The sequence below is a fragment of the Ruegeria discodermiae genome (genome assembly GCF_030758345.1).
Lineage (GTDB): Bacteria > Pseudomonadota > Alphaproteobacteria > Rhodobacterales > Rhodobacteraceae > Ruegeria_C.
Genome location: NZ_JAVAMO010000012.1, coordinates 56,603 through 111,343, shown reverse-complemented (window position 1 = coordinate 111,343; position 54,741 = coordinate 56,603). Strand labels below are relative to the sequence as shown.

The 54,741-nt window shown below is 61.9% G+C and carries 60 protein-coding genes, 1 other RNA gene and 1 riboswitch (1 of these 62 running past the window's edge); of the genes, 22 read left to right on the top strand and 39 right to left on the bottom strand.

The window, feature by feature from the left end:
• Positions 1-192 precede the first annotated feature (192 nt).
• Entirely contained in the window at positions 193-2,121 is a 1,929-nt protein-coding gene (locus Q5Y75_RS20560) for an elongation factor G (protein ID WP_306201079.1), read from the top strand.
• Positions 2,122-2,161: 40 nt separating this feature from the next.
• Here the strand turns inward: Q5Y75_RS20560 and Q5Y75_RS20555 are convergent, their stop codons facing one another.
• The 5 genes from Q5Y75_RS20555 to Q5Y75_RS20535 all read right to left on the bottom strand — a co-directional run bounded on the left by Q5Y75_RS20555 (position 2,162) and on the right by Q5Y75_RS20535 (position 8,526).
• Positions 2,162-3,739, bottom strand: a complete 1,578-nt coding sequence (locus Q5Y75_RS20555) for an ABC transporter ATP-binding protein (RefSeq protein ID WP_306201077.1) — start codon at positions 3,737-3,739, stop codon at positions 2,162-2,164.
• Positions 3,736-4,842 (bottom strand): ABC transporter permease, encoded by a 1,107-nt coding sequence (locus Q5Y75_RS20550; protein WP_306201075.1) that lies wholly within the window; start codon positions 4,840-4,842, stop codon positions 3,736-3,738. Before Q5Y75_RS20550 ends, Q5Y75_RS20555 begins: the two co-directional genes overlap by 4 nt.
• Positions 4,843-5,925 carry a microcin C ABC transporter permease YejB gene (locus Q5Y75_RS20545; RefSeq protein WP_306201073.1) on the bottom strand — a complete coding sequence of 361 codons (1,083 nt, stop codon included), beginning with the start codon at positions 5,923-5,925 and terminating at the stop codon, positions 4,843-4,845.
• Between the two features lies 1 nt (position 5,926).
• Positions 5,927-7,843 (bottom strand): extracellular solute-binding protein, encoded by a 1,917-nt coding sequence (locus Q5Y75_RS20540; RefSeq protein ID WP_306201071.1) that lies wholly within the window; start codon positions 7,841-7,843, stop codon positions 5,927-5,929.
• 176 nt (positions 7,844-8,019) lie between these two features.
• Positions 8,020-8,526: a c-type cytochrome gene (locus Q5Y75_RS20535; protein ID WP_306201160.1), complete on the bottom strand. Its 507-nt coding sequence runs from the start codon at positions 8,524-8,526 to the stop codon at positions 8,020-8,022.
• 121 nt (positions 8,527-8,647) lie between these two features.
• On the opposite strand from Q5Y75_RS20535, the gene Q5Y75_RS20530 reads away from it, so the two are divergent.
• Positions 8,648-9,481, top strand: coding sequence for a prephenate dehydratase (locus Q5Y75_RS20530; protein WP_306201070.1), 834 nt, complete (start codon positions 8,648-8,650; stop codon positions 9,479-9,481).
• 8 nt (positions 9,482-9,489) lie between these two features.
• On the opposite strand, the gene Q5Y75_RS20525 is transcribed toward Q5Y75_RS20530, so the two are convergent.
• A complete protein-coding gene (locus Q5Y75_RS20525) occupies positions 9,490-9,957 on the bottom strand; it encodes an SRPBCC family protein (RefSeq protein ID WP_306201068.1) in 468 nt (155 codons plus the stop codon).
• A gap of 39 nt (positions 9,958-9,996) precedes the next feature.
• Positions 9,997-10,968, bottom strand: a complete 972-nt coding sequence (gene nudC / locus Q5Y75_RS20520; protein ID WP_306201066.1) for an NAD(+) diphosphatase — start codon at positions 10,966-10,968, stop codon at positions 9,997-9,999.
• A 148-nt stretch (positions 10,969-11,116) separates the two neighbouring features.
• Between nudC and ffs the strand changes: the two genes are divergently transcribed.
• The 4 genes from ffs (at position 11,117) to Q5Y75_RS20500 (ending at position 13,684) form a co-directional block, all read left to right on the top strand.
• An RNA gene (ffs, locus tag Q5Y75_RS20515) (signal recognition particle sRNA small type) lies at positions 11,117-11,215 on the top strand.
• A 131-nt stretch (positions 11,216-11,346) separates the two neighbouring features.
• Complete coding sequence (locus Q5Y75_RS20510) at positions 11,347-11,997, top strand: histidine phosphatase family protein (RefSeq protein ID WP_306201064.1); 651 nt, start codon at positions 11,347-11,349, stop codon at positions 11,995-11,997.
• 13 nt (positions 11,998-12,010) lie between these two features.
• A complete protein-coding gene (locus tag Q5Y75_RS20505; RefSeq protein ID WP_306201062.1) occupies positions 12,011-12,625 on the top strand; it encodes a glutathione S-transferase family protein in 615 nt (204 codons plus the stop codon).
• A 3-nt stretch (positions 12,626-12,628) separates the two neighbouring features.
• A complete protein-coding gene (locus Q5Y75_RS20500) occupies positions 12,629-13,684 on the top strand; it encodes a saccharopine dehydrogenase (RefSeq protein WP_306201061.1) in 1,056 nt (351 codons plus the stop codon).
• A gap of 28 nt (positions 13,685-13,712) precedes the next feature.
• On the opposite strand, the gene Q5Y75_RS20495 is transcribed toward Q5Y75_RS20500, so the two are convergent.
• The 6 genes from Q5Y75_RS20495 to Q5Y75_RS20470 all read right to left on the bottom strand — a co-directional run bounded on the left by Q5Y75_RS20495 (position 13,713) and on the right by Q5Y75_RS20470 (position 18,714).
• Entirely contained in the window at positions 13,713-14,030 is a 318-nt protein-coding gene (locus Q5Y75_RS20495) for a DUF3775 domain-containing protein (protein ID WP_306201059.1), read from the bottom strand.
• A gap of 68 nt (positions 14,031-14,098) precedes the next feature.
• A complete protein-coding gene (locus tag Q5Y75_RS20490) occupies positions 14,099-14,830 on the bottom strand; it encodes an SDR family NAD(P)-dependent oxidoreductase (RefSeq protein WP_306201058.1) in 732 nt (243 codons plus the stop codon).
• Positions 14,827-15,411 carry a DUF3833 domain-containing protein gene (locus Q5Y75_RS20485; RefSeq protein WP_306201159.1) on the bottom strand — a complete coding sequence of 195 codons (585 nt, stop codon included), beginning with the start codon at positions 15,409-15,411 and terminating at the stop codon, positions 14,827-14,829. Before Q5Y75_RS20485 ends, Q5Y75_RS20490 begins: the two co-directional genes overlap by 4 nt.
• Positions 15,412-15,413: 2 nt before the next feature.
• Positions 15,414-16,655, bottom strand: a complete 1,242-nt coding sequence (locus Q5Y75_RS20480) for an MFS transporter (protein WP_371933295.1) — start codon at positions 16,653-16,655, stop codon at positions 15,414-15,416.
• 2 nt (positions 16,656-16,657) lie between these two features.
• On the bottom strand, positions 16,658-17,419 hold the full coding sequence (locus Q5Y75_RS20475; protein WP_306201054.1) for a DUF1365 domain-containing protein: 762 nt from the start codon (positions 17,417-17,419) through the stop codon (positions 16,658-16,660).
• The gene (locus Q5Y75_RS20470) at positions 17,416-18,714 is read right to left on the bottom strand and encodes an NAD(P)/FAD-dependent oxidoreductase (protein WP_306201052.1); all 1,299 of its coding nucleotides are present in this window, start codon (positions 18,712-18,714) and stop codon (positions 17,416-17,418) included. Before Q5Y75_RS20470 ends, Q5Y75_RS20475 begins: the two co-directional genes overlap by 4 nt.
• Positions 18,715-18,842: 128 nt before the next feature.
• Here Q5Y75_RS20470 and Q5Y75_RS20465 point away from each other — a divergent pair, with 128 nt between their 5' ends.
• The 4 genes from Q5Y75_RS20465 to Q5Y75_RS20450 all read left to right on the top strand — a co-directional run bounded on the left by Q5Y75_RS20465 (position 18,843) and on the right by Q5Y75_RS20450 (position 22,068).
• Positions 18,843-19,502: a sigma-70 family RNA polymerase sigma factor gene (locus Q5Y75_RS20465; protein WP_371933294.1), complete on the top strand. Its 660-nt coding sequence runs from the start codon at positions 18,843-18,845 to the stop codon at positions 19,500-19,502.
• A gap of 6 nt (positions 19,503-19,508) precedes the next feature.
• Complete coding sequence (locus Q5Y75_RS20460; RefSeq protein WP_306201048.1) at positions 19,509-20,159, top strand: ChrR family anti-sigma-E factor; 651 nt, start codon at positions 19,509-19,511, stop codon at positions 20,157-20,159.
• 74 nt (positions 20,160-20,233) lie between these two features.
• Positions 20,234-21,304 (top strand): bifunctional transcriptional activator/DNA repair enzyme AdaA, encoded by a 1,071-nt coding sequence (locus Q5Y75_RS20455; protein ID WP_306201157.1) that lies wholly within the window; start codon positions 20,234-20,236, stop codon positions 21,302-21,304.
• Positions 21,301-22,068 carry an isocitrate lyase/PEP mutase family protein gene (locus tag Q5Y75_RS20450; RefSeq protein ID WP_306201046.1) on the top strand — a complete coding sequence of 256 codons (768 nt, stop codon included), beginning with the start codon at positions 21,301-21,303 and terminating at the stop codon, positions 22,066-22,068. The genes Q5Y75_RS20455 and Q5Y75_RS20450 overlap by 4 nt, the downstream gene beginning before the upstream one ends.
• Here the strand turns inward: Q5Y75_RS20450 and Q5Y75_RS20445 are convergent.
• The 10 genes from Q5Y75_RS20445 to Q5Y75_RS20400 all read right to left on the bottom strand — a co-directional run bounded on the left by Q5Y75_RS20445 (position 22,065) and on the right by Q5Y75_RS20400 (position 34,496).
• Complete coding sequence (locus tag Q5Y75_RS20445; RefSeq protein ID WP_306201045.1) at positions 22,065-22,421, bottom strand: VOC family protein; 357 nt, start codon at positions 22,419-22,421, stop codon at positions 22,065-22,067. The two genes, Q5Y75_RS20450 and Q5Y75_RS20445, sit on opposite strands and share 4 nt — an antisense overlap.
• Before the next feature lie 15 nt (positions 22,422-22,436).
• Positions 22,437-23,675 carry a DNA recombination protein RmuC gene (locus Q5Y75_RS20440; RefSeq protein WP_306201043.1) on the bottom strand — a complete coding sequence of 413 codons (1,239 nt, stop codon included), beginning with the start codon at positions 23,673-23,675 and terminating at the stop codon, positions 22,437-22,439.
• The gene (mutL, locus tag Q5Y75_RS20435; protein ID WP_306201155.1) at positions 23,672-25,531 is read right to left on the bottom strand and encodes a DNA mismatch repair endonuclease MutL; all 1,860 of its coding nucleotides are present in this window, start codon (positions 25,529-25,531) and stop codon (positions 23,672-23,674) included. The genes Q5Y75_RS20440 and mutL overlap by 4 nt, the downstream gene beginning before the upstream one ends.
• Positions 25,532-25,978: 447 nt before the next feature.
• On the bottom strand, positions 25,979-27,283 hold the full coding sequence (locus Q5Y75_RS20430; RefSeq protein ID WP_306201042.1) for a M16 family metallopeptidase: 1,305 nt from the start codon (positions 27,281-27,283) through the stop codon (positions 25,979-25,981).
• Positions 27,280-28,620, bottom strand: a complete 1,341-nt coding sequence (locus tag Q5Y75_RS20425; RefSeq protein WP_306201040.1) for a M16 family metallopeptidase — start codon at positions 28,618-28,620, stop codon at positions 27,280-27,282. Before Q5Y75_RS20425 ends, Q5Y75_RS20430 begins: the two co-directional genes overlap by 4 nt.
• 129 nt (positions 28,621-28,749) lie before the next feature.
• Positions 28,750-29,265 carry a DUF3035 domain-containing protein gene (locus tag Q5Y75_RS20420; protein WP_306201038.1) on the bottom strand — a complete coding sequence of 172 codons (516 nt, stop codon included), beginning with the start codon at positions 29,263-29,265 and terminating at the stop codon, positions 28,750-28,752.
• Positions 29,266-29,316: 51 nt separating this feature from the next.
• Positions 29,317-29,805 carry a signal peptidase II gene (gene lspA / locus Q5Y75_RS20415; RefSeq protein WP_306201036.1) on the bottom strand — a complete coding sequence of 163 codons (489 nt, stop codon included), beginning with the start codon at positions 29,803-29,805 and terminating at the stop codon, positions 29,317-29,319.
• On the bottom strand, positions 29,805-31,394 hold the full coding sequence (gene purH / locus Q5Y75_RS20410; RefSeq protein WP_306201034.1) for a bifunctional phosphoribosylaminoimidazolecarboxamide formyltransferase/IMP cyclohydrolase: 1,590 nt from the start codon (positions 31,392-31,394) through the stop codon (positions 29,805-29,807). Before purH ends, lspA begins: the two co-directional genes overlap by 1 nt.
• A 22-nt stretch (positions 31,395-31,416) precedes the next feature.
• On the bottom strand, positions 31,417-33,156 hold the full coding sequence (locus Q5Y75_RS20405) for a heparinase II/III family protein (protein ID WP_306201033.1): 1,740 nt from the start codon (positions 33,154-33,156) through the stop codon (positions 31,417-31,419).
• Between the two features lie 80 nt (positions 33,157-33,236).
• Positions 33,237-34,496 (bottom strand): RsmB/NOP family class I SAM-dependent RNA methyltransferase, encoded by a 1,260-nt coding sequence (locus tag Q5Y75_RS20400; RefSeq protein WP_306201032.1) that lies wholly within the window; start codon positions 34,494-34,496, stop codon positions 33,237-33,239.
• Positions 34,497-34,587: 91 nt separating this feature from the next.
• On the opposite strand from Q5Y75_RS20400, the gene Q5Y75_RS20395 reads away from it, so the two are divergent.
• Positions 34,588-34,770 (top strand): DUF1674 domain-containing protein, encoded by a 183-nt coding sequence (locus Q5Y75_RS20395; protein WP_306201030.1) that lies wholly within the window; start codon positions 34,588-34,590, stop codon positions 34,768-34,770.
• Positions 34,771-34,993: 223 nt separating this feature from the next.
• Positions 34,994-36,166, top strand: a complete 1,173-nt coding sequence (locus tag Q5Y75_RS20390; protein ID WP_306201029.1) for a benzoate/H(+) symporter BenE family transporter — start codon at positions 34,994-34,996, stop codon at positions 36,164-36,166.
• Here Q5Y75_RS20390 and Q5Y75_RS20385 read toward each other — a convergent pair.
• Together Q5Y75_RS20385 and Q5Y75_RS20380 are read right to left on the bottom strand one after the other, a co-directional pair.
• Complete coding sequence (locus tag Q5Y75_RS20385) at positions 36,163-36,522, bottom strand: dihydrodipicolinate reductase (RefSeq protein WP_306201027.1); 360 nt, start codon at positions 36,520-36,522, stop codon at positions 36,163-36,165. The two genes, Q5Y75_RS20390 and Q5Y75_RS20385, sit on opposite strands and share 4 nt — an antisense overlap.
• A gap of 58 nt (positions 36,523-36,580) precedes the next feature.
• On the bottom strand, positions 36,581-37,441 hold the full coding sequence (locus tag Q5Y75_RS20380) for a LysR family transcriptional regulator (RefSeq protein WP_306201026.1): 861 nt from the start codon (positions 37,439-37,441) through the stop codon (positions 36,581-36,583).
• A 102-nt stretch (positions 37,442-37,543) separates the two neighbouring features.
• On the opposite strand from Q5Y75_RS20380, the gene tmpA reads away from it, so the two are divergent.
• From tmpA to Q5Y75_RS20355, 5 genes are all read left to right on the top strand, one after another.
• Entirely contained in the window at positions 37,544-38,680 is a 1,137-nt protein-coding gene (gene tmpA, locus Q5Y75_RS20375; protein ID WP_306201025.1) for a 2-trimethylaminoethylphosphonate dioxygenase, read from the top strand.
• On the top strand, positions 38,677-39,264 hold the full coding sequence (gene tmpB, locus Q5Y75_RS20370; protein ID WP_306201023.1) for a (R)-1-hydroxy-2-trimethylaminoethylphosphonate oxygenase: 588 nt from the start codon (positions 38,677-38,679) through the stop codon (positions 39,262-39,264). Before tmpA ends, tmpB begins: the two co-directional genes overlap by 4 nt.
• Positions 39,261-39,929 carry an ureidoglycolate lyase gene (locus tag Q5Y75_RS20365; protein ID WP_306201020.1) on the top strand — a complete coding sequence of 223 codons (669 nt, stop codon included), beginning with the start codon at positions 39,261-39,263 and terminating at the stop codon, positions 39,927-39,929. The genes tmpB and Q5Y75_RS20365 overlap by 4 nt, the downstream gene beginning before the upstream one ends.
• Positions 39,930-40,059: 130 nt before the next feature.
• Entirely contained in the window at positions 40,060-40,926 is an 867-nt protein-coding gene (locus Q5Y75_RS20360) for a hypothetical protein (RefSeq protein WP_306201018.1), read from the top strand.
• A gap of 9 nt (positions 40,927-40,935) precedes the next feature.
• Positions 40,936-42,009 carry an agmatine deiminase family protein gene (locus Q5Y75_RS20355; RefSeq protein WP_371933293.1) on the top strand — a complete coding sequence of 358 codons (1,074 nt, stop codon included), beginning with the start codon at positions 40,936-40,938 and terminating at the stop codon, positions 42,007-42,009.
• 13 nt (positions 42,010-42,022) lie between these two features.
• On the opposite strand, the gene Q5Y75_RS20350 is transcribed toward Q5Y75_RS20355, so the two are convergent.
• Positions 42,023-42,307 (bottom strand): hypothetical protein, encoded by a 285-nt coding sequence (locus Q5Y75_RS20350; RefSeq protein ID WP_306201017.1) that lies wholly within the window; start codon positions 42,305-42,307, stop codon positions 42,023-42,025.
• Between the two features lie 50 nt (positions 42,308-42,357).
• Positions 42,358-43,167, bottom strand: coding sequence for a 4-hydroxy-tetrahydrodipicolinate reductase (dapB, locus tag Q5Y75_RS20345; RefSeq protein ID WP_306201015.1), 810 nt, complete (start codon positions 43,165-43,167; stop codon positions 42,358-42,360).
• A 91-nt stretch (positions 43,168-43,258) separates the two neighbouring features.
• Between dapB and rbfA the strand changes: the two genes are divergently transcribed.
• The 5 genes from rbfA to Q5Y75_RS20320 all read left to right on the top strand — a co-directional run bounded on the left by rbfA (position 43,259) and on the right by Q5Y75_RS20320 (position 47,864).
• The gene (gene rbfA, locus Q5Y75_RS20340; RefSeq protein ID WP_306201014.1) at positions 43,259-43,654 is read left to right on the top strand and encodes a 30S ribosome-binding factor RbfA; all 396 of its coding nucleotides are present in this window, start codon (positions 43,259-43,261) and stop codon (positions 43,652-43,654) included.
• Between the two features lie 23 nt (positions 43,655-43,677).
• Complete coding sequence (locus Q5Y75_RS20335) at positions 43,678-44,385, top strand: phosphodiester glycosidase family protein (protein ID WP_306201151.1); 708 nt, start codon at positions 43,678-43,680, stop codon at positions 44,383-44,385.
• A 64-nt stretch (positions 44,386-44,449) separates the two neighbouring features.
• On the top strand, positions 44,450-45,367 hold the full coding sequence (gene truB / locus Q5Y75_RS20330; RefSeq protein ID WP_306201012.1) for a tRNA pseudouridine(55) synthase TruB: 918 nt from the start codon (positions 44,450-44,452) through the stop codon (positions 45,365-45,367).
• Between the two features lie 261 nt (positions 45,368-45,628).
• Positions 45,629-46,654, top strand: coding sequence for a LacI family DNA-binding transcriptional regulator (locus tag Q5Y75_RS20325; protein WP_306201010.1), 1,026 nt, complete (start codon positions 45,629-45,631; stop codon positions 46,652-46,654).
• Positions 46,655-46,658: 4 nt separating this feature from the next.
• Positions 46,659-47,864: a winged helix-turn-helix domain-containing protein gene (locus tag Q5Y75_RS20320; protein WP_306201149.1), complete on the top strand. Its 1,206-nt coding sequence runs from the start codon at positions 46,659-46,661 to the stop codon at positions 47,862-47,864.
• A gap of 43 nt (positions 47,865-47,907) precedes the next feature.
• On the opposite strand, the gene Q5Y75_RS20315 is transcribed toward Q5Y75_RS20320, so the two are convergent.
• From Q5Y75_RS20315 to rplX, 12 genes are all read right to left on the bottom strand, one after another.
• Entirely contained in the window at positions 47,908-48,912 is a 1,005-nt protein-coding gene (locus Q5Y75_RS20315) for a FecCD family ABC transporter permease (protein ID WP_306201008.1), read from the bottom strand.
• 10 nt (positions 48,913-48,922) lie between these two features.
• Positions 48,923-49,870, bottom strand: coding sequence for an ABC transporter substrate-binding protein (locus tag Q5Y75_RS20310; protein WP_306201007.1), 948 nt, complete (start codon positions 49,868-49,870; stop codon positions 48,923-48,925).
• Between the two features lie 12 nt (positions 49,871-49,882).
• Positions 49,883-50,674: an ABC transporter ATP-binding protein gene (locus Q5Y75_RS20305; RefSeq protein ID WP_306201006.1), complete on the bottom strand. Its 792-nt coding sequence runs from the start codon at positions 50,672-50,674 to the stop codon at positions 49,883-49,885.
• Positions 50,671-51,027, bottom strand: a complete 357-nt coding sequence (locus Q5Y75_RS20300; RefSeq protein ID WP_306201005.1) for a DUF1636 family protein — start codon at positions 51,025-51,027, stop codon at positions 50,671-50,673. Before Q5Y75_RS20300 ends, Q5Y75_RS20305 begins: the two co-directional genes overlap by 4 nt.
• 102 nt (positions 51,028-51,129) lie before the next feature.
• Positions 51,130-51,336, bottom strand: a riboswitch (cobalamin riboswitch).
• Between the two features lie 257 nt (positions 51,337-51,593).
• Positions 51,594-51,782: a 50S ribosomal protein L30 gene (gene rpmD, locus Q5Y75_RS20295; protein ID WP_008559881.1), complete on the bottom strand. Its 189-nt coding sequence runs from the start codon at positions 51,780-51,782 to the stop codon at positions 51,594-51,596.
• A gap of 12 nt (positions 51,783-51,794) precedes the next feature.
• Positions 51,795-52,370, bottom strand: a complete 576-nt coding sequence (gene rpsE / locus Q5Y75_RS20290) for a 30S ribosomal protein S5 (protein ID WP_306201003.1) — start codon at positions 52,368-52,370, stop codon at positions 51,795-51,797.
• Between the two features lie 115 nt (positions 52,371-52,485).
• Positions 52,486-52,845: a 50S ribosomal protein L18 gene (gene rplR, locus Q5Y75_RS20285; RefSeq protein WP_306201002.1), complete on the bottom strand. Its 360-nt coding sequence runs from the start codon at positions 52,843-52,845 to the stop codon at positions 52,486-52,488.
• An 11-nt stretch (positions 52,846-52,856) separates the two neighbouring features.
• The gene (gene rplF / locus Q5Y75_RS20280; RefSeq protein ID WP_306201000.1) at positions 52,857-53,390 is read right to left on the bottom strand and encodes a 50S ribosomal protein L6; all 534 of its coding nucleotides are present in this window, start codon (positions 53,388-53,390) and stop codon (positions 52,857-52,859) included.
• An 11-nt stretch (positions 53,391-53,401) separates the two neighbouring features.
• Positions 53,402-53,794 (bottom strand): 30S ribosomal protein S8, encoded by a 393-nt coding sequence (gene rpsH / locus Q5Y75_RS20275; protein WP_306200999.1) that lies wholly within the window; start codon positions 53,792-53,794, stop codon positions 53,402-53,404.
• 13 nt (positions 53,795-53,807) lie between these two features.
• Positions 53,808-54,113 (bottom strand): 30S ribosomal protein S14, encoded by a 306-nt coding sequence (rpsN, locus tag Q5Y75_RS20270; protein WP_306200998.1) that lies wholly within the window; start codon positions 54,111-54,113, stop codon positions 53,808-53,810.
• 20 nt (positions 54,114-54,133) lie between these two features.
• Positions 54,134-54,697, bottom strand: a complete 564-nt coding sequence (gene rplE, locus Q5Y75_RS20265; RefSeq protein ID WP_306200997.1) for a 50S ribosomal protein L5 — start codon at positions 54,695-54,697, stop codon at positions 54,134-54,136.
• Positions 54,690-54,741: the 3' end of a 50S ribosomal protein L24 gene (gene rplX, locus Q5Y75_RS20260; protein ID WP_306200996.1), read on the bottom strand. It continues 260 nt past the right edge of the window; the window shows 52 of its 312 coding nt (coding positions 261-312); its start codon lies off the right edge, out of view; its stop codon occupies positions 54,690-54,692. The genes rplE and rplX overlap by 8 nt, the downstream gene beginning before the upstream one ends.

Here is a 54,741-nt window from a genome sequence, read left to right as displayed (position 1 = left end):
AGCCGTCCCGTGCGCAAGGGGCTTGACGTCCGACCCCCTGATTTCTCACACTCAGGGAAGAGTGCGCCGGGTTTGATCCTCGCGCACCGAGGCAGGTGCCAGACATACAGCGCAAGCGAACGAACCCGCCTTCGTTCGGCCCTAGTCGTGCAGCGAGCACAAATACTGCAGCACACCAAGAGGGAACTCACCATGCGCGTCTTTACGGTCCTAGGCCCTACCCAATCCGGCAAATCTACGCTCGTCGAGGCGATCAGCCGCCTCGACGACCGACCCACCAAATTCGATGTATCCGGAACCGTGCACCTGCACGGTTTTTCTTACTTGGGCGAGCCGTGGTGCGCCGTTGACGTGGATGGCGGCGGCGATGCGCTGGCTTATGTGGGACCGGCGATGGCGCTATCCGATGCAGCCGTGGTGGTGGTCCCGCCCGACCCCGACGCCGCCGTGCTGTGCGCGCCTTATCTGCGGCTGGTGGAAGAGGCGGGTATCCCCTGTTTCCTGTTCATCAACCGGATGGACAATCCCAATGGCCGCATCCGCGATATCGTTGCGGGCCTGCAGACCTATTGCACCCACCACATCACCTTGCGGCAGGTTCCCATCCGCGAGGGCGACCAGATCGTGGGCGCGGTCGACCTGATCTCGGAACGCGCTTGGAAATATCAGGAGGGTCAGCCCTCGGCCCTGATCGAATTGCCGCAATCCACCGAAGATCGCGAGCAGGAGGCGCGCGCCGAACTGCTCGAAACCCTCTCGGATTTCGACGATACGCTGCTGGAACAGCTGATCGAGGACAAGCAACCCGCCAATGACGAGGTGTTCGAGATCGCCGCCAAGGTCCTGCAGAACCACCAGCTGATCCCGGCCTATCTGGGGGCCGCTGAGCATGGCAACGGGCTGACACGCATGATGAAGGCGCTGCGCCATGAAGCGCCCGAGTTCAACATCGCCGCCGATCGTGACGAGGCAGGCGAGAAGGCGCGCGCCATTGCGGGCTTTGCCGATGTAAAGAAACATATCGGCAAGATCACCGTGCTGCGCGGGCTGGGCGATGGCGTCAAGGCGCATGAGGCGCTGGGTGGTGAAACCGTGGGTAGCCTGACCGCGCTGGACGCCAAAACACAGATCGGCGCGCTGGAGGCGGGCCAGATCGGTCTGGCGGTGAAATCCGATCACCTCAACCCCGTCCTGCTTTATGACAGCGCCAGCAGCAGCCCCCTGCCGGAATGGGCGCAATGCCATGCGCCGGGCCATCGTCAACTGGTGACCCCCACTCACGAACGCGACGATGTGCGCCTGTCAAACGCACTGTCGCGGCTGGCCGAGATCGATCCGGGTCTGACATTGGAACAGGATGCCACATCGGGCCATCCGGTGCTGGGCACACAAGGCCCACAGCATATGCGCCGGGTCACCGATAAACTGGCCGAGGATTTCGGGATCGAGATCACCGCCGATCAGGTCGAAACCGCCTATCGCGAAACGATCCAGAAAACGGTCGAACACCGCTATCGTCATCGCAAGCAGTCAGGTGGCGCAGGTCAGTTCGCGGATGTTGTGATCTCCCTCGCTCCGCTACCGCGCGGGTCGGGGTTCGTGTTCGACGAGGTCGTCAAAGGCGGCACCGTGCCGCGCAACCACATCCCCTCTGTCGAACACGGGGCGGAGGATGCGCTGGCCGAAGGGCCTCAAGGCCATCCGGTTGTTGATCTGAAGGTGACACTGAAAGACGGCAAGCATCATTCCGTGGACAGTTCCGACTTCGCCTTCCGCACCGCTGGCAAAGCCGCCGTGCGTGAAGCTCTTGCGATGGCCAAACCGGTCGTCCTGCAACCTATCCTGCGCGCCGAGATCCACCTGCCGTCGCAATTCGTCGGCGATCTGGTGCCCACGATCAGCTCTCTACACGGTCAGGTGCTGGGATTTGAGGGTAATCCCAACGCCTCGGGTTGGGAGATTTTCAACGCCCTGCTGCCCGCAGTGGCACAGGATGAGCTGCACCGCTCCATCGCCAGCGCCACACGCGGCACCGGCTGGGCGCAGCTGGATTTCGACCATTACGAGGAATTGCGCGGGCCTGCGCCAAAATCGGCAAAAGACAAGATGGCCAGCGCCTGATCCTTGCTGGTAGGGAACAGGGCGCTAAACGCCTTGTTCCCTAGCCTGCCGCTGCGATCAGCTCACGCGTATACTCGGTCTGCGCGTTCTCAAACAGTGCTTCGGCCGCGCCGGTCTCGATCACGTCGCCCTGTTTCATCACCACGACCTGATGCGACATCGCCCGCACCACCTTGAGGTCATGTGAGATGAACAGATAGGCCAGCCCGTATTTCTGCTGCAGGTTCCGCAGCAGTTCCACGATCTGGACCTGCACCGTCATATCCAGCGCCGAGGTCGGCTCGTCCAGAACCAGCAGTTTGGGCCGCAGGATCATGGCCCGCGCAATCGCGATCCGCTGCCGTTGCCCCCCGGAAAACTCATGCGGATAGCGGTCCATCGCTTCCGGGTCGAGCCCGACCTCCTCCATCACCTCGGCCACCAGATCCCGCGGGGCACGATGCGGGTCGACCTGATGAATGGCCAAGCCTTCGGAAATAATCTGCATGCAGGTCATGCGCGGGCTGAGCGAGCCGAAGGGATCCTGAAACACGATCTGCATATCCTTGCGCAGCCGCCGGAGCTCGCGCGTGGACCACTTGCGCACATCCTGCCCGCGAAAGGTTATCGCCCCTTCAGAACCGATCAGCCGCATGATCGCCAGCGCCAGCGTTGTCTTGCCCGAGCCGCTTTCTCCCACGATCCCCAGCGTTTCGCCCGCGCGCACGGTGATCGTGGCATCGTTGACAGCCTTCACATGGCCCACGGTGCGTTTGAGAAAGCCGCGCTGGATCGGGAACCAGACCTTGAGGTTATCGGTGCGCGCGATCTCTTCGGCGCTTGCATCAACTGGCTGAGGCGAGCCCGAGGGTTCTGCGGCCAGAAGTTTCTGCGTATAGGGATGGCGCGGATTGTCGAAAATCTCGGTTGTCACGCCGGTCTCAACGATCTCACCGTCTTTCATCACGCAAACCCGGTCGGCAATCCGCCGCACGATACCGAGATCATGAGTGATGAACAGCATCCCCATATTTTCGGACTTTTGCAGCTCTGCCAGCAGTTCCAGAATCTGCGCCTGAATGGTCACATCCAGAGCCGTGGTCGGCTCATCCGCGATCAGGATGTCGGGCTTGTTGGCCAGCGCCATGGCGATCATCACGCGCTGCCGCTGCCCTCCCGAAAGCTGGTGCGGATAGGCATCCAGGCGTTCCTCGGGGTCGCGAATGCCCACCTTGTTCAGCAATTCCACGATCCGCGCCCGCGCCGCGTCACCGGTCACGCCCTGATGCAAGGCGAGGCTTTCGGCCATCTGCTTCTGGATCGTGTGGAGCGGGTTGAGCGAGGTCATCGGCTCCTGAAAGATGAAGCTGATATCGTTGCCGCGCACATCCATCAGCCGCTGCTTCGAGGCCCCGATCATCTCCTGCCCGTCATAGGTGACCGAGCCTTCGACAATGGCGCTATCGCCCAACAGCGAGACCGTGCTTAGTGCAGTGACCGATTTGCCCGACCCGGATTCGCCCACCAGCGCCACGGTCTCACCGCGATCCACGGTGAAGGACACTCCCTTGACCGCCGCCGAGATCTGCCCGTCCTGTTGGAACGAGACCTTGAGGTTCTTCACATCCAGCAGGCTCATGAAAAGGTCTTTCTCGGGTCAAACGCGTCACGCACGCCTTCGAAGATGAAGACCAGAAGCGAGAGCATGATGGCAAAGGTGAAAAACGCGGTGAAGCCCAGCCACGGCGCCTGCAGATTCTGTTTCGCCTGCAGCGTCAACTCGCCCAGCGAGGGGGCCGAGGATGGCAGGCCGAAGCCCAGGAAATCCAGCGAGGCCAGCCCGCCGATCGTGCCGGTCACAATGAAGGGCAGGAAGGTCAGCGTCGCCACCATCGCATTGGGCAGCATGTGGCGGAACATGATGGTCATGTTACCTAGGCCCAGCGCCTTGGCCGCGCGCACATATTCCAGGTTCCGCGCCCGCAGGAATTCCGCCCGGACAACGCCCACCAGACCGGTCCACGAGAACAGGATCATCAGCGCCACCAGCAGCCAGAAACTTCGCCCCAGAATGGCAAACATGATGATGATGACGTAAAGCGAGGGCGTCGCTGACCAGATCTCGATGATGCGCTGGAAGATCAGGTCGAGCCAACCACCAAAGAACCCCTGAATGGCCCCCGCGAATATCCCGATCAGGCTGGCCACCCCGGTGACGAGCAAAGTGAAGAGGATCGACAGGCGAAAGCCATAGATCACCCGCGCCAGCACATCGCGTTTGGTGTCATCGGTGCCCAGCAGGTTCTGACCATTGGGTGGCAGCGGGGCTGCGCCGGGGCGATCCACGGAGGTGTTGAAGGAATAAGGGATTGGCGGCCAGATGGCCCATCCTTTTTCAAAGCCCTCGGCCTCAAACGTGCCCGCCTTGATCTCGTCGATGATGCCTTCGGGATCGTCGAAACACTCCTCCATCCCGCCACTATCGATCAGGCATTTGACCTCCGGATCGCTATAGATCGCCTCGGTCCTGAAGTCGCCACCAAAGGCAGTCTCGGGATAGAACTTGAAGATCGGCGTATAATACTCGCCGCGATATTGCACCAGGATCGGTTTGTCATTGGCGATGAACTCGGCAAAAAGCGACAGGCCAAAGATCACCGAAAAGATGATCAGCGACCAATAGGCGCGACCATTGCGGCGGAAATTGCGCCAGCGGCGCTGGTTGAGCGGAGAGAGCGCCATTTACCCCTCCCTCTTTTCGAAATCGATGCGCGGATCGACCAGTACATACATCAGGTCGCTGATGATGCCGACAACCAGCCCCATCAGGCCGAAGATGAAGAGCGTGCCGAAAATCACCGGATAATCGCGCGCCACGGCGGCCTCAAAACCCAGACGGCCGAGGCCGTCGAGCGAAAAGATGGTTTCGATGATGATGGAGCCACCAAAGAACACGCCGATGAAGACCGCAGGGAATCCAGCGATCACGATCAGCATCGCGTTGCGGAAAACATGGCCATAAAGCACCTTGTGCTCGCTCAGTCCCTTGGCGCGGGCGGTCATAACATAGTGTTTCTTGATCTCATCCAGAAACGAGTTCTTGGTCAGCAGCGTCAGCGTCGCGAAGGCAGCGATTGTCGAGGCCAGCACCGGCAGCGTGATGTGCCAGAAATAGTCCAGCACCTTGCCGGTCAGGCTGAGACTGTCCCAATTTTCCGAGGTCAGGCCGCGTAGCGGGAATATCTGCCAGTAAGACCCACCGGCAAAGAGCACCAGCAACAGGATCGCAAAGAGAAATCCGGGAATAGCGTAGGCGACAATGATTGCGCCGCTGGTCCAGGTATCGAAACTACTGCCATCGCGCACCGCCTTGCGGATGCCCAGCGGGATCGAGATCAGATAGGCGATCAGTGTGGACCAGAGCCCCAAAGAGATCGACACGGGCATCTTTTCCAGCACCAGATCGATGACGCTGATCGAGCGGAAATAGCTCTGTCCGAAATCCAGGGTCAGGTAATTGCCCATCATGCTCAGAAACCGCTCCAGCGGCGGTTTGTCGAAGCCGAATTCCTTTTCCAGCTCCGCGATGAACTCGGGCGGCAGGCCACGCGCGCCGATATATTGCTCATCCCCACCTTGTGGTTCGGGGCTGGACCCCTCGCCACCTGCAAAGCCGGCAAAGACGTCGCCCTGCCCTTCGATCTGCGCGATGATCTGTTCGATCGGCCCCCCCGGCACAAATTGCACCAGGGTGAAGTTCATGATCATGATGCCCAGCAGGGTCGGAATGACCAGCAACAGGCGTCTTAGGATATAGGCGCCCATCTTACCGCAGCGCGCCTTCTGCCCTTAGCTTGGCGGCTTTTTCTTCATCGACCCACCACAGATCGAGATGGCCCAGCGAGAAGGGCGGCAGCGTTTCGGGGTATTCATACATGTCGTAGTAGGCCACCCAGTAATTCGCGACATACCCGTCGGGGATCACAAAGAACTCGTGGCGCAGCGCCCGGTCCAGCGCCATCAGGGCTGCATCCTGCTGAGTCTGGTCGATGGTGTCGAAGGAGGCCTCAATGATCGCGTCCACCAGCGGGCTTGCCAGCCCGGCAGGATTGAACAGGCTGAACTCCGCTTCTTTTGAGCCATACATCTGGCTCAGCCCCCCGCCCGTGGACAGGAACGCGCCGTAGCGGTTGGAATAGATCATGTCATAGTCGCGCTCGCGGCTGCGCAGCGTGTATTGCGCGGGATCGATTTTGTCCGCCTTTGCGTCCACACCCAGCGCCTGCAGGTTCTGCACATAGGTTTCGATCATTGTGGTGATCGATGTAGGCAGGCTGGAGGGGTACGGGATTTCGACCTTGAGCGTCTGACCTTCGGCGTTGCGGCGCAGATTGCCCGCGCCCACTTCCCAACCGGCCTCGTCCAGCATCCGCGAGGCTTTGCGCAGATTGCCGCGGTCATTCAGCCGAGCCGCGCGGGACTCGTGCTGCAACAGGGCGGGTTCGGTGAACAGGCCCTCCGGGACCACATCGCCCAGCGATTTCAGAAACGCCAACTCGTCCCCTTCGGGTGTGCCGGTCGCCTCAAGATGGGTGCCCTGCACGAACGAGTTCCGCTGCGTGTTCAGACCGAACATCAGCGATTCGTTGGCCCATTCGAAATTGAACGCCAGCGCGAGCGCCTCGCGCACTTTCTTGTCGGCAAATTGCGGCTTGCCGAGGTTGAACACAAAGCCCGATGGCGTTGGCGGGCTGCGATCGGGGATCTCGTCCTTGACCACCTGACCGTTCTGGACCTTGGGGAAATCATAGTTGGTCGCCCAGATCTTGGGGTCGCTTTCGATCCGGTAAGTATAGACGCCAGCCTTGAATGCCTCGAACGCGGCCGTCTGATCTGCGAAATACTCCACACGGATGGTGTCGAAATTGTTCCGCCCCACATTGAACGGCAGGTCCTTGCCCCAGTAATCGTCCCGGCGCTTATAGACGATGCGGCGGTTGATATCGTAGCTGTCCAGCTTGTAGGGGCCGGAGCCAACGGCCACTTCCAATCGCGGCTCATCCAGACGGCGCGTCTCGTCAGCTTCGAACCAGGCTTTCGAGAACACGGTGGTGTTGCCCACGGTTTCAATCAGACTGCGGCGGCTGACCTCGGGGTTGAAGGTGAATTTCACCGTATGATCATCCAGCGCCTCAGCCCCGGTGACCAGACGGCTTACGGCCTGCGCGTAAGAGGGCAGCCCTTGCGTAATGAAAAGCTTGTGACTGTAAACCACGTCATGAGCTGTTACCGGCGTGCCATCCCAGAATGTCGCCTCGGGCCGCATATGAAAGATCACGTAGTTGCGGTCCTTGTCATATTCCAGGCTCTTGGCCAGCACGCCGTAATATTGCCCGACCGAGTCGCTGCTGCTTTCGATCAGGCTGTCATACTGGATCGAGGTCAACGCCCCCGGGCGGCCCTTGCGCGAATACGGGTTGAGCGAATCAAACGTGCCCGACGCCGCAAGCGACATCTCGCCGCCCTTCGGGGCCTCGGGGTTCACGTAGTTCAGGTGCGGATAATCCTCGGGGTAGTCCAGATTGCCGAAATAGGAATAGCCATGGCTGCGCACCACCTCGTCATTGGCCCGCAGCAACGTTGCCCCGCCCAGGAATAGAGCCACCGACAATCCCAGAACACCAGCGAACCTTAGCCTTGACTCAAGGACACCCACACGTGCTGCGGTTTTGGGAGTTTTCATCGGCTCATCCTCTCCGGTCTGGTTGGCGTTAAAGGCCAATCTCGCTTGTGCTAGAAAATGGTCCAGCGATTCAAGTTGCAAGTTTAGAACATGTGAACGCTTCGTGAAGAAGCGTTAATGAAAGAAAAAGGGCCGCTGCAACGGCAGCGGCCCCAAAAAAATCCATGTATCCGGGCTCAGTTGTCGAGGCTGTCCAGATAAGCGATCAGATTGATACGATCGCTTTGCTTCTTCAGGCCCGTAAAGGCCATCGATGTGCCCGACAGGGCGCTTCTGGGATTGGCCAGGAACGCATCCAGCTCTTCCACGGTCCAGTCTCCGCCCTTGTCCTGCATCGCCGCGGAATACCCGAACCCGGCAGCCGCTGCGACCGGACGGCCCACAACGCCGTAAAGGTAGGGACCAGTGCCATTGGCGCCATCTTCCAGTTTGTGGCAGGCTTGGCATTTCTTGAACACGTTCGCGCCCTTGTCGACTTCTGCCGCCATCATCAGCTCGTCGAAATTGACCTCTTCGGCCTCGCTGATTGTGTCGTTGCTTTCCAGCGGCTCAACAATATAGGCGGCCTCGCCATGGCCACCCACATGATAGATTTCTTCCGCGGCCCATTTCCCCAGAAGAAACACCAGGAAGGCGCCAAAGAAGCCTGCAGCGGCCTTTGTAACTGTCATCGTGTCGAACATTGATCGCGAGTCCATTTCAGCTGTCTGCGCAGGTGTCTAAGGCTTCCCCTCGCAAGAGGCAAGGTATAGACAGCGCGACCAAATGCCCAATTCGCGGGCTTGTTGCATGGAAGCCTATCAAATGACCAATCGCATCGCCTTCCAGGGAGAACCCGGCGCCTATAGCCACGAAGCCTGCCGAGACGCGCGCCCTGACATGGAACCGCTGCCCTGCCGCACCTTCGAGGACGTGATCGAAGCGGTGCGCGGTGGCAAGGCCGACCTGGCAATGCTGCCGGTCGAAAACACCACCTATGGTCGCGTGGCCGATATCCACCGGCTGCTGCCCCATAGCGGTCTGCACATCATCGACGAGGCCTTTGTGCGGGTGCATATCAACCTGCTTGCGGTGCCCGGCACGACCCTGGATCAGGTGCGCGAGGCGCATTCCCATCTGGTGTTATTGCCGCAATGCGCAGGCTTTCTGCGCGAACACGGGATCACTGGCCGGGTCAGCCCCGACAATGCCCGCGCCGCCCGCGAGATTGCCGAACGCGCCGATCCGGCGGTGGCCGCTCTGGCCAGCGAGTTGGCCGGCGAGATTTACGGGCTGGACGTTCTGGCCCGCCATATCGAGGATCAGGGCAATAACACCACGCGTTTCCTGATCATGTCGCGCGAGGCCGACATGACACGCCGGGGCGATCACGGCATGATCACCTCCTTCGTGTTTCAGGTCCGCAACATCCCTGCCGCGCTTTATAAAGCGATGGGAGGGTTCGCGACCAATGGCATCAACATGACCAAGCTGGAAAGCTACATGGTCGACGGGTCCTTCACCGCGACTCAGTTCTATGCCGATATCGAAGGACATCCCGAGGATCCAAACGTGCAACTGGCGCTGGAAGAACTGTCTTATTTCACCGCCGAGCTCGAGATTCTGGGCGTCTACCCCACCACCCGTCAGCGCAGCTGATCCGGACTCTACCGGAACCGGGCCTGTCGGCTTTCCATGTCGCGGGCAAATTCACCCAACCGCTTTTTGAACCGCCGGTTCAGGTTGCGGCGGGCCAGTTTCAGCGACTGCACAAACAGGCGCGCGGGCAGCGTATTTGGCCGCAGCTTCAGCTTCAGATGCAGGCGGGTCCGCTGCGGGGACAGGGGCATCAACTCAACCAGCATGGTGCTTTCGATACCCTTGGTCGAGGAATCGACCTGCATCAGAGTCGGCCTGTCATACCGGCACAGCACCAGATGCAGGTTGCGGGGCTTGCCGCGCAACTGGAAGGCTGCCTGCCATTCCAGCCCCCGCATCACCCGCGAATGATCGTTCAGCCGCCGCACATCGATCCCGCGCCGGATCGCACTGCGCTCGAACGCGTCGAACTCTGACAGCATGTCGAACACATCGCTGATGGGCGCTGCGATATCCTCGGTGCCTGTAATCTGCATACGGGGTCCTGCTGAGTTCCGGTTTCGCTGAGTCTTGCCTCAATCCAGTGTATCCGCAAGCCAGTTACGGATCAGGAAATGCGCGATCGAGCCTGAGCGGGCTGGTTTGATCTCCGGGTTCTCTCCGGCAAAGACCTGCAGCATCCCCGATTTCGACACCCAGATCGCATCCTCGATCTCGCTCGGGTCGATGGTGATCTCGCGCGACAATGCCTCGCCCGCGCAGCCAATCATCAGCGAGGCCGGGAACGGCCAGGGCTGGCTGGCCAGATAAGACACCTGCCCCACCGGTACGCCTGCCTCTTCCGCGACCTCGCGGCGCACGGCGGCTTCAAGCGTCTCGCCCGGTTCCACAAAGCCCGCAAGCAGCGAATACATGCCATTCGGCCAACCTGGCGACCGCCCCAGCAGCACCGAATCCCCATGAGTGATCAGCATGATCACCACCGGGTCGGTACGCGGGAAGTGATGGCCGCCACATTCCGGGCAGGTGCGCTGCCAGCCACCTTGCACCATCTCGCTTTCCGCGCCGCAGCGGGCACAGAACTGATGCGTTTCATGCCAGCTGAACAGCGCCCGCGCAGTCGCCGCCAGCTCTGCCTCGCGCGGATTCAGGGCAGTCATCATCCGGCGCAATTCGCAAAACACCTGCCCCTCGGGCAGATCGGGATGCTGCTGCTGACTGGGGTCGTGGAAGGCGCCAACCGTCTCCATGTCTGCGACGTCCGGCGCCCAGTCCGAGATATCACAGGCGAAATGCGGCGTGTCATCTTCGGCCGTACCCAGAAAGATCGGTGGGGTCGTAGCTTTTGATATCAGGGGATGATCCGGCTCCACATGCGGCAGGACCGGCACTGCCTCGGGCTGCATCAACACTTTGCCGCGCCAGAGCAGATGGTAGCGTGCGCTCACATGCCGCGCCAGATCCGCCAGCGCCGTGGGGTCCGTGCGCTGATGGGCGGAGCGGTTGAGGCCCGACCCGCCAAAGGTCACCTGTTCGGCATGTTTCATGATGTGTCTTCCCAATCGAGATCGGCGACAGGGCTGCCACTTCTGCCCGCTAAGAGCAACGGGTTTGTCACAACGACCCCGAAAAACCGGCCCTGCGCGGCCGCGACACGGGCTTGCCAACCCTGCGGATCGCGCCTATATCGACGCCTGAGAGGTTGGCGCGGGCGAGCGCCTCGCCAACCTGGTCAGGTCCGGAAGGAAGCAGCCACAACGAGCCCCGCTTGGGTCGATGTCCAACCTCTCACTTCTCCGCACAGCAGGAATGGGTTGAACTGGCTTGCCCCTTTTATGTTCGATGCAATGAACATCGGGCACAGATCACATATGGTGCAAATCGCCCGGCTGGCCTAAGACGGACCAAACCGGAGAGCAGTGCCAATGTCACATATCACCCTCGTTCGTCACGGTCAGGCCAATACAGCCGCCCGCGATGAAGTCAGCTATGACAAGCTCAGCCCCTTGGGCCATCAGCAAGCCAGTTGGCTGGGCGCGCATCTGCGCGATACGGGCAGCCACCACACCAGGGTCTATTGCGGCACGCTGATCCGCCATATCGAAACCGCCGCCAGCATGGGTTTTGCCGACCCTGTTCGGGATGCACGCTTGAACGAGATCGAGTACTTCACCCTTGCAAATCTGCTGGAAGATCAGAAAGGCGTGGAGGTCCCGAAAGATCGCGAAGGTTTCGTCGATCACCTGCCACTGACTTTCTCCGCCTGGGAAAACGACGAAATCGACAATCCGCCCGAAACCTTTACCGAATTCGACACGCGGGTGCGCAGCGTGCTGACCGAGATCAACCAGGGCAGCGGCCCCGCCATTGTGGTGACCTCCGGAGGTCTGATTTCGATGGCGATGCGGCAGGTGCTGGGGCTGGATACGCGATCGATGGCGCGGGTGGCTCTTGCCATCATGAACACCTCGCTGCATCGTCTGCACACGATCGGGTCGGATTTGAGCCCGGTTCTGTTCAACGCCATTCCGCATCTGGAAGCACCGGATCGGCAATTCGCGCAGACCCATCTCTGAGGAGGTCGCTGACATGCAACTCTACTACGCGCCGCGCACCATCTCGGTGGCTGTGGCCATCGCACTGGAAGAAGCCGGGCTGCCCTATGAGGCGATCAAGCTGGATTTCGCGGCGGGCGAGCAAACCGGGACCGCCTATCAGCAGATCAACCCCAAAGGCCGGGTACCGGCGCTGGCGGTCGAGGGTGGCATCCTGACCGAAACCGGCGCGCTGCTGGATTATGTCGCTGCGCTGGCGCCACAGGCGGGGCTAGTGCCCGGCGACCTGGTGCTGGCGGCCCGGATGCGCGAGGTGATGTATTACCTGGCTTCGACCATGCATGTGAATCACGCCCACCGGCTGCGCGGTCATCGCTGGGCTGATCAGGAAAGCAGTTGGGAGGACATGAAGGCTAAGGTCCCCGAGACCATGAACGACTGCTGCGCCTATATCGAGGCCAACGGGATGCGCGGGCCTTTCGTGCTGGGCGAACAGGTCAGTCTTGCCGATTGTTACCTCTACGTGGTGTGTAGCTGGCTAGAGGGGGACGGCGTTGATCCGTCCGCTTATCCCAAGATCACTGCCTTCCGCGATGCCATGGCTGCGCGCCCCTCGGTGCAGGCTGTAATCGCTGCCGGAATGCTCTGACCAATGACACATCTTTGGGTCCGCGCCGAACAGCGCGCAAATGAGGAACGTGTGGGGCTGACCCCCGATGGAGCGGCGGCACTGATCGCAACCGGGGTCGAGGTCACCATCGAGGTCAGCGACACGCGCGCGATCCCCATTGACGGCTACCGGCAGGCGGGCTGCGCCATCGCCGCGGCTCATAGCTGGCCACAGGCACCACGGGACGCGATCATCTTCGGGCTCAAGGAATTGCCCGAAGATGGCACATCTCTGCCCCATCGCCACATCATGTTTGGTCACGCCTTCAAGGGGCAAGGTTCGGGCCGCGCTCTGCTGCAACGCTTCAAGGCAGGTGGTGGCACGCTCTATGATCTGGAATATCTGGTGGATGAGGATGGCCGGCGTGTTGCCGCCTTTGGCTACTGGGCCGGATATGCCGGGGCGGCGGTCACGCTCAAGGCATGGGCCGCACAAAAGAACGGCGCGATTTGCGGTCCGGTCGGCACCTATCATAGCAAGGATGCGCTGAGCACAGCGTTATCCTCCGAGCTGGAGGCGAGCGGAAAGCCGCGCCCCTCGGCCATTGTGATCGGCGCGCTTGGCCGGGTCGGCAGCGGGGCTGCCGATCTGTGCGAGGCGATGGGGGTGCAGGTCACACGATGGGATATGGCAGAGACCGCCAGCGGCGGCCCGTTTCCCGAAATCCTCGAACATGATCTGTTCCTGAACTGCATCTTCGCCCGACCCGGCACGCCCGTCTTTGTCCCAAAAGCGGCGCTAGACACCCCGCGTCGCCTGACTGCAATCGGCGATATCGCCTGCGACCCCGACAGCGACTATAACCCGGTGCCGGTCTATGACCGCGCAACCAGTTGGGAGCAGCCAGTGCTGCGGGTCGCCGATGATCCGGCGCTGGACGTCATGGCGATCGACAACCTGCCCTCGATGCTGCCGGTTGAAAGTTCGCAGGATTACGCAGCACAACTGCTTCCCTCGCTGCTGACGCTTGGCGATATCAACAAGGGTGTTTGGGGGCGGGCGGAACAGACGTTCCGGCACCATCTGGACGCGCTCTAGCGCCCCCCGCCCTCACATCAGCCCGTCCTCACATCAGATCGTTTTCAACGTCTTCGGCAGAGATGCCCAGCGCATCCAACCCATTCTCCAAATGATCCGACAGGTGCGGTGTTCCGATCAGGTAGTCGGCGCAAGGAGTCGAGGCCTCGGCCTTGGCGGTCCGGATCGCTTCGCCCAGTTCCTCGACGTCGAAGCTGTCGCGCCCGATCCACATGATCGCGACCAGTTCGGCCTGCTCATCTTCGCCCATCCGGTCAATGAAGGCTCGCATTTCACCCTCTGCACGCCCCAACTCGCGCGCCATCATTGCTACCTGCGCCACCTTGCGCGCTGAAATCTCCAACATCTGCATCGCTCTCCTGTCCGCGTGATCTGATCGATTCCAATCAGGGACGCGCCGCGCGGTCTTTGATCTTACGCAAATAGGCGGAAATAGAGCCAGTCGGGCAGCAATTGTCCCAGCCGGAACAACCAGGCGAAGGGAACCGGAAAGGCGCGCTGGAAATGATCGGTGTTCATGTGATCGAACATGATCTGTGCGGCGCGCTCAGGCTCCATGATCGCAGGCATCGCAAAGTTGTTCTTTTCGGTCAGACGGGTGCGGATAAAGCCAGGATTGGCAAGTTGCACATCAATGCCGGTCTTGCGCAGGTCGGCATAGAGCCCCTCGGTCAGCACCATTGTCCCGGCCTTTGATGCAGCATAGCCCACTGCGCCCGGCAAGCCACGATAGCCCGATAGCGAGCCGGTCACCACGATATGGCCCGCATCCCGCGCCACCATCGGCGGCAGGGTCAAACCGAGCACGCGCATCAACCCGGTGAAGTTGATATCTGCCATAGCATTGGCCTGAAGATAGTCCCACTCCTGCGCCGCCATCGGCCAGTAGACACCGGCCAGAAACACCATGCCATCGATCTCGCCGACCTGTGCAGCGGCTTTGCGCAGGCTGTCATCGTCCGAGACATCCACTGGCACCACTTCGGTTGGACCGGGCAGGTCCGTGGCCAACGCCTCAAGCCGGTCGGTTGAGCGCGCCGACAGGATCAGATGCGCGCCGCTGCGGCTCATGATCTCGGCCAGCGCCGCGCCCAGCCCTTCGCTGGCACCCACCACCCAGTAGCGTTTTCCGGCCCACTCCCTCACGCGGCGTCGCGCTCCTCTATCTGGGCCTCAAGAGGGCGCATCGTGGCGACCAGTTCGGCCACCTGAATGCCAAATTTGCGGAATTGCGAGCGGTTCACGATGGTGCCGTTCGGGGCCAGATACATCCAGTCCACAACATCCAGCACATGCGACCCGGCGCTTTCCGGCAATTGGATGCGATAGCGCAATTGCACAGCCGAGCCGCTCTGCCGCCCCTCGCCCACACCGATCACGTCTGGTGCGGTAGCGCGAATCCGGCCTTCAGCGTCCAGTTCCAGAGACCATTCCCGGTCCTGCGTGTTGCCGCTGTCATAGCGAAAGTGTTCCCGCATAACGCCGCGATTGCCCTGCCAGCTGGCATCAAAATCACCAACAAAGCGCGAGGTCACCCGGCCCGTTGGCCCATAGATCACGCCTTCGCACTGAATGGGACCGTTGAGATGCGTGCGCAGATCGAAATCGGGGCCTCGTGCGACATAGTCACCGGGGTTTTGCGACAGGAAGGACATGAATCGTCGTTTCGCAAAGCCGAGCGCCAGCACAATCGCGCCGCCCAGCGCCATATAGAGGATCGCCTCCATCATCAGTTTCCTTTCAGATCGGTGGCCGCCAGCAAAGCCAGCGCAGCCAGTTTGAGGACGCAGGGCAGCCCGGCGTAGAAAATCGACAGCAGGCGCAACGCCTCGTCTGTGTTTTCCACGCCCGAGCGGTACCCGACGTATTCGAGCGCAGGCAGCAGCGCGACGGCTGCAATGGCCAGCGAGAATTTCGACACAAATGCCCACAGGCCAAACCCTTCGGCGGCGGTGGGCGAGATCTTTGCCATCCGGGTGGCAAAAAGCGCGGGCAACAGCGTCAGGTCCGCGCCAAGGGCCGCACCCGAGAAGACACAGATCATCGCAAAAGCGGTCACATCCCCGGCCCCTAAAGTGATGGCAAAGCAGAATGACAGGATCGACAGGCACATCCCCGCAATCAACGCGCGTTTCGCGCTCCAGACCTCTGCTGCCTTGCCCCAGATCGGAGCGGCGCAGGCGGCACAGAGGAAGAACAGCAACAGCAAAGGGCCTTCGGCACCCGGCGCGGCCAGACGGCTTTCGACGAAGAACAGAAACAGTGTCGAGGAGACCGCCACCGGGGCCGCGTTCAGGAAAGCGATCACCAGCAATCGCCGCGCGACGCGGTCGCGCAGCACCGGGGCAAAACCGGTGGATTTGCGCAGCGGGCCCGCAACCCATTCAGCGCGCATCGCCCACCCTGCAAGGCAGGCCAGCAGCGCGAAGCCCAGCGCAAACCCGGCAAAAGGCTGATCAGTCAAAGCCGCAAGCCCAACTGGCGCGATGGCGGCCACACAGACACCCAGCAGCGCCCCGGTCTCGCGCCAGCGCGCCAGGCGGATATGGCCCATCCCGTCCATATGGTCTGCCTTACTGACGCCCTGGGCGTAGAAACATATCGTCAGAAAGCTGAAGGCAGAAAACACGATCGTCAGCATCAGCGCGAACCACAAGAGTGGCGCCACTGGCGGTGTGATCGCAAAAAGACCGACCATTGCGCCCGCCAGCGAAGTGACCGCCACAGAAACCGCCGCCTGACGGTGATGGCGCAACCGTTCGGCCAGCCAGCCCAGCGCGGGGTCCTGCACCACGTCCAGCAGGCGTAGCCCGAACAGGACCGCGCCCAGCGCGGTCAGGCTCACGCCATAGCTGTCGACAAAGAACTTCGGTGCATGGATATAGAGCGGCAACCCCGCCGCCGACAGCAGCGCGGCGAAGAGCGCGTAGGCCCCGAGCCGCTCTGACACCTGGATATCCGTGCGCGCCATGCTCATCCCCGGCTCACATTCGGCTGAATTGGCTCTGGCTCGCGCCGGAAGGTCGCGCGTTTGACCCACAGCTTGATCGCCTGCCAATGAATCAGAGCCATCACCCGCCGCGCGCCGAACGGGCGGCGCAGGGCCGACCAAAGGATCGCGCGGTTGGTCAGAGGTTGGCACTTGCCGGTCAGCGTCGCGATCAGCCCGCCATTTTCTCGCCCATAGTCGATCCAGACGCCAATCCGCGCATCGCTGATGTCGAAGCGGAACGTGTAGCCGCCCTCGCGCGGCTGAAAGGGTGAGACATGCAGCAGCTTGGTCGCGGTCAGACGGTCGCTCGGTTCGATCGGCGTGAGGTCTGGCTTGTGGCAGATGTAGCTATGGCGGGTGCCGAAGGTATTGGTCACCTCGGCCACGACCACGGTCAGGTCATCCGCCTCATCATAGCACAGCCAGAAACTGACCGGGTTGAACACATAACCCATGATCCTCGGCTGGGTCAGCAGCGCGATACGTTGAGGTTGCGGCAATTGATATTGCTCGAACACCCGGCGCAGCCATCTGGCACCCTCGCCCTGCTTGGGCGTGCCACCATGATCACGCGTACGAAAACCCATCAGGCTGGGGCGCTTGCGCGAGAACAGCAACGGCTCGGGCTGGTCGTTCTCGGGGTCGAGCAGGACATAGTCCAGAGAATAGCGGAACCCGTTTTGCACCGCGCCCTTTCGCCCATGAAAGGTATGGGCCGGGATATGTTGCACCGCCCTGATCATTCCGCCGCCATTGGTGTCATCGCAACACGGTTGATGCCTTCCACAACGCTGGCCGCACTGGCCAACCCGTCCTCGTGGAACCCATTGCGCATCCAGGCGCCGCAGAACCAGGTGGCCGCCGTCCCGTTGAAACCGGCAATCTTTTCCTGCGCTGCCAGAGCGCCAGCATCAAAGACCGGGTGGCGGAAGGTCGCCGCCTCGTAGATCAGCTCTTCGCGGATGCGGCGGCGCGAATTCAACGTCACAAAGAGAGGGTCCTCCTTGGGGATCGGCTGCAGCGAGTTCATCCAATAGGTCAGGTCGATCCGGTCTGATTGCGGCTGCGCATCCTCGGTATGGTTCCAACTGGCCCAGCATTTCTGCCGACGCGGCATCAGCGCAGTATCGGCATGCAGCACCGCATGGTTGGGCTGATAGCGGATCGCAGACAGGGCCGCCTGCTCACTTGGCGTCGCATCCGTAAGCAGCGCCAGCGTATCATCGGAATGGGTGGCAAACACCACCTCGTCATAAAGCTCCCACTCGGCCCCGCTCGTCTTGACCAGCGGCCCAAGCGAGGTGCGGCGTACCCCGTCAATGGGCGCGCCCAGACGCAACGACACGCCCTTGCGCTGCATGGCAAGTTGCAGGCGACGAACATATTCGACCGAGCCACCGCGCACCGTGTACCACTGATGCTGCCCGTCATAGTTCAACAACGCGTGGTTTTCGAAGAACCGGATCATCGCCCAGGCCGGGAAATCCAGAATCTTGTCTTTTGGCGTTGACCAGATCGCGCCCGAAAAAGGCTCCAGATAGTATTTGCGGAACCAAGACCCGGTGCCCAGGCGTTGCAACAGTTCCCCAACGGTAATGTCGCGGTCATGCGCATAGCGCGCGGCATTGGCGTTGAAATGGAACAGATCACGCACCATCCGCAGAAAGCTGGGCCGCGCCATGTTACGCCGCTGGGCAAACATCGCATCCGCCCCATGCAGCGCATATTCCACCGCGCCACCCCGCGCCGAGACGCCAAAGCTCATATTGCTCTCGGCAACCGGCACATCCAGCTTGTCAAAAAGACCAATCAGCCGTGGATAGGTCGCGCGATTGAATACGATAAAGCCGGTATCGACCGGCTGATCTCCGTTTTTTCCCGCAATGACAGTGCGGGCATGACCGCCTAATCGTCCCTCGGCCTCATACAGCGTGACGTTATGGGTATCGGCCAAGAGGTTGGCCGCGCCCATCCCCGAGATACCGCCGCCGATGACGGCAATCTTTCGGGGCGCGCCCGCAGAGTGTTCAAATGGCATATTTCGTGTTTCTCCGACACTATTCCGTTCCTTAACTGCATTACGATTGATCAACGGCTTCGGATGAAAAGAAAATCTTTTTTATCCCCGCATGTGATCCGGCTTGGGGTCACGCGCGTAACCTGTTTATGTTCGCCGAAGTGGAACCCGTTGAAACCTGTGGCGCGGCTGAGGCCGCCCAGCAGGTCATGCGGAAAAGGAAAACGACTGTCCGCAAGGGAAATGCAGCGGTGAACAGGGAAGACGATGGTTGCAAACCACAAGGGGAGTGGGTGGCCCATGTGCTGCGCATACGAAGCGCGCAGGACAAGACCGCCTTTGCCGAGCTGTTTCGGCACTTCGCCCCTCGGGTAAAAGCGTTCCTCATCAAGTCCGGCTCGACCCCGAGCCAGGCCGAGGAATGCACCCAGGAGGTGATGGCCACCCTGTGGCACAAGGCGCATCTGTTCGATCCGTCCCGCGCGTCGGTGGCCACTTGGGTCTACACGATTGCGCGGAACCGCCGGATCGATCTGCTGCGCAAGGAACGCAGGCCCGAGCCTGAGGAACTTACCTGGGGCCCCGAGGCCGAGCCGGACCAGGCCGATATCGTCTCCCTGCAACAGGAAACCGCGCATCTGCGCGAGGCTCTGAAAGCCTTGCCGGAGGCGCAGCGGGAGTTGATCGAAAAGGCCTATTTCGGCGATCTTAGCCATCGCGAAATAGCCGCCCAGACCGGGTTGCCGCTAGGCACGATCAAGTCTCGGATTAGATTGGCGCTGGACCGACTGCGCCATGCGATGAAGTGAACGAAGATGAGCAACGAGATCAAACATCATCTGACCGACGAACTGCTGATGGCTTATTCCGCGGGCACATTGCCCGAAGCTTTCAACCTCATGGTCGCCACTCACCTGTCGCTCTGCGACACCTGCCGCGCGCAAGCCGAAAGCTATGACGCGCTAGGGGGTTGCATGCTGCAGGACGCGCCAGACATGGTTGATCTGGCCGATGACGCGCTTGACGCGACATTGGCCCTAATTGCTGGTGGCGCAGCGCCTGACCTGCCTGCGTCGCCATCCTGTGACGTGCTTCCTGCCCCGCTGCGCGATTATGTCGGCGGCGGCGTTTCGGACATCAAATGGAAACCCGTGGGGATGGGTGTGAAACAGGCGATCCTGCCGACCTCCGCCGGAGCCTCTGCCCGTTTGCTGTTCATCCCCGCCGGAGCGGCCATGCCCGATCACGGGCATAAGGGCATGGAACTGACCATGGTCTTGCAGGGTGCGTTTTCGGACGAGATCGACCGGTTTGCCCGTGGCGATATTGAGATCGCGGATGAGGACCTTGAGCATATGCCTGTCGCCGATATCTCAGCCGACTGCATCTGCCTCGCGGTAACTGACGCGCCATTGAAATTCAACAGCCTGATTCCAAAGCTGGTGCAGCCGTTCCTGCGGATATGAAGCGATCATGAAAAGTTGAATACATGCCCGAAAACCGGCGGCAAAGCTCGTCGGTTTTTGTTTACTCTATGCGCATGCAGTATGAGCTTCCCGATGACGACACACTTTACGCCGCCCTCCTGACCCGCGACCCGAGCTGGGATGGCCGGGCCTATGTTGGCGTCAGTTCGACCGGTATCTTCTGCCGCCTGACCTGCCCCGCGCGTAAACCGAAACGGGCCCATTGTCATTTCTTTACCTCGGTTGCAGACTGTCTCTCCGACGGATACCGCCCCTGCAAACGCTGCCACCCGATGAACCCCTCGGCAGAGACGGAGCCGCTGATTAAGCCGCTTCTCGCCGCATTGGAGGCCAATCCGGCGCGACGCTGGCGCGAGGAGGACCTGGTGGCGATGGGACATGATCCCTCCACCGTCCGCCGAGCTTTCAAGCGTCAGTTCGGTCAGACCTTCCTTGATCTGGCCAGACAAATGCGGCTGCAGGCCGGGCTGACAACGCTTGCCGAAGGCGGTCGCGTGATTGACGCACAAATCGACGCGGGGTTCTCCTCGCCCGCCGCCTTTCGCACCGCGGTTGCAAACCATCTCGGCCTGCCGCCCGGCGCGTTTCGCCGCGATGCGTTGCTGCGCGCCGACTGGATCGATACGCCTTTGGGCGCGATGATCGCTGTCAGCGACAAAAGCCACCTGCATCTGCTCGAATTTACCGACCGCAAGGCGCTGCCAACCGAGTTGAAGCGTCTGTACAAAAGCTGCAAAGGATCGCTGGGGCTGGGTAGGTTTGGCCCGATAGACCAGGCGCAGGCACAACTGAGCAACTATTTCGAAGGCCGCACCGCGCGATTCGATCTGCCACTGGCGCTACATGGTTCACCTTTCACCCAAAAGGTCTGGAAGGTTTTGCAGGAACTTCCCGCAGGAACCACCCATTCCTATTCCGAGATTGCCCGCCGCCTGGGGCGGCCCTATGCGGTTCGCGCCGTCGCGCGCGCGAACGGGGCCAACCAGATCGCTATCGTAATCCCCTGTCACCGGGTGCTTGGCGCGGATGGTTCGCTGACCGGCTATGGCGGCGGGCTGTGGCGGAAACAGAAGCTTATCGAGATCGAACGGCATTATGCGCCACAGCAAAAGGAACACGTATGACACAAGCAGACAAAGCTCGCGCCTTCGCCGCGCTGCACCAGCCCGGAACACCGCTGATCCTCTACAACGCCTGGGATGCGGGCAGCGCCAAGGCCGTGGCCAAAGCAGGTGCTGATGCAATCGCGACGGGCAGTTGGTCGCTGGCGGAGGCGCAAGGCTATAGAGATGGCGAGGACATTCCGCTCGCCTTCGCCCTTCAGATTGCCGGTCGGATCGCTACGTCGGTCGACCTGCCCGTCAGTTTCGATTTTGAAGCCGGATATGCCGACGATCCTGAGATCCTGTCCCAGAATGCCGGACAGGTGATCGAGAGCGGCGTAGTTGGCGTGAATTTCGAAGACCGGATCATTGGTGGCGACGCGCTGAGATCGGTCGAGGCGCAGGTAGCGCGGATTGCCACCCTCCGGCGCGTGGCAGATCATGCGGATCTCCCATTCTTCATCAACGCGCGCAGCGACGTGTTCTTCCAAGATAGCACTTCTGGCGATCATTCCGCGCTGATGGAAGAGGCCCTGACACGGGCGCGGGCCTATGCAGCGGCCGGTGCAAGCGGGCTGTTCCTGCCCGGTCTTGTCACGCCCGAGCTGATCGGGGAAATCTGCACCGCATCCCCACTGCCCGTCAACATCATGCAAACAGGCCAAGCCCCGGACCACGCCACGCTGGCAAAGCTCGGCGTCGCCCGGATCAGCCATGGCCCGGCGCCCTATCTCAAGGCGATGGCACATGTCACTGAAGCGGCGAAGAAGGCTCTCGACCTTTAGCCGCGCTTCACCGCCTCTATATTGTGGCCGTCCGGATCGATGACATAGCCTGCATAATAGTCGGGCCCGTAGAGCTTACGTGGGCCCGGCGCACCGTTGCATGTCCCGCCATTGGCGAGGGCTGCGCGGTGGAAATCGTGGACCTGATCCTTTGACCGGGCAGAAAATGCCAGATGCAATGGAACGAACTCTGCTTCGGTTTCGGCGAGGCCAAAGACCCAATTCGTATCACCAAATCCGATGACCGGCCCTTCCTGTAGCAGGAAACGATACCCAAATGCGTCCAACACTGGCTCATAGAAGGCGCGGGCACGCGCCAGGTGTCGGACCGGAATATTCACATGGTCGATCATCCCCGGCAAAGCCCTCTAAGCGTCAGGCTGGCTCAAAGGGACGACATTAGACGTCTCCTCAGCGGCGATTTCTTCGAAATCGAAATTGTCCAGCCGCTGCGCCCTACGACCCGCTTTTTCGGCGCTGATCTTGATTTCCGAGATATCCTTGGCCGCCTGCCCGAAATGCCGGTCCAGATTGCCAACCCGGTCGCCCAGCCGCTCCACATCCTTGTGCAGCAGACCCAGTTCCTTGCGGATCGCACCTGCCTGTTCGCGCATCCGGGCGTCCTTGAGGATCGCGCGCATCGTGTTCAGCGTCGCCATGCAGGTGGTGGGTGAGACGATCCAGACCCGTTTGTCGAATCCTTCGCGCACCACATCCGGGAAATTGGCGTGCAACTCGGCATAAACCGCCTCCGATGGTAGGAACATCAGCGCCCCATCGGCGGTTTCCCCGTCGATGATGTATTTCTCGGAAATCGCCTTGATATGGGCCCGCAGCGCCGTCTTCATCATCCGTGCCGCTTCCTGCAATTGCGCCTGGGTTTCCGCCGCGCGCAGCGCCTCATAGGCTTCCAACGGGAATTTGCTGTCGATCACGATCGGTCCCGGGGGGTTCGGCAGGCGGATCAGGCAATCGGCGCGCTTGCCGTTCGATAGCGTGTGTTGCAGCGCATAGCTGTCCGCAGGCAGCGCCTTGCACACGATATCATTGAGCTGGATTTCCCCGAACGCCCCGCGCGTCTGCTTGTTCGACAAGATGTCCTGCAGGCTCAGCACATCGCCCGAAAGCTTGGTGATATTATCCTGCGCCTTGTCGATTGTGGCCAGCCGCTCCTGCAATTGCGTGAGCGAGGTCGCGGTCTGTTTCGACGAGCCGTGCAGGGTTTCCTTCATCCGCTCCTGCATCTCGGTCAGGGCCCGCTGCGCGCGCATGGCGTTATCGGCCAGCCGGTCATTCATGTGTTGCTGCACATCCGACAGCCGCGCCTCGACCGTCTGGATGACCTGCACCTGCGCATTGGCCTGCGCATCCGAGACATGGCTGAGCCCACCACGTAGCTGCTCCTGACCCTGACCCAATTGCTGCACGTGCTGACTCAGCACTGCCATCTGCTGCGACAAGGGAACCGCCATCCGGGCCGAGCGGTTGGCGGCGCGCAGCGCCAAAAACAGCAGCACGATCATGAGCAGGGCCAGCGCTGCCCCTCCTCCCGCGGCCAGCACAGCCGGGTCGTCCAGAGAATATTGAATGCCGTTGATCTCGATCATGTGCGTCCGAACAGCCGTTCGATATCGGCCAGTTTGAGTTCGACATAGGTCGGGCGGCCATGATTGCACTGGCCGGAATGGGGGGTCGCCTCCATCTCGCGCAGGAGCGCGTTCATTTCTTCGCCGCGCATCCGGCGACCTGAGCGGATCGAACCATGGCAGGCCACCCGGCTCAGGATCGCCTCGATCCTGGCCTGCACCATCTGGCTTTCGCCCTGATCGGCCAACTCGTCGAGAATGTCGCGCAGCATCGCCCCGGCATTGACTTCGCCCAGTATGGCAGGGGCTTCGCGCACCGCCACCGCCGAGCCACCAAAGGGCTCGATCGTTAGTCCCATCGCCGCCAGATCTTCGCGAACCTCCAGCAAGCGGGCGCAGTCTGCCGCGCTGAGTTCGACGATTTCAGGGATCAGCAGGGCCTGCGCGGCCACGCCGGTCTCGGCCATCTGGTGTTTGAGTTTCTCATAAACCAGCCGCTCATGCGCGGCGTGCTGGTCGACGATGACGATGCCGTCCTGGGTCTGGGCGATGATGTAGTTCTCATGCACCTGCCCGCGCGCCGCGCCCAGGGGCAGATACTCTTCCACCGGTTCAGCTTGTTCCGGCATTGGAGAGGCGACAGCGGTAGGCTCGGTAATCTGCCCGCTAAAGGCTGACGACAGATCGGCAAAGCCCGGAGCCTGCGCGTCATACGCCGCACTGCGCGCGGCAGAAGAGGGACGGTCCATCTGATAGATCCGCGCCTGCCCCGCTGCCTCTGGTCGCATTGCCCCTAATGTGGCCCCAGCCACGGTAGTAGAGGCGCGATGACCAGCCTCCGCCAATGCTGTCCGCAAGGCCGAGACGATCAACCCGCGCGCAATGCCCGGATCACGAAAGCGCACCTCGGATTTGGCGGGATGCACGTTCACGTCCACCAGCGTCGGATCACAATCAATGAACAACGCCGCCGCCGGATGCCGGTCGCGGCTGAGGAAATCGAAATAGGCCGCGCGCAGCGCCCCGGTCAGCATCTTGTCCCGCACCGGGCGGCCATTGACGAAAAGATACTGCGCCACCGCTGCGCCACGCGAATAGGTCGGCAGGGCGGCATAGCCGAACAGCCGTATCCCGTCGCGACTGGCATCAATCTTGAGCGCATTCTCGGCAAATTCGCGGCCCAGAATGCGGGCCAGCCGCGCATGCAGCGCATCAAACAGATCGCCATTCTCGCGATCCGCCCGGAAGGTAACCCGCCCCTCGCCCCCGCCCGAGACATCGCGCAGGGTGAAACCCAGGCCGGGTTCGGCCATGGCCAGTCGTTTGACCGTGTCGCTAATCGCCTGCGTCTCGGCCCGGTCGGAACGCATGAATTTCAGCCGCGCGGGCGTGGCAAAAAACAGATCGCGCAATTCGGCCACGGTACCGTTGCGCAACGCGGCAGGTTTGATCGCCTCAGTCCGGCCGCCCGAAACAGCGATCACCGCTGCCTCATGCCCGGCTGCGCGGCTGGTCAGCGACAGGCGACCCACGGCGCCGAGCGATGGCAGGGCCTCGCCCCGGAACCCGAATGTATGGATCTTCAGCAGATCGCTGCCATCGATCTTGGAGGTGGCGTGCCGCGACAGCGCCAGCGGCAGATCCTCGGGCGTGATGCCACACCCATCGTCAGTCACCCGGATCAGGGTCTTACCGCCATCGGCAATGTCGACCGCGATCCGATGCGCCCCGGCATCAATGGCATTCTCGACCAGTTCCTTGACTGCAGAGGCTGGGCGTTCGACCACCTCACCGGCGGCAATGCGATTGATCGCGCCCTCATCCAACTGCCGGATAACGGGCCGCTCTTCGCTGATATTGGGGTTCGGATGAGCCATACCGCTAAACCTAGCATAGGCCCACACGATTCTGCCATAGGCTTGGCCAAAACGAAGATCGCCCGGTTCCGTGTTCTGGGTCAGCCAGATCGGGGGGTGATCAGGCGACACCGGAGCGAACACGGCAACCGGGCTCATCGTGAGTGGTGGAAAGAAGCGCAGCTGCGCTCCTGCCCTGTTCATGAATGTAGGGCGGCATGTCGGACCGGGAAACCCTCATTTGGGTCTAGCGGCGGTTTTTGGCCGGAATAATGTGGGATTCTTGCCGAGAGTGCACGCTAGGCACTCGGGCGCGACACATATCCCGTGCCAAAAGGCGCGAGAGCGGAAGTCGGTGCCACATGGCCGGGCCCGATCATCCGCACGGGTTGAGCGCCATCTCGCTGTTTGGCATGACGCGCGTCTACTTTCTGGCACGCATCGTGATTTTGCCGAGGCAGAACGATCCTATCCTTCCAGCCCAACCGGTTTTCCGACAACCGTGAAATGCAAACCCTCTGGGTCCAGCAATTCGCCCGCCACGCGGTTCACATCCTCCAGCGTCACCGCGTTGACCTTCTCGTTGCGGGTGGCGATGTAGTCGATTGGCAGATCATCCATCTGCATCCCCGCCAGAATCGAGGCGATCCGCGAATTGCCATCGAACCGCAGCGGATAGGCCCCGGTCAGATAGGTCTTGGCATCGTCCAGCTCTTTCTGAGTGACACCATTCTCGGCGATATCGGCCCACTGGTCGCGCACCACGGTGATGGCCTCGGCGATCCGGTCATTGCCCGAAGCGACCGAGCCCATATAGACCGAGGCCAGATCCTTGGGCACCAGATAGGAATAGACACCATAGGTCAGCCCGCGCTCCTCGCGCACCTCGCGCATCAGGCGGCTTTCGAGCGAGCCTCCTCCCATGATCTGGTTCAGGATATAGGCGGCAAAGAATTCCGGATCATGCCGGTCGATGCCTCTCTGACCAAACAGCGCCACCGATTGCGGCGTGTCGAATTCGACCACGCTGACGCCGCCGTCGATGGTCACATCCGCCTTGCCGGGGATCGGCGCGCCGGTTTCGGGGAAGTCGGCCAGCAGCTGATCCAGCAAGATACCCAGTTCCTCGGCGGTGATATCGCCCACCGCGCCGACAAAGAGCCGATCGCGGGCAAAGACGCCCTCATAGGCGGCGATGATATCGTCGCGGGTCAGGGCACTCACGCTTTCGATCGTGCCTTTGCCGTTGGCGCCGTAGGGGTGATCGCCATAGGCCATCTGCGAAAAGGCAAGACCGGCGATGTCATTGGGGTTCTTGGCGTCCGAGCGCAGCCCCGACAGCACCTGCGCGCGCACCCGTTCCACCGCATCGATGTCAAAGCGCGGCTGATGCAGGGTCTTGCGCAGCAGATCGGCCACCTCATCACGGTTTTCCGACAGGAACTGCGCCGAGATCGATACGGTATCGTCGCTGGCATCATAGTCAAATGAGGCCGCCAGCGCCTCCAACTCGCGCGCATAGGCGCGCGCATCCAGATCACCGGCCCCTTCTTCGATCAGCCCAGTCATCAGATAGACCGCGCCGCGCTTGTCGGGTGCATCCAGAGAAGTCCCGCCTCGGAACCGCAATTCCAGCGCCGTAAAAGGGATCGAGTGATCCTCGACCAGCCACGCCTTGATACCCTTGGGCGACGTCACTTCCTTGATCTCGACCTCCGCCCAGGCGGGCAGCGCCAGCAACAGAACCAGACAGGTTGTCAGAAACGCTCTCATTGGGTGACCTCCTCATCGCGCATCAGCCAGCCAGTGACTGAGGCTTCGGGGCGGAACAGGTCTCGGGCCGCCGCTATGATCTCTTCTCCGGTCACCGCCTGCAAAAGGTCCGGCCATTCCTGCACATCCTCAACGGTCAGGCCGCTGGCCAGGGCCCGGCCATAGCGGTTGCCGATCCCGTCCACATTGTCGCGCGCATAGACTTGGGCGGCGCGCAGTTGCATCTTGATCCGCTCCAGATCGTCCTCGTTGACGCCAGCGGCGATGAAATCAGCCACGGCCTGATCCATTGCATCTTCTGCCTCTTGCAGCGAAACACCCTCGGTCGGGACCACAAACAGGCTGAACGTGGTGTTATCCAGCGAGACCCCGCCATAAGACGCGCCCGCATAGACAGCCTTTTTTTGATCGAATTGCAGCGTTTCGTTCAAATAAGACGTGGTGCCACCGCCGAGCAGTTCGGAAAGCAGATATAGCGCGGCGGCGGTTTTCTGATCGCCCGGGTTGCGTTCAGGCGCAAGGTAGCTGCGCTGCACATAAGGCTGCGCCACGCGCGGGTCCTTGTAGGTCAATCGCCGCGCAGCGTTCTGTGGCGGCTCTTGCGAGCGCAGGCGCTCGGGCAGGTCAGGATTGGCCGGGATGACACCATAGTGTTTCCCGGCTAGCACGCGCACCTCTTCAGGGTCGACATCGCCGGTCACCACCAGGATCGCGTTATTGGGCGCGTAATAGGTCTGGTAGAAGGACAGTGCATCGTCCATATCCAGCTCTTCCATCTCATGCCGCCAGCCGATGATCGGCACGCCATAGCGATGGTTGAGATATTGCGCTGCCCGCATTTGCTCGCCAAAAAGCGCGCGGGGGTTGTTCTCGGTGCGCTGGTTGCGCTCTTCGAGGATTACATCGCGCTCGGTCTCGATGTCGCGCTCGGTCAGGCGGATGTTGCGCATCCGGTCCGCCTCCATCTGCATCATCAGATCCAGACGGTCCGCCGCCACACGCTGGAAATAGGCGGTGTAATCAAACGACGTGAAAGCGTTGTCCCGCCCGCCATTGGCCGCCACGGTTGCCGACAGCTCACCCGAGGCGAGCGTATCGGTCGCCTTGAACAGCAGATGTTCCAGAAAATGCGCGACGCCGGACGAGCCCACCGGTTCATCCGCCGATCCTGCGCGATACCAGACCATATGCTGCACGACCGGGGCGCGGTGATCTTCGACCACCACCACCTCCATCCCGTTATCCAAGGTAAAGGTGGTCACGGCTTCGTCTTCGGCGCTTGCCCAGACCGGCAGCATCAGCGCCAGCGCAGCCCCGCCAACAAGGGAACGTATCATCGGGTGTCCTCCATCCGGCACAGACCCACGGGCGGCATCCGCCCGGACCACGCCATGTGTTCCAGCTTGCGCACAACCTACGGTGCAAAAGCGGCCGTTCAAGCCGAGATGGCAGAAAATTGAGGTTTCTTAACGAACCTCAGGCGGTGAAGACGGGGTTTCGCGTCCGGCACGGCGAAACGCTTCTTCGGTGGCATAGGGGTTAATCGCCTGATTGTTATAGACTTCTCCGTAGCGGTCAACCTTGAAGAGCCGGATATTGGCGAGACGCCCCTTGCGGCGGCGGAAATCGGCATCCTCCTGCGCCAGAACCTCGCGGGTGTTGGCAGGCACACCGTAGCGGCCGGCGGTCCGCACCAGAGCGGCATCCGAGGATGGCACAGCACCCGGCTGGAGCGCAGAGGCGCGACCGCCCAGCGCCTCGACCGCATCGGCCACCGGTGTCGGGTCGGTCAGGTTCGTGCCACCCGGCGTGGGGGCGGGCAGAACCGCATAATCCTGTGGTGCGGTCAGCGGCTTGACCGGCAGAACGGCAAATTCATCCGGGCCCGGTCCGGGCGCGCGAATGACACGTAAACCCTTGTCAGAGCACGCCGCCAAAGCAAAAACGCTCGCAATCATGATCGCGCCCAGCGGACCCCGCATGGTCACCTCCTGCCTGTTTGGCCGGTGTTGTAGCCCATTTGCCGCACCGCGTCACGAGGCCTTTTTCTGTGATTTCTTACTGCCATCAAACAGGATTAGCCCAAAGGCCCCTACAAAAATGAACACATCCGCGATGTTGAAGACGAAGGGATTGTTGATCCCGCAACAGGACATGTTGAGGAAATCCAGCACATAGCCATAAAGAACCCGGTCCACCACATTGCCCAGCGCCCCGCCGATCAGCAGACCGGCGCTCACCTGAGTGATCCAGTTGCCCGGCGCGCGGCGCAGCCAGAACAGCACACCTGCGCAGATGACAAAGGACAACCCGATCAGCACCCAGCGCGAGCCATCGCTGTCGCCCTGAAACAGGCCGAAATTGATGCCCCGGTTTTCACCATAGCGGAAATTCAGGAACGGCGGCAGCACGTCGATGCCGCCCAGCCGGTCCACCTCCATCACATGCACCACCCAGTATTTGCTGAACTGGTCAAGCAGGAAGGCCGCAAGCGTGGCCCATATGACGCGCGCACCCGACATTAGTGACGGAAATGCCGCATGCCGGTGAGGACCATGGCCAGACCGGCCTCGTCAGCGGCCTTGATCACCTCGTCATCGCGCATCGACCCGCCGGGCTGGATCACGCAGGTGGCACCATTGGCGGCAGCCTCCAGCAGGCCATCAGCAAAGGGAAAAAACGCGTCCGACGCCACGGCGGAGCCCTTGGCGAGGCTTTCGGGTAGCTCCAGAACATCGGCCATGCGCTGCGCCTTGACGCCCGCGATGGTAGCGCTGTCCAGCCGGCTCATCTGACCGGCGCCGACGCCCACGGTCTGGCCAGCCTTCACATAGACGATGGCGTTGGATTTGACATGTTTCGCGACCTTCCAGGCAAAGAGCAGATCAGCCATCTGTTCGTCTGTCGGCGCTTTCTTGGTCACCACCTTCAAATCACCCATATCGCGGTGGCCGACATCCTTGTCCTGCACCAGCATCCCGCCCGAAACCTGACGGGTGGTGAAGGCGCTGTCCTGCGGATTGGGCAGACTATCGGTCAATAGCAGGCGCAGGTTTTTCTTGGCCGCAAAGACCTCAACCGCCTCCACCGAGGCCCCCGGCGCGATTACCACCTCGGTGAAAATCTGCACGATTTCGCGCGCGGTGTCGGCGTCTAGGGCCGTGTTCAGGGCGATGATGCCGCCAAAGGCCGAAGTGCGGTCGCAATCGAACGCTTTCTGATAGGCCTCTTTCAGCGACGCGCCGCGCGCCACGCCACAGGGGTTGGCATGTTTGATGATCGCCACGGCGGGGCCCTGTACCGGGTCGAACTCCGAGACCAGTTCGAAAGCCGCATCGGTATCGTTGATATTGTTGTAGCTCAACTCCTTGCCCTGCACCTGCCGGGCGGTAGCGACACCCGCACGCTGTGAACCATCAAGGTAGAACGCCGCCTCCTGATGCGGGTTCTCGCCGTAGCGAAGCGTCTGGGCCAGCCGACCCGACACCGCGCGGCGGCGTGGAGCCTGCAGGTTCAGCGCGTCCGCCATCCAGTTCGACACGGCAGCGTCATAGGCAGCGGTGCGGGCATAAGCGTTCTGCGCCAGCCCCTGCCGGAAGGCATAAGAGGTCTGACCGTCATTGGCCTCAAGCTCGGCCAGCAGCGCATCGTAATCCTCGACATCAACAACCACGTTCACAAAGGCATGGTTCTTGGCCGCCGCGCGGATCATCGCCGGGCCACCAATGTCGATATTTTCGATGCAGGTGTCATAATCGGCACCCTTGGCCACGGTTTCCTCGAACGGGTAGAGGTTCGCCACCAGCAGGTCGATCGCACCGATTCCGTGCTGTTCCATCGCGGCCACGTGCGTGTCGTTGTCGCGCAACGCCAGCAGGCCACCATGCACCATCGGGTGCAAGGTCTTGACGCGGCCATCCATCATCTCTGGAAAGCCCGTCACCTCGGCCACATCGCGAACCTCCAGCCCCGCCTCGCGCAGGGCCTTGGCCGAGCCACCGGTGCTGAGCAGTTCAACGCCGCACGCCGACAGCGCCTTTCCCAAATCGATCAGTCCGGTCTTGTCAGATACGGACAGAAGCGCGCGGCGCACGGCGTGAAGGTCGGTCATGTGGTCTTGGTCCTTTTGCGGATCAGTCGAATTGCGGCTCATCCCGGTTCAGGTCGCGAATGGCAATTGCCGTGTCCTGCGCCTTGCTCAGCGTCCACCGGATGCGCGTCGCATACCCCATTGCGCGCCCGGATAGAACAATCTGTTTTGTCGCGCGCGGCTGCAAACGGCCTTTTTCCAGGTAAACGCTTGGAGCCACAGTCAATTTATACTGGCCGTCATGCCGGAAAACCCAGATCTCACCGCTTTTCAGCGCCATCGACACCGCCGCGCCGCCCAGATCAACGGCGGCATCCACGTCCGGATGCAGGTGGAAGCGCAGATCAAACCCGATTCCCGCCAGTTGCGCCGCATCCATCGCCTTATCGAAACGCCGCTTGGCCGGGTCATCCATGGCCAGCAGCATATCCTCACCCGCCAAGCCACGCCCATCAAAGGACAGTTCCAACGTGCGGGCATGGGTCAGGCCGAACACCGCCTCGTAGCCGTCATGGCCGCCCTGAAATTGCAGTCCGTCGGGCAGATCCGACAATTCCACGGCAACGCCGCGCGGGGCAGAGATCAGCGCCTCATTGCCGGAGCCGCGCTCAGGCTCGGCCAGCCGCGCGCTGGAATAGCCGTCCAGACAGAGGGTCGAATGCGACGGCGTCGCCCGCCCCGCGCGCCGCCATTCGGGGCCAAAACTGTCGCCCGCACCGCAATTCACGATCAGCGGGCGGCGGCCCGAGGTCAGCTCGAATGCCAAGGTCGACGCATGCGCCTTGTAAGAGGCCCGCCCCGACGGTGGCGCACTCGCATCTACGATGACGCTGGTGCGCCCGCCTGCGAGGCGGGCAAAGCCCATCGCCAGCCGGTCGAACGGTGTCGGCTTGGTCTGGCTGGCCGCCAGCGCATGATCCAAGCGCCCGTCAATGCCGCTGCCGCCGCCGTGGAACCGGGCCAGGCTGCCATCGCTATGGCGCAGGGTCCGCAGGCTGGGCGCAATCCGCAGGATGGCCGCTGCATGATCGGCCCCAACGCCGCGTCCGGCCTCTTGCAGTGCCGCCGCCGCCCAGGTCAGCAGCGTGAACACCTCCAGCAATTCCTCGGGGTTGCGGGTGGGCAATCCGCCCTGCGCGTCGATCTGGCTGCGGCAATCCTGCCCAAGCGCCCGGATCGCCGGATCAGCAAGCTCCTCCAGACCCTCCAGCGCCAGCGAGGCATAGATCAGGCCGGTCAGCGCCTCGAACCGGGGCAGGCCGGGCGGGGCGGATTTCCAGCACCGGGCCAGAAACCAGGTCTGATGAGAAAGTGAACGGAAGAACGCGTCACTTTGGTCCGGTTCGACCCCGCGCAACAGGAACAACGCGTGGTTGATCCAGCGTATCACACGGCGCCCGGTCAGTTCCGGCGTCCAACCCGGCCCGCGCCCGCGCCCGTGATGCTCGATCCAGCCCCAGAGCCAGGTCTGGGCCTTGGCCCGCGCGCGTATATCCCCCACGGCCGCCAGATCGTCGAGCCAGGCAAAGCCGTGTCGTTCCTCGTCGAAGGAGGGGTTGGGCGAGGCGACCTCCCACAGCCCGCTGTCGCGCGATTCAACCAGATACCCGGCAAAGAGCAGATTGCCCGCCAGCAATTGCCGCCCCCGGGCAAATACGCCAATCGTGCGCGGTTCGGGTTGCGAGACAAAGCCCGTCACCGCCGCGCGGCGCTGGCTCAGGCGCGCGTAGAAACGGTTCTGGAACCGTGCCCAACGGCTCGCCATCGTATCGGAACTGGACATGTTCACTGCCTCTCACGCTCTTTGGCGTTTGTCGCAGAGCTTAGCGGTTCGGGCAATGCGAGTCACCGGTGATCTTGTCCTCAGCCCGCTTTGCGCAGGCAGGCGATATAGAACCCGTCCATACCACCACGCTCGGGCCAGTAATCGGGACGCAGGCGCAGCCCGCCCTCCTCTGTTATCCAGCCCTGATCAATGCCCGGCAGATCAAGCGCCGCGCGGTCCACGCTCAGATCAGGGAATTGGGCTAGTATCTCTTTGACCTGCACTTCGCACTCGTCCGGCAGCAGCGAGCAGGTGCAATAGACCAGCCGCCCTCCGGGTTTCAGCAAACCGTGGGCATGGGCCAGCATCCGCGCCTGCAAGGCTATCAATTCGCCGAATTCCGACCCATCCTTCGCAAACGGCAGATCGGGATGCCGTCGAATGGTGCCTGTAGCCGAGCAGGGCGCATCCAGCAGGATCGCATCATAACTGCCCTGATGTTCCAGCGCGTTCCCGACCATAAGCTCTGCGCTCAACCCAGTGCGGTCGAGATTTTCGCGTACCCGCCGCATCCGCGCCTCCGAGACATCCAGCGCCGTGACACTCGCACCCTGCGCCGCCAGTTGCAGCGTCTTGCCACCCGGAGCAGCACAAAGATCCAGCACCGCCTCGCCCGGCTGCGCGGCCAACATCTTTGCAGGCAGAGCAGCGGCGGCATCCTGCACCCACCAATCCCCCGCCTCATATCCGGGCAGAGCAGTCACCTGAACCGGGCCGTCGATCCGAACCGATCCGGTCGGCAATGCAACCCCGTCCGGCGCAGCGGCACCGGGTTTCAGTGTCAGGTCCAGCGGCGCGCCGGTGAAGTGCGCTCGCTCCATTCCCGCCACCGCTTCCGCGCCCCAGGCCTCGACCAGCGGAGCGCGCAACCATTTCGGCAGGCGCGGCACCCGCAACAACTCCCAGTGTTTCGGCGTATCGACCGCCACCTTGCGCAGCACCGCATTGACCAACCCTTTGAGCCGCCCGTGACGACGGGATCGCGCGGTGATCTCGACCATGGAATTGACCACCCCATGGGCAGCTTCGCCCCCGGCCAGTTCCACAACCCCCAGCCGCAGCGCGTTCAGCACCGGCAGCGGCGGTTTCTTCTGCAAGTGCTTGTATAGCATCCGGTCGGCCCGCTCCAACCCGCGCAGGGTATCCAGCGCCAGACGCTGCGCCCGCGCGCGGTCTTCGGCGGCCAGCCGGTCCAGTGCGCCTGCGGCCAGGCATTCCGACATCAGACGATGCTCGCCCAATATCTGATCCAGCAGATAGATCGCGCTCTGGCGCGCCCGTGTCGCGGTGTCGTTCATGCCCCTGATCCCGATCTGTGACGCCATGCCCGCATTGCCACGGGCAGACGCGGGCGTATATCAAGGCCCAGACCGGAAAGGAACCCAAGGCATGAGCGATACCGACAAAGACCTACCCCCCGCAGCCCAACGCGCCCTGGCCGAGGCCGAAGAGCGCCGCCGCCTTGCCGCCGCCGAGGATAAACCCAAGCCCAAGGAGTTGGGCGGCCGCGACGGGCCTGAACCCGTGCGCTATGGCGATTGGGAAAAGAAAGGGCTGGCGATCGACTTCTAGTCACATTCCAGGACGTGGTTTTTTTGACCAGTGTTGGCGTGCACCTCCGGAAACTTTCAAAGTTTCCGGTCCGGTTTCATTGAATAAAATCTGCCTCACCCCTTGCTAGTTTACGCTCAATGTTCATTCTTCCCCTGGCTTCCATGCCCGCTTAGATGGCCTTTTCCTGAACCACAAACAATTCTCTCATCCCAATTACCCTCCTCACCCCAACGAGCCTCACATGCGCCAACGTGCCATTCGCCTGCAAACCGTCTCAACCGGCCTTGTGGTCGCTATTGTGGGGTTTTTCAGCTCGTTTCCGATTGTGCTGCAGGGGCTGAATGCCATGGGCGCTTCCAAGGCCGTGGCCGCTTCGGGGTTGATGGCGGCGGCCATCGCAATGGGTCTGGCGGGGATCGTGCTGAGCTTGCGCACAAAGATACCGGTCAGCGTGGCGTGGTCCACACCTGGCGTTGCGCTGCTGGCAGTCTCGACAATGCCCGAAGCCGGTTTTGCCGAAGCGGTGGGCGCTTTTCTGTTGGCCGGGCTTCTCACCGTCATCGCCGGGTTCTGGCGGCCACTGAGCCGGTTGATCGCGGCCATACCCGCACCTCTGGCGCAGGCGATGCTGTCGGCGGTGCTGCTGTCGATCTGCTTGCAACCCTTCAGCGCCATGGGGAAAGCGCCGTGGGTCGCCCTGCCGGTTATCGTCACCTGGTTCATCGCCGGGCAGATCAACCGCCTGATCGCGGTGCCCTGCGCCGTGGTGGTGGCAGCGCTGGTCGTGGTGATCCAGCCCGGCTTCGACTTCACGCTATCAGGCGCGGTGATCCCCAAGCCGGTCTTTACTATACCAGCGTTTTCGATCCCGTCTCTGATCGGCATCGGCCTGCCGCTTTTCATCGTCACCATGGCAACACAGAACATTCCCGGCCTCGCGATCATCCGCAGTTTCGGCTATCAGCCCGCGCCCGCGCCTCTGATCTCCTCGGTAGGCGGGGCGAGCCTGCTTTCAGCCCCGTTTGGCGCGCCCGCAACCTGTCTGGCGGCCATCACCGCCGCCATGTGCGCCAATGAAGAGTCACACCCCGATCCCGACAAACGCTATCTCTCGGCGGTATTCGGAGGGCTCTTTTACTGCCTGTTCGGCCTGTTCGCGGGGATCATCACTGCCTTTGCGGGCCTTGCCCCGCCGTTGTTGCTGGGAACGCTTGCGGGTGTCGCGCTGCTGCCGGTCTTTGCCGCCTCGGCGCTTGCAGCGTTCGAGGACGCCTCTTACCGGCAGGCTGCGGCGATAACCTTTCTGGTCACCGCATCAGGCGTTACCATCATCGGTCTCAGCGCAGCCGTTTGGGGTCTGGTGCTGGGCGGGATCGTTCAGATGATCAACACCCGAATGGCGCGCAAAACCTAGTCGGACCTCAACCTGAAATCGGCGAAATCACCCTTGCCCCGATCCGATGTAAAACGGATCTTGCCGTCGCGCACACGAACTTCCTGACAATTGTAGCCCAACTCACTGCCGCCCCAGTAAAGATCGCGGCAGAAATAGCCGTTCTGCCAGTTCCAATTGCCCTCGACCGGCCAGCGCAATCCTTTGCCACTGATGGTCCCTTCGGGCGACACCTGTAGCTTGACCAAAGGCCGGGTCAGAGTCTTTCCGGCCACAATCTGCTTGAATTGCGCCTCGTTCTGAACCTTGGCGAAGTCCGCAAGGGCTGGCAGCGCAAGCGCGCAGGTCAATGTGAAGCAGACAAATCTTAAAAGCATGACAACACCGGGGGATGTGACAACGATATCCGGGTTACGCACTGGCCACCCAACCGGATCACTTTTCCTCCAGACGGATAGCTTGATAAAACGCATCAATCAGATGACGCTGCTTGCGGCTGATGGGCCGGTCCTCAGGCCAGGTCAGCCAATACCCCTCGCTGGTGATCAATTCGGGCAGATCAAGCTGGTGCAGCACGCCGCTCTGCAGCAGGTCGCGCGCCAGCGGGACCGAGCCCAGCACGATGCCCATGCCCTGCCCTGCCGCCGCCAGCGCGTGTTCCATAGAATCGACGCTGAGCCAGCCCCCTGTCAGGGCCTCCCCTGTCTCTGCCGACCAGTCCGACCAGCCCGGACGCGGGCCACGCAGCTCGATCAGCGGCGCGTCCCGGGACAGGCCCGGCGCGACCATCGGGGCCAGCACCTCGCGCGCGACCAGATGCGCTGCGCGCCCGGGCCAGACCCCATTGCCGAAGCGCAGTTGCAGCCAGGTCTTTTCTTCGTCGAACCCCGACCAGCGATCCAGCGAGTCGATCACCAGCCGCAATTTCGGATGGGCTGCATGGAACGCGGACAGTCGCGACACCACCAGCGTACCCAGATGCGAGTTGAGCCCCGCAACGCGCAGCTCGGTCGGGCTTTTGCCGAACAGGTTCTCGGTATTGCGCTCCAGCGCGCGCAGGCTGTCCTGTACCAGCGGCAGATAACTTTCACCTTCTACCGTCAGCGACACGCCGCGCGCCTCGCGGATGAAGAGTGACCGACCAAGCCAGGCCTCCAGATTGGCGATCCGCTGGCTCACCGCCGCCTGGGTCAGCCCAAACTCACGCGCGGCTGCCGAAAACCCACCCAATCGCCCGGCGGCCTCAAAGACCCGCAGCCAGTCCAGCGGTGGCAGTCCTATCTTGCGTTTAACCATTAGTTTTTCCAGGCCTCAGACCGAACAAGGATTAATTGTCTTAATGCCATGCCGCCGGTATTCCCTCAAGCACTCCCGCGATGCGATCAGGAGAGACCCGATATGCTGCGCACCGCCACTCACTCCGGCCCCATTGTCACCGTCAGCGATGACGATGGGGTCGCCACCCGCTTCCACGCCATCTGGCTGCGCGACAACGCGCTTGACCCCGAAACCCGCGCGCCGGGCAACGGGCAGCGGCTGATCACCATCGGTGACATACCCGCAGATACCACGATCAGCGCCGCGCGCATTGTGCAGGGCGATCTTGAGGTCACGTTCCAGCCCGAAGGCAAAACCGTGCTCTTTCCCGCTGACTGGCTGGCCGATCACGCCTATGACCGCGACCACCCGCGCGACTTAGGCCGCACCGCGCCTAGCATCACCACATGGGATCGCGCGCTGACGCCGCCCAGCGCCGACTGGAATGCGGTCCATGCCAATCCGCGCGCGAAACGCGGCTGGCTCGCGGCGGTGGCTCAATACGGCTTTGCCCGGCTGACCGGCGGTCCGGTTGAGCCCGAGTCGCTGCTGCGCGTCGTTGACCTGTTCGGTTATGTGCGTGAGACCAGTTATGGTCGCTATTTCGAGGTCCGGACTGAGGTCAACCCAAGCAATCTGGCCTATACCGGGCTGGGGCTTCAGGCCCATACCGACAATCCCTATCGGGACCCGGTGCCGGGGCTGCAGATCCTCTATTGTCTTGAGAATTCCGCCGAGGGTGGCGAATCCATCGTGGTGGACGGGTTTCGTGCGGCCCAGCGACTGCGCGCGGAGAACCCCGAGGGGTTCGCGCTGCTTGCGCATCACCCGGCCCGGTTCGAATATAGCGGCAGCGATGGCGTCTGCCTGCGCTCGCGCCGCCCGATGATCGAGCTGTCACCGGATGGCGAACTGGTCGCGATCCGCTTCAACAACCGCTCATCCTCCCCATTTGTGGACATCCCGTTTGAGCGGATGGAAGATTACTATGAGGCCTACCGGCAATTCGCCGACATCATCGACGACCCCGCCATGGGCGTCGCCTTCAAGCTGGAACCAGGCGAAAGCTTCATCGTCGACAACACCCGTGTATTGCACGCCCGCACCGGCTATTCCGGTGCCGGATCGCGCTGGCTGCAAGGCTGCTACGCAGATCGGGACGGGCTGTTGTCGACCTTGGCCGCGCTCGACAGGGTGCAGCCGGAGGCGGCGGAATGACCGGCAAACCTGACCTGACCCGCGATACAATTGTGGCCTTTCTGGCCGATATCTTCGACCGGCGCGGTGGTGAGGAATATCTGGGCGAACCCGTTACCATGGCCGAGCACATGCTGCAGGGCGCCACCATCGCCGAGCAAAACGGTCTGCCCGAGGACATCATCGTCGCCACTCTGCTGCACGATATCGGCCATTTCACCTCTGAATTCGGCACCTTCAGCATGGACGACACCGAAGATCGCTTTCATGAGGATGCGGGCGCCGAGGTTCTGGCCCCGTTCTTTCCCAGCGTTGTCACCGATTGCGTGCTCTACCACGTCGCCGCTAAGCGCTACCTCTGCGCCACCAGGCCGGAATACTTCGAACGGCTCTCCGAGGCGTCGATCCACTCGCTGAACCTTCAGGGCGGACCGATGAGCGCCGAGGAAGTGGCCGCGTTCGAACAGAACCCAAACCTCGAAAAGATCATTCAGGTGCGGTATCTGGACGAGGCGGGCAAGCGCGATGATATGGAAACGCCCGATTTCCACCATTTTGCCCCGATGGTGCAGCGCATCGTCGATCAGCATATGGCGGCGACATGAGCGCACCGGAGTATATCTTCGAAGCCAGCAGTAAGCCCTCGCTGCCCTGGCATGAGGTGCCGCTGATCCGCGCCACCGAGGGCAGCGTTAAGGGCTATGGCTGCCTTGTCGATGACCCCGGCGGGTTCGAGATCGAGATCACCCGCTGGCCGCAACAGGGCTGGCGGCCCATCGATGAGGGTACCGGCGACGAGGGCGGCTGGGTTGAGGGCACGTTCAGGGGCGACTGGAAGGGTGACGTGCTCTATGGCGAAAACGAAGCGGTGAACGGCCATTATGTGTTGGGCTGGTCCACCGACCCGCAACAGGCCAGCGCCGAAACCCGAACCGCGCCGCGCGATCAGGTGCTGCTGTGGCATATGAACTATCATCCCGATGGCGGGCAGTTGTTCTTTCCGCTTGAGCGCAAACCCTTCATCATCCCCGCCGCCCTACCCGGCGACAACCTGACGCCCGACAAGGTTGTGGCCTTCTGGTGCGACGGCACGCGCGGGCTCTATATCCATCCCGGCATCTGGCATGAGGGGATCTTTCCGGTCGAAGACAGCCAGCGTTTCCTTGACCGTCAGGGGGCCGTGCATGCCCGCGTCAGCGCCGATATCGGACAGGAATTCGGCGTCTACCTCGCCTGCCCCCTGCACGCAGACAGGATCAAGACGCTCTGACCCCACGCGCGAGATGAAGAAAGCGCAATACAGTCTTCACGTCAGATTGAGATAGCTGCAAAATCCAGTCTTATATAGGCTGTGACCAGGCTTTAGCGTCTTGCGCGCGCAATCGGAGGGAGATCAGAGCATGACCATGGACCGACGCGAAGTGATCAAACTGGGCACCGCCGCAACACTTGGCGCGATGCTTCCTTCAGTGGCGCTGGCCACGCCACAGAACGCCGCCTTCGAGGCCTCTTATGACGACGTTCTGAGACGCCTGCGGGAAGCGCTCGGCGCGCAGGGCTTGCAAGAGGTCGCACCGCTTTCGATCCTGTCCGGCAATCCGGCCTATAATGGCGGGCTGCGCCATGATTTCGACCAATCCGCCCTGCCGCAGGGGGGCTTCGTGATCCAACCCCTCGCCCGCGTCGAAGACATCGCGGAACGCCACCGCGCCGATGTCCTGCCGATCTTTCACGAAGTTGGCTGCCATCCGCCCAACAGCCTCGGCAAGGCCGACCAGACCCGTTTGATGATCCGCCTGCTGACCGAAGGGTTCGGGCTCGACCCGTCGCGGCTGGCGTTTGTCAGCGTGCCTGACTCCGAGGACATGCGCCCGGTGCTGGATGAAATGGGTCTGCCCTACGGCGAAAAGGTGATCCTGCGCGATGCCGAGGAAGCCTTCGACGCGCGCGATGGGTCGGGCTATTTCTTCCCCGATCCGAGCGGTGAGGATTTCTTTGTCACGATGGGGGTTTACTACCGCGTGGGCGATATCGATGAACCCGCCCCGACCAGCTATCCCGCCTCGGCCAACTGGACCGAAATCGGCGAGATCGTGATCGCGGGCGAAACCGCCCCGCTGGGGATTTCGCTGGGAGCCGAACGGCTTGCGCTGGCCGTGTCGGGCCAATTCCCGACATGGCATGAGCGCCTTGGTCAGCTTTTTGCACAGGTTGAGCAGGACGCAACAGGCGATAGCGAACCGGCGGGCCTCGCCGCGTTCCGATAGGCGCAGCAGATGGAGCGGCGCGTATTTCTGGCAACGCAAGCTCAACTGGGCGCGTTCTGCCTGTTTGGAGGGCCTGCCATGGCGGCATCGGATTTCAGTTTCGCGGTGCCCGCCGAAGAGGCGCCGCATGAGGCGACCTTCATGCAATGGCCCGCAAGCAGGCAGGTCCATCGCGATCGCGTATTTCTGGAGGTGCTGCAAGCCACCATTGCCGACATTGCCAATACGATTGCCCGGTTCGAGCCGGTCATCATGCTGGCAGATGCCTCTGAGCACGCCGGTGCGCGGGCGCGGCTGACGCAGGCAGTCACGCTCTGGGATATCCCGACCGAGGATCTGTGGTGCCGCGATTCCGGCCCGCTTTTTGCGACCACATCCACCGGCCAGCGCGTGGTCAGCCATATCCGGTTCAATGGCTGGGGGAACAGACAGATTCACAAGCGTGACGGTCGCATCGCCGCCGAAGCCGCGCGGCGTCTGGGCTTCGACCTGATCCCGAGCGGCATTATCGGAGAAGCGGGCGGGGTTGAACAGGACGGGCACGGCCTGCTGATGGCGCATGAAAGCCCCTGGGTAAATGACAACCGCAATCCGGGCTGGACCCGCGACCAGATCGAGGACCGCCTGCTGCGCGCCTATGGAGGCGAACGGATGATCTGGTCCGATGGGGTCTGGGACGAGGATATCACCGACTACCATATCGACAGTCTCGCCCGCTTCACCGGGCCGGGCCGCGTGCTGATCAACCTGCCGGATGATCCCGACCCCGGCGATCCGTTCCACATGGCTGCCCTCGACACGCATGACCGCCTCGTCGAGGAAGGGCTGGAGGTCGAAACCATCCCTGAACCCGAAATCCGCCGGGTCGAAAGTTTTGATTTCGTGGCCTCTTATGCCAACTACTATGTCTGCAACGGCGCGGTGATCGCCGCGCAGTTCGGCGATACGGAGGCCGACCAGATCGCGCAGGATGCCTTGCAACGACACTATCCCGGCCGTGAGATCATCCCTTTGAATGTCGATGCATTGGGCGAGATCGGCGGCGGCATCCATTGCGCCACACAGCAATTGCCAGCTGCCTGATCACACTGATGGCTCAGGCCTGAGAGGCAACCCAATTTGCCACCAGATCAGCCACTTCTGTGATGGCGACCGCTTCCGCCTGCGCGCCATACACATGCTGAAACCCGTGATCCACGCCCTCCAGCAGATGCAGGTTGATATCGGGCCGGACCTCATAAGGGGCAAGCACCTCGGGCAGATTGCACGGATCTTCCGTGCCCAGCACCATTATCGAGGGCAGGCTCAGCTGTGAAAGCGTCTCTGCCAGAGGGGTCTTGAGCAGACCCGGTGTCAGCCAGACGCCCCGGACATCCGGCAAGACCTGCGCGCATGCCCATAGGACAGCGGTATCTGCATCCGCTCGGCCATCTACAGCCCCAGCACATCCACCATGTCATACTGCCCCGGCTGTTTGCCTTGCCCCCAAAGCGCGGCCTTGAGCGCGCCACGGGCAAAGATCGCCCGGTCGGTGGCCACATGGCGCAGAGTGATGCGCTCGCCAGCAGCGGCAAACAGTACATCATGCTCGCCCACAATGTCGCCGCCCCGGATCGCGGTGAAGCCGATATCGCCCCGCTTGCGCGCGCCGGTGATGCCGTCGCGACCCCGGTCCGAGACATCCGCCAGCGCCACGCCGCGTCCCTCGGCGGCAGCCTCGCCCAGCATCAGCGCGGTGCCCGAGGGTGCGTCGACCTTGTGGTGGTGATGTGCCTCGATCACCTCGATGTCGAAATCCTCATCCAGGGCGGCGGCGACCTTCTTGGTCAGTTGCGTCAGCAGGTTGACGCCCAGGCTCATATTGCCCGCCCGCACGATCACCGCATGGCGCGCGGCAGGCTCCAGCGCGGCTATCTGTTCGTCACTCATGCCGGTGGTGCCGATCACATGCACCGCACGGGCCTGCGCCGCCAGCGCGGCAAATTCCAGCGTCGCAGCGGGTGCGGTAAAATCTATGATCGCCTGCGCGGGGGCAAACGCCTCCAGCGGGTCGTCGGTGACGGTGACCCCCAAGGCGGCACCGCCCATGGCCTCGCCTACGTCACGCCCGACCCAGTCATGTCCCTTGCGCTCCACGACCCCCACCAGCCGCGCCTTGTCACTGTCGGTCACGGTACGGATCAGCATCTGGCCCATACGGCCCGATGCTCCGGTGATGGCGATGCCGGGAATATGGGTCATGTCACTTATCCTCGCGTCAGATCGGCTTTATGCCTCCTACCCGTTCGGGGGGCGCTTGGCAAAGCCTCTCGTTCGGCTTAGATCGGGGGGTATGGCAAAGAACAAATTCCACGATGGCCCCGGACCTTCCCAGCGCCAGCTTCGCGTCGGCGAGCTGATCCGCCGCACCTTGTCAGAGGTGCTGGCCCGCGGCGACGTGCATGACCCCGATCTGAACCGCATGTCGATCACCGTGGGCGAGGTCCGCACCTCGCCCGACCTCAAGATCGCCACCGCCTTCGTCCTGCCCCTGGGCGGCAAGGGGCAGGAGGATGTGCTGAAACTGCTGGCCCGCAACAAAGGCGAGCTGCGCCGGGTGATCGGCAAGAAGGTGGGGCTGAAATTCGCCCCCGATCTGCGGTTCCGGCTGGACGAAACCTTTGACCAGATGGATGAGAGCCGCCGTCTGTTCAGTCAGGACGCTGTGCGCCGGGATCTGGACGAGTGAAACGAGCTGCTGCCACTCTGCTGATGGTTCTGGCTGCGCCTGCCACGGCGCTGACCTGTTCAGATATCGAGCATGAGGGCAATCGCTTCACGGTCTGTGAGGCTGATGCCGGGTCCGAGGATTTGCGCCTCTTCCTGCGTGACGAGGCGGGTGAGATCCTGGGCCATTTCCAGTCTGTCGATGCCGCGCTGGCCGATCAGGGCAAGCAGTTGGCCTTTGCGATGAATGCCGGGATGTATCACGACGACCGCTCGCCGGTCGGACATTACATCGAAAACGGTCAGGAAGAGATGCGGGTGATCCCCAATGCAGGTCCTGGCAATTTCGGCCTGCTGCCCAACGGTATCTTCTGCATCCGCGAGGACCGCGCCGATGTGTTTGAAACGCTCAGCTATCAGGACCAGCAACCGCAATGCCGCGATGCCACGCAATCCGGCCCGATGCTGGTAATCGATGGCGAATTGCACCCGCGCTTCCTGCCCGATTCCACTTCGCGCTATATCCGCAACGGGGTTGGCACCAGCGAGGACGGGCAGCGCGTGGTCTTTGCCATCTCGCGCAACGCGGTCACCTTCCACCAGTTCGGCAGCCTGTTTCGCGACGTGCTGAACACGCCCAGTGCGCTCTATTTCGACGGCAATATCTCACGCATGCACGCGCCGCAAATCGGTCGGTCGGATGCTGGCTTCTCACTCGGCCCCATTGTCGGCGTGGTGGTGGATGCCGAGTAGCGCGTTTGACAGCGCGCGGGCGATCGGCTAGGCCGCGCGCCTCAGACAATTCCCGAGAGACGACATGGCACGCAAACGCAAAGGGCGCGATATTTCCGGCTGGCTGGTTGTGGACAAACCCGCTGGCATGACCTCGACGGCGGTGGTAAACAAGGTCCGTTGGGCGCTGCAGGCGCGCAAGGCGGGTCACGCCGGTACGCTGGACCCTGAAGCAACCGGAGTCCTGGCTGTGGCACTGGGTGAGGCGACCAAGACGGTGCCCTACATCACTGATGCGCTGAAAGCTTATGTGTTCACTGTGCGGCTGGGTCAGGCCACCAATACCGACGACGCCGAAGGCGAGGTGATCGCGCAAAGTGACGCGCGCCCCGGCGATGAAGAGATCAAAGAGGCGCTGCAGCCCTTCCTCGGAGACATCATGCAGGTCCCGCCAAAGTTCTCGGCGGTCAAGATCGATGGCCAGCGCGCCTATAAGCTGGCCCGCGACGGCGAGGACATCGACCTCGCCGCGCGCCCGCTCTGGGTCGAGGAACTGGTGCTGCTGGATCGCCCCGATGCCGATCACGTTGTGCTGGAAATGACCTGCGGCAAAGGCGGCTATGTGCGCTCCATCGCCCGTGATCTGGGCGCGGCGCTGGGCTGCCACGGCCATGTCCAATCGCTTCGCCGCATCTGGTCGGGACCGTTTGACGCCGAGGACGGCCTGAACATCGACCAGATCGACGAGATGGCGCAGAGCCCCGATCTGGACGCCTATCTGCGCCCGCTTGAAGAGGGGCTGGCAGACCTGCCCGAGCTCAAATGCACCCCCGAAGGTGCGGCCCGTCTGCGCAACGGCAATCCCGGCATGGTGCTGGCCTCGGACGTGGAGTACGGCGATGAGGCCTGGGCCTCGCTGGACGGTCAGGCCGTGGCCGTGGGCCTTTATCGATCGGGTGAGTTGCACCCCTCGCGCGTCTTTGTGCGGCCCGAGACCGGGTGAAACACTGCAGCTGAAAGGACCGATTTGCAGCCCGACTTGGCCGAGAACGACCAGCGCGATCTTGAAGCGCATGAATTTGTTGAGACATCCCTTAACGGGACATGCGTGGTCGACTGACTGGGCGGGTTCGAACTGCGGTAATAGCGACAATCTGATAGCGATTTTTTATGCCACGACTTCGCATTAGATCGGCGCGGTGGTTGAACAGGCCGTTCCGTTCGCGCTAGCATCAGCGCAAACAAGCAAGCACAGGATCACACCTTGGCCGCAGATACCGCCCGCCCCCTCACTCTCCGCGATGTGTCCGAGGCATCCGGCGTATCCGAAATGACCGTCAGCCGCGTGCTGCGCAATCGAGGCGACGTATCGGACGCCACCCGCGCCCGGGTTCTGGCGGCAGCCAAAGAGCTGGGCTATGTCCCCAACAAGATCGCGGGGTCACTGGCATCAAGCCGGGTCAACCTGGTGGCGGTCATCATCCCGTCGCTCTCGAACATGGTCTTTCCTGAGGTTCTGACCGGCATCAATCAGGTGCTGGAAGATACCGATTTGCAGCCAGTCGTTGGCGTCACCGACTACCTCCCGGAAAAAGAGGAAAAGGTCCTCTATGAGATGCTCTCGTGGCGTCCTTCTGGGGTGATCATTGCCGGACTGGAACATACCGAAGCTGCGCGCGCGATGCTGGATGCGGCGGGCATTCCGGTGGTCGAAATCATGGATACCGACGGTAAACCAGTGGATGCGATGGTCGGCATTTCCCACCGCCGCGCCGGGCGCGAGATGGCCAAGGCGATCCTGAAGGCAGGCTACGAACATATCGGCTTCATGGGCACGAAGATGCCGCTGGATCACCGGGCGCGAAAGCGCTTCGAGGGGTTCACCGAGGTCCTCGCCAAAAACGGGGTCGAGATCGAGGATCGCGATTTCTATTCGGGGGGCTCGGCCCTGGCCAAGGGGCGCGAGATGACGCAGGCCATGCTGGAACGCTCACCCGAGCTGGATTTCCTCTATTATTCCAACGACATGATCGGGGCGGGCGGCCTGCTCTACCTGCTGGAACAAGGCATTGATATTCCGGGCCAGATCGGCCTGGCCGGGTTCAACGATGTGGAACTGCTGCAGGGCCTGCCACGGCAATTGGCCACCATGGATGCCTGCCGGCTGGAGATCGGACGCGCGGCGGCGCAGATCATCTCGACACGGCTGGAAGATCCCGAGCAAGAGATCGAGTCGCGGATCACCCTGACCCCCAAGATCAGCTATGGCGATACGCTCAAACGGCGCTGACGCGATGGCAGTGCGCCGCCTGGACAACCGCACCGCGCGGCATGTGTTTCTGGACCGTCATGGCTTGGCCGACACGCCAGCTGGCCCCGGCAAGGGCGCGGACCTGAGTGCTTTGATCCAGCGGCTGGGATTTGTGCAGGTGGACAGCATCAACACGGTCGCTCGCGCCCATGACATGATCCTTTATGCCCGCCGCCCGGCCTACCGCCCGGCGCATCTCAAGCGGCTTTATGAGCGTGACCGGCAGTTGTTCGAACACTGGACCCATGATGCGGCGGTCATTCCGATGGACTTCTATCCGCAATGGCATCTGAAGTTTCGCCGCGACGCCGAAGCGTTGAAATCCCGCTGGCAGGCCGCGCGACGCGAGGGCTATGAGCAGCAGTTCCAGGAGGTTCTGTCCCATATCCGCGATCATGGACCGGCCTGCTCCTCTGATGTGGGCAAGGATGAGCGTAAGGGCTCGGGCGGCTGGTGGGATTGGCACCCGTCCAAGACGGCGCTGGAATATCTCTGGCGATCGGGCGTGTTGACGGTGATCGGGCGTGACGGGTTCCGAAAACGCTATGACCTGACTGAACGGGTGATCGAGGCGCATCTCTGCCCCGGCGCGATGGAGTGTGATGAGGCCGCCACCGTTGACTGGCTGTGCAATGCGGCACTGGACCGGCTGGGCTTTGCCACCTCGGGTGAGTTGGCCGCGTTCTGGGACATCGCGACACCGGCGGAAGCGAAAGCCTGGTGCGCCCGGGCGGAGCAGGCCGGAGATATCGAGACGGTCGAAATCGAATGCGCGGATGGGGCATTGCGGCGTGTCTTTGCACGTCCCGGGACGGGGGTGGCCGCAGGCGATGCGCTGCCGGGGCGACTGCGCATCCTGTCCCCGTTCGACCCGGCCTTGCGCGATCGCAAACGGGCCGAGCGGCTGTTCGGATTTCACTATCGGATCGAGGTCTTCGTGCCCGCCGCCAAACGCAAATACGGCTACTATGTCTTTCCGCTGCTGGAAGGCAACCGTCTGGTCGGGCGGCTCGATATGAAAGCAGCCCGCGAGCGTGGCACGCTTGAGCTGCGCGCCCTCTGGCCGGAAACCGGCATCCGCTGGACCAAAGGCCGGATGCGCAAGCTTGAGGCCGAGTTGAACCGCATCTGTCGTTTTGCCGATCTGGACCGTGTGGTCTTTCACGACAATTGGTTGCGGGAGGTCTAGACGGTAACCCTGACCTTGGCCGTTTTCAGAGTGCTCGCATCCGTTATCTCCGGGTTCTCGCCGTTCTGAACAGCAACAGGAAAACGAAAACCGAACCAATTGAGGTGGTGACGATCCCGACGGGCAGCTCCTGCGGTGCCAACAGCAGCCTGCTGAGGATGTCCGAGCCGGTCAGCAAGGCCGCGCCCACCAGCGCAGCCGTCGGCAATAGCTGGCTGTGCAGCGGCCCGGCGATCCCGCGTGCAATATGGGGGACCATCAGACCCACAAAACCGATGACACCGGCGACCGAGACAAAGACAGCCGTGGCAAGGGCGGTGGCGAAGAACATGCTGAACCTTAGCCCCTGCACCGGCACACCCAGGGTCAAAGCGGTGAGGTCTCCGGTCAGCAACGCATCCAGCCAGCGGCTTCGGTACAGCGAATAGCTAAGGATCAGCAATAACCCGGCGCAAACGAGCGGAAATGTCTCCCACCTCGCCAATCCCAACCCGCCCAGCATCCAGAAAATGACCGAATGCGCCGCCCGGCTGTCGCCGGCGAAGATCAGGTAATTGGTGATAGCCGAAAACAGGAAAGAGACGGCAAGCCCGGCGAGGATGAGCTTTTCCGGCGCGCTGGTGCGCAACCCATGAACCAGCGCCAGGACGATGCCTGATGCAACAAGCCCGCCGCAAAAGGCAGCCAATGGCAAGGTCCAAAACCCCAGGATATCTCCGGTCACGGTGATGACGAACACCGCCCCGGCGGCGGCGCCCGAGGACAGGCCAAACAGGAATGGGTCAGCCAGATCGTTGCGCGTTGTGGTTTGCAAGACCACGCCGACGATCCCCAGGCCAGCCCCGATAACGGCGGCAAACAGGGCACGGGGCAGTCGCAGATCGAAGACGATCCGATGCAGCGCCGACATCTCGCCCTCGGCCAACCCCGTTCCCAGCAGAACCGCGTTAACGGTGTCGGACAGAGGGATAGTTGTGGTGCCATAGATGGTCGAAACCAGCAAAAGGGCGGCCAGAACGACCGCCCCCAGCAGAAATGTCAGGCCCATCCGGCCCATGTCAGTTGAGGGCCGGATGCATGGCCTGCGCCATTTTCGAGATCGCGTCGATATTCGCGGGCCCCGGCGTCAACTCTTCGTAGCGCAACCCGATCCAGCGTTCATTCTTCACCGCATCGGTTTGCGACATCACTGGGTGTTCCTGCAGGAACTTGAACGTATCTGCCGCGCCATTGCCGGTCTGGTAATCCAGCAGCACCAGAAATTCCGGATTTGCCGCTGCAACCGCTTCCCAGGAACTCCGGCCCCAGCTTGTGTCCATATCGTGGGTGACATTCTCGCCACCAGCGGCAGCGATCATCGCATCCGGGATCGCAAACTTGCCCGCCGTAAAGGGTGCATCGGCCGGGCCATCGAGTAGAAAGACACGGGGCTTTGGCAGATCCGCCGTTTGTGTCTGGATTGCTGTCAGTTCATCTTTCCAGCCAGCGACCAGAGCCTCGGCCTTATCCTCGACATGCATGACTTTGCCCAGTCGCAAGACATCATCAATCAGAAGGTCCATGCTGGCCTCTGGGCGGTCCTTGTCCAGATGGACACAGCTTTCCGTCAGGATCATGGTCTTGATGCCGAATGGCTTCAGCGTATCCGGCGTGACATCGCCGCCTGGCTTCATGCCATAATACCAACCCGCAAAGAACAGGTCGGGCTCAACCGCGACAAGGTTCTCAACGGTCGGGTATTTCGGCGCAAGCTCGGGGATATCGCCACGCAACGTGTCAAATTCCGGGCTGGTCTTGTACCATCCGGTAATGCCGGTCAGCCCGACAATCTTGTCCTGCAAGCCCAGCGCAAAGGCCATGTCGGTCATGTTCATGTCATGTACGACCAACCGCTCGGGCTGGGTTTCAAACACGAGAGGTTCGCCGCAATTGTCGACCGTCACCTCGTGCGCGGACGCGCCGCTTGCCATGGCTGCGGCAAGCGCCACGGACCAGATTTGTTTCATCGGGAAATACTCCTAGGATTGAATTGAGACAGCGGTTTTTCGGATGTCCAGCGCCGGGATCACGCGGCCTTCATGGTGAAAGCACAGGAAATCAACGCCAAAGGTGTCGCGCACATGTTCAGGGGTCAGCACCTCAGCCACCGCGCCAAAACCGGTGAGCCGTGTTGCTTTCATCAGCGCGACATGGGTGGCGAATTCCGGGATCATCACCAGATCGTGGACGATCATCACCACGGTGATACCCAATTCGGCAACCAGCGACAGCATCCGCCCCTTGGCGTCAGGATCCAGATGGTTGGTGGGCTCATCCAGAAACAGCAGCGATGGGTTCTGCGCCAGGGCGCGGGCGATATGCGCGCGCTGACGCTCCCCGCCGGAGAGCTGACCCATCCGCTTGTCGGCCAGCGCGCCGAGTCCCGTCATTTCGAGAATACGGGTGAGTTCCCTGGCATGTTCATCCGTCGAGCGATCCGCCCGGATCGGTATTTGCCCCAGTGCAACATAATCCCGCAGCGCCAGGCGCCCATCCGGGAGTTCTTGCTGGCTGACCACCGCGATCATCTGGGCACGGTCTTTGGCCGAGAGCTCTTTCAGTCGGCGCCCTTTGATCCACACATCCCCGAAGGCCAGCCCCTCTGCCCCACAGAGCATGTTCAGCAAGGTGGTCTTGCCGGCGCCGTTGGGACCCGCAATTGCAAGAATGGCACCTTCGTGCAGCTCGAAAGATACGCCCTGCAGCAGAGCCTCACCGTTCGGGGCGCGGTATTCCAGATCTTTGGCGATCAGAAAGGGGGTGGTCGTCATGACGGCACCTCCTGTGCAATCCGGGGCATCCGCGACAGGGTTTTGGTCAATAACGGGCGCGGGCGATCGGTGGCGTTGGTCCAGCCATCCGGGCTTTGACGGTATTGCTCGGCAAATTCTGCCAGCGCCTCAATGTCTTGCGTGGTCTGGATGTCGCCGAACAGGTATTGCGCCTTGTTCTTGGCCTGAAACCCGACCGTTCCCGGGTGATCGCAACCAGCCATACAGTCGATGGCGCGGATCGCAAAACCCTTGGGCAGCCTGTCCGCCAACATATCCCGCATGGAGCCAACCGACGGGCCGCCCTTGCAGGTCGTGCAGATCAGAAGGAAGTGGTCAGCTGTGTCCGGCATCACCCGCTCCGCTTGTGCCCAAGCGCAGACGGAAGGTGCCGGTCATGTACACACGTCGCAAACGTGCCATCAAAGCCTCCTTCCAGGACGCCCCGCCCCGGGTTGGTTGAACATGTGATGGCAGGTCTCCTGACTTGCGGGTCATTGCTTGGCCATCCTTCCCGGCCATAGGGCCAGTGGCTGATTGGCTTTGCTCACCGCTTACAGTTGCGGGGGCAGTCACGGACTTGGCGCTGATTGGCAGACCTCACCGTATTCCCTTTTCATCCCCTGGGCGCACCATAAGGAACCATCTGGGGACTGAGTGCCCGAGGCCACGAGATGTGTCAATACGCGTTGGACATTTCGACAGGTCGAATTGTTACCCAGGAAAGACAGACACTGCGTGCTCAATCCTGGCCCTGCTGGATCGGATTTGGGAGCGATACTGTCAGAAAATCGTCCTAAAAAATCAAACCCCTGCCGAGAAAAACTCGGCAGGGGTTCGTTTTACGTACCAAGACCCGGAATGTACCCGGTGTCCCATGGGCGTTTTTGTATTGCTGGACGGGGGTTCACCCCATCTATCAATCGCGCTCTTCGATGATCTCAACCAGATGCGGGATCTTGTTGACCATGCCACGGACCGAGGGGGTATCCTCCAGCTCGCGGGTCTTGTGCATCTTGTTCAGGCCCAGGCCAACCAGAGTTGCGCGCTGGTCTGCGGGGCGGCGGATCGGCGAGCCGATCTGCTTGACGACGATGGTTTTTGCCATGTTTCCGTCTCCTTACGCTTCAGCGGCTTCAGAGGCGGCAGCCGGTGCTTCGTCCCGCTTGGGCAGGATGTCGGCAACCTTCTTGCCACGACGCTGCGCGACCGAGCGGGGGCTCTGCTCTTTCTGCAGACCGTTCATGGTGGCGCGGATCATGTTGTAGGGGTTCTGCGAACCGACCGACTTGGACACAACGTCCTTGACGCCCAGCATTTCGAACACGGCACGCATCGGACCACCGGCGATGATCCCGGTACCTTCAGGTGCGGTCCGCATAACCACTTTACCGGCTCCGTGACGGCCTTCGATGTCGTGGTGCAGCGTGCGGCCCTCGCGCAGTTGCACGCGGATCATCTGACGCTTGGCTTGCTCGGTTGCCTTGCGGATGGCCTCGGGCACTTCTTTTGCTTTACCCTTGCCAAAGCCGACGCGGCCTTTCTGATCGCCGACAACCACCAGAGCGGCGAAGCCAAAGCGCTTACCACCTTTTACGGTTTTCGACACACGGTTGATCGCGACCAGGCGATCTGCAAATTCCGGCGCTTCGTCGCGATCGCGACCACGGCCCCGACGGTTTTCACGTTCTGCCATCTTGGCATCCTTTTCATTGGTGGCGCCAGCGGCGCCGTTTGTTCAATCCAAGTGAGCCCCGGCTGTTGCCGAGACCCCCGGATCATCGGGGCAGCCGCGAAGCTGCCCGCAAGTCTTAGATCTTCAGACCACCTTCACGCGCAGCGTCGGCCAGAGCCTTCACCTTGCCGTGGAACAGGAAGCCACCGCGATCGAAATAGGCCTCTTCGACGCCTGCCTTCTTGGCACGCTCGGCGATGACCGCGCCCACTTTGGTGGCCGCTTCGACGTTGTTCTTGCCGACCAGACCCAGATCTTTTTCCAGGGTCGAGGCCGAGGCCAGGGTCACGCCACGCACATCGTCGATCAACTGAACAGAGATGTTCTTGTTCGAGCGGTGCACGGACAGGCGCGGACGACCCGCGTTGACCTTGCGAAGTTTGTTCCGAACGCGCAGGCGGCGCTTCAGAAACAGGGTTCTTTTGCTGTTTGCCATTATCTGCGTCCTTACTTTTTCTTGCCTTCCTTGCGGAAGATGAACTCGCCCTTGTAGCGGATGCCTTTGCCTTTGTAGGGCTCGGGCTTGCGCCAGGCGCGGATCTCCGCGGCGACCTGACCGACCTGCTGTTCGTCGATCCCCTCAACGGTGATTTCGGTCTGCTTCGGAGCGGTGATGGTCACGCCCTCCGGAGCGACGTAGTCAACGTCGTGGCTGAGGCCCAGGTTCAGCTTCAGGGTGTTGCCCTGCATCTGCGCCCGGTAACCCACACCCTGGATCTCAAGCTCTTTCTTGAAACCCTGGGTCACGCCGGTCACCAGGTTGGCGACCACAGTGCGGGACATGCCCCACTGCTGGCGTGCGCGCTTGGATTTGCCGCGCGGCTCGATGGTGACAACATTGTCCTCAACGTTGAGGGTCACGTCGTCGGTCGCGGTGAAGCTGCGGGTGCCCTTGGGACCCTTCACTTCGATGGTCTGACCCGACACAGCGGCGGATACGCCGCTGGGCAGCTCGACCGGTTTTTTACCAATACGAGACATTGCAGACCTCCTTAGAAGACGGTGCAGAGCACTTCGCCGCCAACATTGTTGGAGCGTGCGTTCTGGTCCGACATCACACCTTTCGGAGTGCTGACAATCGACACGCCCAGACCCTGACGGACCTGCGGGATGTCATTGACGCCCATGTACACGCGACGACCGGGTTTGGAGACCCGCTTCAGTTCGCGAATAACAGGGGTGCCTTCGTAGTATTTCAGGCTGATTTCGATGGCCGGATGACCGTTGGTGCCGGTCGTCTTTTCATAGCCACGGATGTAGCCCTCATCCGCCAGCACGTCCAGAACCCAACCGCGCAGCTTGGAGGCCGGGGTGGAAACGGTAGACTTGCCGCGCATCTGCGCGTTGCGGATACGGGTGAGCATATCGCCGATAGGATCGTTCATATCTGTCTCTCCCTTACCAGCTCGATTTCACCATGCCGGGGATCTGACCAGCAGAGCCCAGCTCGCGCAGCGCGATACGGCTGACCTTCAGCTTACGGTAGTAAGCGTGGGGACGACCGGTGAGCTGGCAGCGGTTGTGCAGACGGGTTGCCGAGCTGTTGCGCGGCAGTTTCGCCAGTTTCAGACGCGCCTTGAAGCGCTCTTCCATCGGCTTGCTCTCGTCATTCGCGATCTCTTTGAGCTCGGCACGTTTGGCAGCATATTTGGCCACCAGGCGCTCGCGCTTCTTCTCGCGTTCGATCATGCTTTTCTTAGCCATGTCTTTTCCTTCCCGCGCTTTTAGCTGTTGAAGGGCATGTTGAATGCTTTCAACAATGCCTTTGCTTCAGCGTCGGTTTTCGCTGTGGTGCCAATTACGATGTCCATGCCCCAAGCCTCATCGACCTTGTCGAAATCGATCTCGGGGAACACGATGTGCTCTTTGATGCCCATGGCATAGTTGCCACGACCGTCGAAAGAGGTGCCGGACACGCCGCGGAAGTCACGGATGCGGGGCATCGCGATGGTGATCAGGCGATCCAGGAAATCATACATGCGGTCACCGCGCAGGGTCACTTTCGCGCCCAGCGGCATGTCTTCACGAACCCGGAAACCCGCGATGGATTTCTTCGCCTTGGTGATGACGGCCTTCTGACCGGCAATCGCCGTCAGGTCTTCCTGGGCCGACTTGGCTTTCTTGCTGTCTTTGACCGCTTCGGCACCGCAGCCGATGTTCAGAACGATCTTGTCCAGCTTGGGGATCATCATCTCGTTCTTGTAGCCGAACTCTTCTTTCAGAGCGGCGCGGATGCTGTCGGCATACTGGGCCTTCAGACGCGGGGTGTAGGTTGCAGAATCAAGCATCGATCACGTCCCCCGTGGTCTTGGCGAAACGGACCTTCTTGTCG

Coding starts and splice junctions, on each gene's coding strand:
- Q5Y75_RS20560 (WP_306201079.1), top strand. CDS start 193: ATGCGCGTCTTTACGGTCCTAGGCCCTACCCAATCCGGCAAATCTACG.
- Q5Y75_RS20555 (WP_306201077.1), bottom strand. CDS start 3,739: ATGAGCCTGCTGGATGTGAAGAACCTCAAGGTCTCGTTCCAACAGGAC.
- Q5Y75_RS20550 (WP_306201075.1), bottom strand. CDS start 4,842: ATGGCGCTCTCTCCGCTCAACCAGCGCCGCTGGCGCAATTTCCGCCGC.
- Q5Y75_RS20545 (WP_306201073.1), bottom strand. CDS start 5,925: ATGGGCGCCTATATCCTAAGACGCCTGTTGCTGGTCATTCCGACCCTG.
- Q5Y75_RS20540 (WP_306201071.1), bottom strand. CDS start 7,843: ATGAAAACTCCCAAAACCGCAGCACGTGTGGGTGTCCTTGAGTCAAGG.
- Q5Y75_RS20535 (WP_306201160.1), bottom strand. CDS start 8,526: ATGTTCGACACGATGACAGTTACAAAGGCCGCTGCAGGCTTCTTTGGC.
- Q5Y75_RS20530 (WP_306201070.1), top strand. CDS start 8,648: ATGACCAATCGCATCGCCTTCCAGGGAGAACCCGGCGCCTATAGCCAC.
- Q5Y75_RS20525 (WP_306201068.1), bottom strand. CDS start 9,957: ATGCAGATTACAGGCACCGAGGATATCGCAGCGCCCATCAGCGATGTG.
- nudC (WP_306201066.1), bottom strand. CDS start 10,968: ATGAAACATGCCGAACAGGTGACCTTTGGCGGGTCGGGCCTCAACCGC.
- Q5Y75_RS20510 (WP_306201064.1), top strand. CDS start 11,347: ATGTCACATATCACCCTCGTTCGTCACGGTCAGGCCAATACAGCCGCC.
- Q5Y75_RS20505 (WP_306201062.1), top strand. CDS start 12,011: ATGCAACTCTACTACGCGCCGCGCACCATCTCGGTGGCTGTGGCCATC.
- Q5Y75_RS20500 (WP_306201061.1), top strand. CDS start 12,629: ATGACACATCTTTGGGTCCGCGCCGAACAGCGCGCAAATGAGGAACGT.
- Q5Y75_RS20495 (WP_306201059.1), bottom strand. CDS start 14,030: ATGTTGGAGATTTCAGCGCGCAAGGTGGCGCAGGTAGCAATGATGGCG.
- Q5Y75_RS20485 (WP_306201159.1), bottom strand. CDS start 15,411: ATGGAGGCGATCCTCTATATGGCGCTGGGCGGCGCGATTGTGCTGGCG.
- Q5Y75_RS20480 (WP_371933295.1), bottom strand. CDS start 16,655: ATGGCGCGCACGGATATCCAGGTGTCAGAGCGGCTCGGGGCCTACGCG.
- Q5Y75_RS20475 (WP_306201054.1), bottom strand. CDS start 17,419: ATGATCAGGGCGGTGCAACATATCCCGGCCCATACCTTTCATGGGCGA.
- Q5Y75_RS20470 (WP_306201052.1), bottom strand. CDS start 18,714: ATGCCATTTGAACACTCTGCGGGCGCGCCCCGAAAGATTGCCGTCATC.
- Q5Y75_RS20465 (WP_371933294.1), top strand. CDS start 18,843: ATGTTCGCCGAAGTGGAACCCGTTGAAACCTGTGGCGCGGCTGAGGCC.
- Q5Y75_RS20460 (WP_306201048.1), top strand. CDS start 19,509: ATGAGCAACGAGATCAAACATCATCTGACCGACGAACTGCTGATGGCT.
- Q5Y75_RS20455 (WP_306201157.1), top strand. CDS start 20,234: ATGCAGTATGAGCTTCCCGATGACGACACACTTTACGCCGCCCTCCTG.
- Q5Y75_RS20450 (WP_306201046.1), top strand. CDS start 21,301: ATGACACAAGCAGACAAAGCTCGCGCCTTCGCCGCGCTGCACCAGCCC.
- Q5Y75_RS20445 (WP_306201045.1), bottom strand. CDS start 22,421: ATGATCGACCATGTGAATATTCCGGTCCGACACCTGGCGCGTGCCCGC.
- Q5Y75_RS20440 (WP_306201043.1), bottom strand. CDS start 23,675: ATGATCGAGATCAACGGCATTCAATATTCTCTGGACGACCCGGCTGTG.
- mutL (WP_306201155.1), bottom strand. CDS start 25,531: ATGGCTCATCCGAACCCCAATATCAGCGAAGAGCGGCCCGTTATCCGG.
- Q5Y75_RS20430 (WP_306201042.1), bottom strand. CDS start 27,283: ATGAGAGCGTTTCTGACAACCTGTCTGGTTCTGTTGCTGGCGCTGCCC.
- Q5Y75_RS20425 (WP_306201040.1), bottom strand. CDS start 28,620: ATGATACGTTCCCTTGTTGGCGGGGCTGCGCTGGCGCTGATGCTGCCG.
- Q5Y75_RS20420 (WP_306201038.1), bottom strand. CDS start 29,265: ATGCGGGGTCCGCTGGGCGCGATCATGATTGCGAGCGTTTTTGCTTTG.
- lspA (WP_306201036.1), bottom strand. CDS start 29,805: ATGTCGGGTGCGCGCGTCATATGGGCCACGCTTGCGGCCTTCCTGCTT.
- purH (WP_306201034.1), bottom strand. CDS start 31,394: ATGACCGACCTTCACGCCGTGCGCCGCGCGCTTCTGTCCGTATCTGAC.
- Q5Y75_RS20405 (WP_306201033.1), bottom strand. CDS start 33,156: ATGTCCAGTTCCGATACGATGGCGAGCCGTTGGGCACGGTTCCAGAAC.
- Q5Y75_RS20400 (WP_306201032.1), bottom strand. CDS start 34,496: ATGAACGACACCGCGACACGGGCGCGCCAGAGCGCGATCTATCTGCTG.
- Q5Y75_RS20395 (WP_306201030.1), top strand. CDS start 34,588: ATGAGCGATACCGACAAAGACCTACCCCCCGCAGCCCAACGCGCCCTG.
- Q5Y75_RS20390 (WP_306201029.1), top strand. CDS start 34,994: ATGCGCCAACGTGCCATTCGCCTGCAAACCGTCTCAACCGGCCTTGTG.
- Q5Y75_RS20385 (WP_306201027.1), bottom strand. CDS start 36,522: ATGCTTTTAAGATTTGTCTGCTTCACATTGACCTGCGCGCTTGCGCTG.
- Q5Y75_RS20380 (WP_306201026.1), bottom strand. CDS start 37,441: ATGGTTAAACGCAAGATAGGACTGCCACCGCTGGACTGGCTGCGGGTC.
- tmpA (WP_306201025.1), top strand. CDS start 37,544: ATGCTGCGCACCGCCACTCACTCCGGCCCCATTGTCACCGTCAGCGAT.
- tmpB (WP_306201023.1), top strand. CDS start 38,677: ATGACCGGCAAACCTGACCTGACCCGCGATACAATTGTGGCCTTTCTG.
- Q5Y75_RS20365 (WP_306201020.1), top strand. CDS start 39,261: ATGAGCGCACCGGAGTATATCTTCGAAGCCAGCAGTAAGCCCTCGCTG.
- Q5Y75_RS20360 (WP_306201018.1), top strand. CDS start 40,060: ATGACCATGGACCGACGCGAAGTGATCAAACTGGGCACCGCCGCAACA.
- Q5Y75_RS20355 (WP_371933293.1), top strand. CDS start 40,936: ATGGAGCGGCGCGTATTTCTGGCAACGCAAGCTCAACTGGGCGCGTTC.
- dapB (WP_306201015.1), bottom strand. CDS start 43,167: ATGACCCATATTCCCGGCATCGCCATCACCGGAGCATCGGGCCGTATG.
- rbfA (WP_306201014.1), top strand. CDS start 43,259: ATGGCAAAGAACAAATTCCACGATGGCCCCGGACCTTCCCAGCGCCAG.
- Q5Y75_RS20335 (WP_306201151.1), top strand. CDS start 43,678: ATGGTTCTGGCTGCGCCTGCCACGGCGCTGACCTGTTCAGATATCGAG.
- truB (WP_306201012.1), top strand. CDS start 44,450: ATGGCACGCAAACGCAAAGGGCGCGATATTTCCGGCTGGCTGGTTGTG.
- Q5Y75_RS20320 (WP_306201149.1), top strand. CDS start 46,659: ATGGCAGTGCGCCGCCTGGACAACCGCACCGCGCGGCATGTGTTTCTG.
- Q5Y75_RS20315 (WP_306201008.1), bottom strand. CDS start 48,912: ATGGGCCTGACATTTCTGCTGGGGGCGGTCGTTCTGGCCGCCCTTTTG.
- Q5Y75_RS20310 (WP_306201007.1), bottom strand. CDS start 49,870: ATGAAACAAATCTGGTCCGTGGCGCTTGCCGCAGCCATGGCAAGCGGC.
- Q5Y75_RS20305 (WP_306201006.1), bottom strand. CDS start 50,674: ATGACGACCACCCCCTTTCTGATCGCCAAAGATCTGGAATACCGCGCC.
- Q5Y75_RS20300 (WP_306201005.1), bottom strand. CDS start 51,027: ATGCCGGACACAGCTGACCACTTCCTTCTGATCTGCACGACCTGCAAG.
- rpmD (WP_008559881.1), bottom strand. CDS start 51,782: ATGGCAAAAACCATCGTCGTCAAGCAGATCGGCTCGCCGATCCGCCGC.
- rpsE (WP_306201003.1), bottom strand. CDS start 52,370: ATGGCAGAACGTGAAAACCGTCGGGGCCGTGGTCGCGATCGCGACGAA.
- rplR (WP_306201002.1), bottom strand. CDS start 52,845: ATGGCAAACAGCAAAAGAACCCTGTTTCTGAAGCGCCGCCTGCGCGTT.
- rplF (WP_306201000.1), bottom strand. CDS start 53,390: ATGTCTCGTATTGGTAAAAAACCGGTCGAGCTGCCCAGCGGCGTATCC.
- rpsH (WP_306200999.1), bottom strand. CDS start 53,794: ATGAACGATCCTATCGGCGATATGCTCACCCGTATCCGCAACGCGCAG.
- rpsN (WP_306200998.1), bottom strand. CDS start 54,113: ATGGCTAAGAAAAGCATGATCGAACGCGAGAAGAAGCGCGAGCGCCTG.
- rplE (WP_306200997.1), bottom strand. CDS start 54,697: ATGCTTGATTCTGCAACCTACACCCCGCGTCTGAAGGCCCAGTATGCC.